General features: G+C 57.4%; 49 protein-coding genes and 1 pseudogene (2 of these 50 cut by a window edge). 23 read left to right on the forward strand and 27 right to left on the reverse strand.

Features of this window, described 5'->3' with window-relative positions; all coding sequences use genetic code 11:
• The 4 genes from HZ995_RS14820 to HZ995_RS14835 all read left to right on the forward strand — a co-directional run.
• Window positions 1–504, forward strand: the 3' portion of a protein-coding gene (locus HZ995_RS14820; protein WP_209356425.1) for a DUF4198 domain-containing protein. 303 nt of this gene lie to the left of the window's left edge; only the last 504 of its 807 coding nucleotides appear in the window; the start codon falls outside the window, past its left edge; its stop codon occupies window positions 502–504.
• A gap of 39 nt (window positions 505–543) precedes the next feature.
• Entirely contained in the window at window positions 544–1,434 is an 891-nt protein-coding gene (locus HZ995_RS14825; RefSeq protein WP_209356426.1) for a PfkB family carbohydrate kinase, read from the forward strand.
• Window positions 1,435–2,352 carry a pseudouridine-5'-phosphate glycosidase gene (locus tag HZ995_RS14830; RefSeq protein ID WP_209356427.1) on the forward strand — a complete coding sequence of 306 codons (918 nt, stop codon included), beginning with the start codon at window positions 1,435–1,437 and terminating at the stop codon, window positions 2,350–2,352.
• 96 nt (window positions 2,353–2,448) lie between these two features.
• Window positions 2,449–3,192 (forward strand): DUF502 domain-containing protein, encoded by a 744-nt coding sequence (locus HZ995_RS14835; RefSeq protein ID WP_209356428.1) that lies wholly within the window; start codon window positions 2,449–2,451, stop codon window positions 3,190–3,192.
• Here the strand turns inward: HZ995_RS14835 and HZ995_RS14840 are convergent.
• Together HZ995_RS14840 and HZ995_RS14845 are read right to left on the reverse strand one after the other, a co-directional pair.
• Complete coding sequence (locus HZ995_RS14840; protein ID WP_432417978.1) at window positions 3,183–4,205, reverse strand: patatin-like phospholipase family protein; 1,023 nt, start codon at window positions 4,203–4,205, stop codon at window positions 3,183–3,185. The two genes, HZ995_RS14835 and HZ995_RS14840, sit on opposite strands and share 10 nt — an antisense overlap.
• 45 nt (window positions 4,206–4,250) lie before the next feature.
• Window positions 4,251–5,024: a 3-hydroxybutyrate dehydrogenase gene (locus HZ995_RS14845; protein ID WP_209356430.1), complete on the reverse strand. Its 774-nt coding sequence runs from the start codon at window positions 5,022–5,024 to the stop codon at window positions 4,251–4,253.
• A 319-nt stretch (window positions 5,025–5,343) separates the two neighbouring features.
• On the opposite strand from HZ995_RS14845, the gene HZ995_RS14850 reads away from it, so the two are divergent.
• Entirely contained in the window at window positions 5,344–7,167 is a 1,824-nt protein-coding gene (locus HZ995_RS14850; protein WP_209356431.1) for an extracellular solute-binding protein, read from the forward strand.
• A gap of 91 nt (window positions 7,168–7,258) precedes the next feature.
• Here the strand turns inward: HZ995_RS14850 and HZ995_RS14855 are convergent, their stop codons facing one another.
• From HZ995_RS14855 to HZ995_RS14865, 3 genes are read right to left on the reverse strand one after another with little or no spacing between them, the layout of a single operon-like run.
• Entirely contained in the window at window positions 7,259–8,611 is a 1,353-nt protein-coding gene (locus tag HZ995_RS14855; RefSeq protein ID WP_209356432.1) for a cytochrome P450, read from the reverse strand.
• Window positions 8,611–9,819, reverse strand: coding sequence for a hypothetical protein (locus HZ995_RS14860; protein ID WP_209356433.1), 1,209 nt, complete (start codon window positions 9,817–9,819; stop codon window positions 8,611–8,613). Before HZ995_RS14860 ends, HZ995_RS14855 begins: the two co-directional genes overlap by 1 nt.
• Window positions 9,820–9,870: 51 nt before the next feature.
• Window positions 9,871–10,620, reverse strand: a complete 750-nt coding sequence (locus HZ995_RS14865; protein ID WP_209356434.1) for a cytochrome c biogenesis CcdA family protein — start codon at window positions 10,618–10,620, stop codon at window positions 9,871–9,873.
• A gap of 91 nt (window positions 10,621–10,711) precedes the next feature.
• Between HZ995_RS14865 and HZ995_RS14870 the strand changes: the two genes are divergently transcribed.
• Both HZ995_RS14870 and HZ995_RS14875 read left to right on the forward strand, forming a co-directional pair.
• Window positions 10,712–10,942, forward strand: a complete 231-nt coding sequence (locus HZ995_RS14870) for a sulfurtransferase TusA family protein (protein ID WP_209356435.1) — start codon at window positions 10,712–10,714, stop codon at window positions 10,940–10,942.
• A 69-nt stretch (window positions 10,943–11,011) separates the two neighbouring features.
• Window positions 11,012–12,136, forward strand: a complete 1,125-nt coding sequence (locus HZ995_RS14875; protein WP_209356436.1) for a M20 aminoacylase family protein — start codon at window positions 11,012–11,014, stop codon at window positions 12,134–12,136.
• Window positions 12,137–12,176: 40 nt separating this feature from the next.
• On the opposite strand, the gene HZ995_RS16225 is transcribed toward HZ995_RS14875, so the two are convergent.
• The 8 genes and pseudogenes from HZ995_RS16225 to purC form a co-directional block, all read right to left on the reverse strand.
• Window positions 12,177–13,130, reverse strand: a complete 954-nt coding sequence (locus HZ995_RS16225; RefSeq protein WP_432417994.1) for a hypothetical protein — start codon at window positions 13,128–13,130, stop codon at window positions 12,177–12,179.
• Between the two features lie 45 nt (window positions 13,131–13,175).
• Window positions 13,176–15,061, reverse strand: a pseudogene (locus HZ995_RS16160) (Rne/Rng family ribonuclease); the annotation flags it as partial.
• A gap of 417 nt (window positions 15,062–15,478) precedes the next feature.
• A complete protein-coding gene (locus HZ995_RS14885) occupies window positions 15,479–16,153 on the reverse strand; it encodes an HAD family hydrolase (RefSeq protein ID WP_209356437.1) in 675 nt (224 codons plus the stop codon).
• Between the two features lie 86 nt (window positions 16,154–16,239).
• Window positions 16,240–17,574: a sigma-54-dependent transcriptional regulator gene (locus tag HZ995_RS14890; protein WP_209356438.1), complete on the reverse strand. Its 1,335-nt coding sequence runs from the start codon at window positions 17,572–17,574 to the stop codon at window positions 16,240–16,242.
• Window positions 17,575–17,587: 13 nt separating this feature from the next.
• A complete protein-coding gene (locus tag HZ995_RS14895) occupies window positions 17,588–19,351 on the reverse strand; it encodes a sensor histidine kinase (RefSeq protein WP_209356439.1) in 1,764 nt (587 codons plus the stop codon).
• A gap of 37 nt (window positions 19,352–19,388) precedes the next feature.
• Window positions 19,389–20,057, reverse strand: coding sequence for a phosphoribosylformylglycinamidine synthase subunit PurQ (gene purQ / locus HZ995_RS14900; RefSeq protein ID WP_209356440.1), 669 nt, complete (start codon window positions 20,055–20,057; stop codon window positions 19,389–19,391).
• Window positions 20,057–20,287 (reverse strand): phosphoribosylformylglycinamidine synthase subunit PurS, encoded by a 231-nt coding sequence (gene purS / locus HZ995_RS14905; protein ID WP_209356441.1) that lies wholly within the window; start codon window positions 20,285–20,287, stop codon window positions 20,057–20,059. The genes purQ and purS overlap by 1 nt, the downstream gene beginning before the upstream one ends.
• A 69-nt stretch (window positions 20,288–20,356) precedes the next feature.
• Window positions 20,357–21,115 carry a phosphoribosylaminoimidazolesuccinocarboxamide synthase gene (gene purC, locus HZ995_RS14910; protein WP_209356442.1) on the reverse strand — a complete coding sequence of 253 codons (759 nt, stop codon included), beginning with the start codon at window positions 21,113–21,115 and terminating at the stop codon, window positions 20,357–20,359.
• A gap of 170 nt (window positions 21,116–21,285) precedes the next feature.
• Between purC and HZ995_RS14915 the strand changes: the two genes are divergently transcribed.
• The 3 genes from HZ995_RS14915 (at window position 21,286) to bmt (ending at window position 24,901) form a co-directional block, all read left to right on the forward strand.
• A complete protein-coding gene (locus tag HZ995_RS14915) occupies window positions 21,286–21,600 on the forward strand; it encodes a DUF1476 domain-containing protein (RefSeq protein ID WP_209356443.1) in 315 nt (104 codons plus the stop codon).
• 294 nt (window positions 21,601–21,894) lie between these two features.
• On the forward strand, window positions 21,895–23,745 hold the full coding sequence (locus HZ995_RS14920) for a bifunctional lysylphosphatidylglycerol flippase/synthetase MprF (RefSeq protein ID WP_209356444.1): 1,851 nt from the start codon (window positions 21,895–21,897) through the stop codon (window positions 23,743–23,745).
• A 133-nt stretch (window positions 23,746–23,878) separates the two neighbouring features.
• Window positions 23,879–24,901 carry a betaine--homocysteine S-methyltransferase gene (bmt, locus tag HZ995_RS14925; RefSeq protein ID WP_209356445.1) on the forward strand — a complete coding sequence of 341 codons (1,023 nt, stop codon included), beginning with the start codon at window positions 23,879–23,881 and terminating at the stop codon, window positions 24,899–24,901.
• Here bmt and HZ995_RS14930 read toward each other — a convergent pair.
• Window positions 24,898–25,986 carry a PA0069 family radical SAM protein gene (locus HZ995_RS14930; RefSeq protein ID WP_209356446.1) on the reverse strand — a complete coding sequence of 363 codons (1,089 nt, stop codon included), beginning with the start codon at window positions 25,984–25,986 and terminating at the stop codon, window positions 24,898–24,900. The genes bmt and HZ995_RS14930 overlap by 4 nt on opposite strands.
• Before the next feature lie 199 nt (window positions 25,987–26,185).
• Here HZ995_RS14930 and HZ995_RS14935 point away from each other — a divergent pair, with 199 nt between their 5' ends.
• Window positions 26,186–26,884 carry a corrinoid protein gene (locus HZ995_RS14935; protein ID WP_209356447.1) on the forward strand — a complete coding sequence of 233 codons (699 nt, stop codon included), beginning with the start codon at window positions 26,186–26,188 and terminating at the stop codon, window positions 26,882–26,884.
• Between the two features lie 71 nt (window positions 26,885–26,955).
• A complete protein-coding gene (locus HZ995_RS14940; protein WP_209356448.1) occupies window positions 26,956–27,594 on the forward strand; it encodes a DUF1638 domain-containing protein in 639 nt (212 codons plus the stop codon).
• Here the strand turns inward: HZ995_RS14940 and HZ995_RS14945 are convergent.
• The gene (locus HZ995_RS14945) at window positions 27,586–28,209 is read right to left on the reverse strand and encodes a helix-turn-helix domain-containing protein (RefSeq protein ID WP_209356449.1); all 624 of its coding nucleotides are present in this window, start codon (window positions 28,207–28,209) and stop codon (window positions 27,586–27,588) included. The genes HZ995_RS14940 and HZ995_RS14945 overlap by 9 nt on opposite strands.
• An 82-nt stretch (window positions 28,210–28,291) precedes the next feature.
• Between HZ995_RS14945 and HZ995_RS14950 the strand changes: the two genes are divergently transcribed.
• The 3 genes from HZ995_RS14950 to HZ995_RS14960 all read left to right on the forward strand — a co-directional run bounded on the left by HZ995_RS14950 (window position 28,292) and on the right by HZ995_RS14960 (window position 31,767).
• Window positions 28,292–29,821: a class I adenylate-forming enzyme family protein gene (locus HZ995_RS14950; protein WP_209356450.1), complete on the forward strand. Its 1,530-nt coding sequence runs from the start codon at window positions 28,292–28,294 to the stop codon at window positions 29,819–29,821.
• On the forward strand, window positions 29,799–30,452 hold the full coding sequence (locus HZ995_RS14955) for a DsbA family oxidoreductase (RefSeq protein ID WP_209356451.1): 654 nt from the start codon (window positions 29,799–29,801) through the stop codon (window positions 30,450–30,452). Before HZ995_RS14950 ends, HZ995_RS14955 begins: the two co-directional genes overlap by 23 nt.
• A gap of 112 nt (window positions 30,453–30,564) precedes the next feature.
• The gene (locus HZ995_RS14960) at window positions 30,565–31,767 is read left to right on the forward strand and encodes a multidrug effflux MFS transporter (RefSeq protein ID WP_245168685.1); all 1,203 of its coding nucleotides are present in this window, start codon (window positions 30,565–30,567) and stop codon (window positions 31,765–31,767) included.
• On the opposite strand, the gene mfd is transcribed toward HZ995_RS14960, so the two are convergent.
• Both mfd and HZ995_RS14970 read right to left on the reverse strand, forming a co-directional pair.
• Complete coding sequence (gene mfd, locus HZ995_RS14965; RefSeq protein WP_209356452.1) at window positions 31,764–35,210, reverse strand: transcription-repair coupling factor; 3,447 nt, start codon at window positions 35,208–35,210, stop codon at window positions 31,764–31,766. The two genes, HZ995_RS14960 and mfd, sit on opposite strands and share 4 nt — an antisense overlap.
• A gap of 10 nt (window positions 35,211–35,220) precedes the next feature.
• Window positions 35,221–35,745: a component of SufBCD complex gene (locus HZ995_RS14970; RefSeq protein ID WP_209356453.1), complete on the reverse strand. Its 525-nt coding sequence runs from the start codon at window positions 35,743–35,745 to the stop codon at window positions 35,221–35,223.
• A gap of 114 nt (window positions 35,746–35,859) precedes the next feature.
• On the opposite strand from HZ995_RS14970, the gene hemB reads away from it, so the two are divergent.
• The 3 genes from hemB (at window position 35,860) to HZ995_RS14985 (ending at window position 38,364) form a co-directional block, all read left to right on the forward strand.
• Window positions 35,860–36,861, forward strand: a complete 1,002-nt coding sequence (hemB, locus tag HZ995_RS14975) for a porphobilinogen synthase (protein ID WP_209356454.1) — start codon at window positions 35,860–35,862, stop codon at window positions 36,859–36,861.
• 90 nt (window positions 36,862–36,951) lie between these two features.
• A complete protein-coding gene (locus HZ995_RS14980) occupies window positions 36,952–37,512 on the forward strand; it encodes a YSC84-related protein (protein WP_209356455.1) in 561 nt (186 codons plus the stop codon).
• A 9-nt stretch (window positions 37,513–37,521) separates the two neighbouring features.
• Window positions 37,522–38,364 carry an alpha/beta hydrolase gene (locus HZ995_RS14985; RefSeq protein ID WP_209356456.1) on the forward strand — a complete coding sequence of 281 codons (843 nt, stop codon included), beginning with the start codon at window positions 37,522–37,524 and terminating at the stop codon, window positions 38,362–38,364.
• On the opposite strand, the gene HZ995_RS14990 is transcribed toward HZ995_RS14985, so the two are convergent.
• Complete coding sequence (locus tag HZ995_RS14990; protein WP_209356457.1) at window positions 38,298–39,170, reverse strand: NAD(P)-dependent oxidoreductase; 873 nt, start codon at window positions 39,168–39,170, stop codon at window positions 38,298–38,300. The genes HZ995_RS14985 and HZ995_RS14990 overlap by 67 nt on opposite strands.
• 108 nt (window positions 39,171–39,278) lie before the next feature.
• Here HZ995_RS14990 and HZ995_RS14995 point away from each other — a divergent pair, with 108 nt between their 5' ends.
• Window positions 39,279–41,738 (forward strand): penicillin acylase family protein, encoded by a 2,460-nt coding sequence (locus HZ995_RS14995; RefSeq protein ID WP_209356458.1) that lies wholly within the window; start codon window positions 39,279–39,281, stop codon window positions 41,736–41,738.
• Window positions 41,739–41,819: 81 nt separating this feature from the next.
• Here HZ995_RS14995 and hflX read toward each other — a convergent pair whose 3' ends face one another.
• From hflX to dusB, 9 genes are all read right to left on the reverse strand, one after another.
• Window positions 41,820–43,091 carry a GTPase HflX gene (hflX, locus tag HZ995_RS15000; protein WP_209356459.1) on the reverse strand — a complete coding sequence of 424 codons (1,272 nt, stop codon included), beginning with the start codon at window positions 43,089–43,091 and terminating at the stop codon, window positions 41,820–41,822.
• On the reverse strand, window positions 43,091–43,330 hold the full coding sequence (gene hfq / locus HZ995_RS15005; RefSeq protein WP_058314310.1) for an RNA chaperone Hfq: 240 nt from the start codon (window positions 43,328–43,330) through the stop codon (window positions 43,091–43,093). Before hfq ends, hflX begins: the two co-directional genes overlap by 1 nt.
• Before the next feature lie 125 nt (window positions 43,331–43,455).
• On the reverse strand, window positions 43,456–44,979 hold the full coding sequence (locus HZ995_RS15010) for a TrkH family potassium uptake protein (protein ID WP_209356460.1): 1,524 nt from the start codon (window positions 44,977–44,979) through the stop codon (window positions 43,456–43,458).
• Between the two features lie 6 nt (window positions 44,980–44,985).
• Window positions 44,986–46,365, reverse strand: a complete 1,380-nt coding sequence (gene trkA / locus HZ995_RS15015; RefSeq protein ID WP_209356461.1) for a Trk system potassium transporter TrkA — start codon at window positions 46,363–46,365, stop codon at window positions 44,986–44,988.
• 656 nt (window positions 46,366–47,021) lie between these two features.
• Complete coding sequence (locus HZ995_RS15020) at window positions 47,022–48,428, reverse strand: sigma-54-dependent transcriptional regulator (RefSeq protein WP_209356462.1); 1,407 nt, start codon at window positions 48,426–48,428, stop codon at window positions 47,022–47,024.
• A gap of 5 nt (window positions 48,429–48,433) precedes the next feature.
• On the reverse strand, window positions 48,434–50,593 hold the full coding sequence (locus tag HZ995_RS15025) for a sensor histidine kinase (RefSeq protein WP_209358288.1): 2,160 nt from the start codon (window positions 50,591–50,593) through the stop codon (window positions 48,434–48,436).
• A 196-nt stretch (window positions 50,594–50,789) separates the two neighbouring features.
• On the reverse strand, window positions 50,790–52,157 hold the full coding sequence (locus HZ995_RS15030) for a sigma-54-dependent transcriptional regulator (RefSeq protein ID WP_209356463.1): 1,368 nt from the start codon (window positions 52,155–52,157) through the stop codon (window positions 50,790–50,792).
• Window positions 52,158–52,160: 3 nt separating this feature from the next.
• On the reverse strand, window positions 52,161–53,240 hold the full coding sequence (locus tag HZ995_RS15035) for a two-component system sensor histidine kinase NtrB (RefSeq protein WP_209356464.1): 1,080 nt from the start codon (window positions 53,238–53,240) through the stop codon (window positions 52,161–52,163).
• A complete protein-coding gene (dusB, locus tag HZ995_RS15040) occupies window positions 53,237–54,235 on the reverse strand; it encodes a tRNA dihydrouridine synthase DusB (protein WP_432417979.1) in 999 nt (332 codons plus the stop codon). The genes HZ995_RS15035 and dusB overlap by 4 nt, the downstream gene beginning before the upstream one ends.
• A 159-nt stretch (window positions 54,236–54,394) precedes the next feature.
• Between dusB and HZ995_RS15045 the strand changes: the two genes are divergently transcribed.
• From HZ995_RS15045 to HZ995_RS15060, 4 genes are all read left to right on the forward strand, one after another.
• Window positions 54,395–55,537, forward strand: coding sequence for a bifunctional 2-C-methyl-D-erythritol 4-phosphate cytidylyltransferase/2-C-methyl-D-erythritol 2,4-cyclodiphosphate synthase (locus HZ995_RS15045; RefSeq protein ID WP_209356465.1), 1,143 nt, complete (start codon window positions 54,395–54,397; stop codon window positions 55,535–55,537).
• The gene (locus HZ995_RS15050) at window positions 55,534–56,022 is read left to right on the forward strand and encodes a phosphatidylglycerophosphatase A family protein (RefSeq protein ID WP_209356466.1); all 489 of its coding nucleotides are present in this window, start codon (window positions 55,534–55,536) and stop codon (window positions 56,020–56,022) included. Before HZ995_RS15045 ends, HZ995_RS15050 begins: the two co-directional genes overlap by 4 nt.
• The gene (locus tag HZ995_RS15055) at window positions 56,019–56,492 is read left to right on the forward strand and encodes a CinA family protein (protein ID WP_209356467.1); all 474 of its coding nucleotides are present in this window, start codon (window positions 56,019–56,021) and stop codon (window positions 56,490–56,492) included. The genes HZ995_RS15050 and HZ995_RS15055 overlap by 4 nt, the downstream gene beginning before the upstream one ends.
• Window positions 56,493–56,650: 158 nt before the next feature.
• A protein-coding gene (locus HZ995_RS15060; RefSeq protein WP_209356468.1) for an ammonium transporter crosses the window boundary here: on the forward strand, window positions 56,651–57,671 show its 5' portion. Its footprint extends 161 nt past the window's final position; the window shows 1,021 of its 1,182 coding nt (coding positions 1–1,021); the start codon lies at window positions 56,651–56,653; its stop codon lies beyond the right edge, outside the window.

Raw genomic sequence — 57,671 nt, forward strand, 5'->3', positions numbered from 1 at the left:
GCGCCCTCTACGGTCAATTATCGGGAACCTGAAAAGTTCGCGGATTTCGTGAACCACAAGGATCTGCCTGTGGATCTTGCCACGATGGAATACCCGTTCAAAGAAGCCTACAGCCGCCACGCAAAGGCTCTTGTCGCCATTGGATCCGGCGCGGGGCAGGATCAAGCCATGGGAATGGCGACCGAATTCGTGGCGCTTGAGAACCCTTATACTGCCGACGTCTCGGATGGTTTGGACGTCCAGTTGCTCTATCAGGGCGCGACGCGAGCGGATGCTCAGATAGAAGTCTTTCAAATGGACCCTGAAGGCCAAGTGACGATCACGCTTTTGCGCAGTGATCAAGACGGCAAGGCCACAATCCCAGTTCTTGCAGGTCACCGCTATCTCATTGATTCCGTTGTGCTTCGTGCGCCCGCTCAGAAAACGCTGGACCGCGTTGCCGCGCCAAAGACGGTCAAATGGGAAACGCTTTGGGCGGCTTTAACATTTGCCGTGCCGCGGTAGGCTCTTGCACCGGCTCGCGTTTCTCGCGACAAGCAACATATGAACAGTTCACACGACATTCTCTGTATCGGCTCGGTCCTTTGGGACATCATTGGCCGCGCGCCCGTGCATATGCGCCAAGGTTCCGATGTGGCAGGCCGCATCACCCGCCTGCCCGGCGGCGTTGCGATGAATATCGCCATGACCCTCAGCCGTTTTGGCATGCGCCCGGCCTTGCTGACCTCCATCGGGCGTGACGCGGAGGGTGAGGAACTTTTGCAGGCCTGCAAAGAACTCGGGACGGGCACAGATTTCGTCTATCTCTCAGACGACCTGCCAACCGACAGCTATATGGCGGTCGAAGGCGCGAACGGATTGATCGCAGCCATCGCGGACGCGCATTCCTTAGAAGCCGCAGGAGACAAGATCCTGCGCCCACTGATGGACGGCACCCTTGGCAGCGATGACGCACCCTATGACGGATACATCGCGCTGGATGGCAATCTCACCCAGCGCCTGCTGGAAAACATCGCCGTCAGCCCTGCCTTCGCCAAAGCCGACCTGCGTGTCGCCCCGGCAAGCCCCGGCAAAGCCGAACGCCTAGTACCTTTCCTCAACCACACCCGCGCAACGCTTTATGTGAACCTCGAAGAAGCCGGGCTGCTCTGTCAGCAAGAGTTCGACTCAAGCCGCGACGCCGCCGAAGCGCTCCTGTCGCGCGGTGCGAAACGCGCGCTTGTCACCGATGGCGGCAAGGATTGCAGCGACGGCACCAATGACGGCATCCTAAGCCAAACCCCGCCCGAAGTCCTTGTGACCCGTGTCACCGGCGCAGGCGACACCTTTATGGCGGCGCATATTGCTGCTGAAAAAACCGGAGCGTCCCGCGAAGACGCCCTGTCCCGCGCGCTACAATCCGCGGCGATCTATGTCTCTGGAGGCAACCCCTAAATGACCCTATTCACCCTGTCTAAGGACGTCGCAGCCGCCAAGGCCGCGGGCAAACCGATTGTGGCGCTGGAAAGCACGATCATCACCCATGGCATGCCTTATCCGCAAAACGTCGAAGTGGCGCGGCAGGTTGAGGCCACCGTGCGCGCTGAAGGGGCCGTGCCCGCAACCATCGCAATCCTGGACGGTGAGCTTTTGATCGGCCTCACCGACGCACAGTTGGAACAATTGGCACAAGCCAAAGACGTCATGAAAGTATCTCGCGCCGATATGCCCGTCTGTATGGCCGCTGGCCGCAATGGCGCCACGACCGTCGCCGCAACCATGATCGCAGCACATCTTGCGGGTATTTCCGTCTTTGCAACAGGCGGCATCGGCGGTGTCCACAAAGGTGCAGACCAGAGCTTTGATATCTCGGCCGACCTCATGGAACTCGCGCAAACACCTGTTTCTGTTGTGGCCGCGGGCGCGAAAGCCATCCTTGATATCCCCAAAACGCTCGAGGTTCTTGAAACCCAGGGCGTGCCGGTCATCGCTATTGGCCAAGACGACTTTCCTGCCTTCTGGTCACGTTCATCCGGCCTTCCAGCCCCTCTTCGCTTGGATTCCCCTGTGGAGATCGCCAAAGCCTATGTGATGCGCGCGCAGATGGGCTTGCCCGGTGGCCAGCTGATCGCAAATCCCATCCCAGAGGCCGACGAGATCGCCGCCGAGACCCTCGCCCCAATCATCAAAGAGGCCACCGAGGCAGCAAGCGCGCAGGGCATCGCAGGCAAGGACGTCACACCTTTCCTTTTGTCGCGAATCTTTGAGACGACCGAGGGCAAATCCCTGACTTCCAACATCGCGCTTGTCCTGAACAACGCCCGCGTCGCGGCCAAGATTGCCACGGAAATCAGCAGCCTATCGGCGGAATAAGCACGATCCGGGACCAAGTGACCCTGCGTTATTGAAGCCCCTTAAGATTCTGCCTATTTAGCGCTAAAGCTTAAGAAAGCCCCACGAGCGATCCGAATGACCACGCCTTTTGACGACCCAAATCAACCTAAGCGCCCCGGCCTGATCGGCGGTTTGCGGTCGTCGTTCCTGACGGGCCTTGTTGTGATCATGCCTGTCGGCTTCACTATTTGGCTCTTCTGGACGTTCATCGGCTGGGTCGACAGCTTTGTTCTGCCGTTCGTGCCAGATTTCTACCAACCTGATAACCTCGTGCGCTGGGTCATCGGCGATGAGATGTACAACCGCTGGATCGGCGAAGACGTACGCATCAATATTCGCGGCGTCGGCGTCGTTATTTTCCTGCTGTTCACCGTTCTGGTGGGCTGGATCGCAAAGGGCCTGATTGGCCGCTCGCTGATCAGCTATGCGGAAAATCTGGTTCTGCGGATGCCTGTGGTGCGCTCGATCTATTCGGGCGTCAAACAAATCGCCGAAACCGTGTTCGCGCAATCTGATCGCAGCTTTGAAGAGGCTTGCCTGATCGAATACCCCCGCAAAGGCATCTGGGCGATTGGCTTTGTCTCGACCTCAGCCAAAGGCGAAATCAACAAGCGTGCCGCGGGAGAGGACGACCAGCTCTTGTCCGTCTTTGTGCCCACAACGCCGAACCCGACTTCAGGCTTTCTGCTGTTTTTCCCTGAAAAAGACGTGATCAAACTGGATATGTCGGTCGAAGACGCAGCGAAACTCGTGATCTCGGCAGGCCTCGTCTACCCCAACGGCGCAGACCCGACCCAGCCACCGTCAGATCAGCCGTAAATCGCGCGCAGATCGACCGAACTGGATTTGCCCAGCTTGTCGAAATTCTCATCCAAAAACGCAATCGCCGCGCGCTGACCGGCCTCTTTCAGACGCGTGAGGATCGAGGGGATCGGCACCATCTTGGTCGCGGCACTTAGATCGTTCATCAGTTCATCATCAGCAATCATATGGACATGCACGTCCTTCATCTGCCCCTGCTGAAGCGAACCTTCCGCGAGCATCCGCTTCACAAAGGCAATCGCGCGCAATTCGGCCAGAAGCGAGCTGTTAAAGCTGATCTCATTCATCCGCGATTGGATTTGCGCCGGCGTTTTCGGCGTTTCGCTGCGTTCAATCGGGTTGATATTCACGATGACGATGTCGTCGGGCAGATCCTTGCGAAACAACGGCCAAAGCGCCGGATTGCCGGTATAGCCCCCATCCCAATAAGCATCCGTGACGCCGCTCTCAGGATCCGTAATTTCAACCGCCTGAAACACTGTCGGCAAACAGGCCGAAGCCAGGATCGCATCAATCGACACATCACCGCCCGTGAAAACCTTTGCCTTCCCAGTGCGCACATTTGTGGCACAGACAAACAGATCAGGACCGGCCTCGCCACAAATCCGGTCATAGTGAAAGGACTCAATCAAAGGCTTTAACGGATGGCTATAAAACGGCCCATAGGCATAGGGCGAGAGAAACCGCGAGGCCAGATCGCTCATCACATAGCCCGGTGAATACTCCAGACCCTGCGCAATCGTGTCGGCTTCAAACCCGGCCAGCCAATCCGTAAACCCGCCACCTGACAAAGCGCCCATCTTGGACCAGAGCCACTCCAGATTGTCCAAAGCCGCCGCACGGCTCCCAAGCGCCAATCCGGACTTCAAAGCCGCGCCATTTAGCGCCCCCGCAGAGGTGCCGGAAACCGAGGCAATCTCCACCCCTGGCACCTGCAGCAGCACATCCAGCACGCCCCAGCTAAAGGCGCCATGTGCCCCGCCTCCTTGCAATGCCAGATTTATGCACACCACGGCCTAGTCTTTCTCTTGCCAAAAATATCCAAAAACCGCGCTCTAAAGCGCGGTCCAGCCACCATCCACAGAGATCGTCGTGCCAGTGATCTGCGCGGCGGCATCTGAACAGAGGAAAACCGTCGTGCCCCCCAATTGCTCCACAGTCGCAAACTCTTTGGACGGCTGACGCGTCAGCATAACGTTCTTCACCACATCCTCGCGGCTCATGTTGTATTCCTTCATCGTGTCAGGAATCTGAGCCTCCACCAGCGGGGTCAGCACATAGCCCGGGCAGATCGCATTACAGGTGATCGGCTCCTGCGCGGTTTCAAGCGCCACGGTTTTGGACATGCCCACCACGCCGTGCTTGGCTGCAATATAGGCCGCTTTAAACGGCGAGGCAGTCAAACCATGGGCCGAGGCAATATTCACAATCCGGCCCCAACCCGCCTCGCGCATCAAAGGCAAAGCCGCGGCCGTTGTGTGAAAGGCAGAGTTCATATTGATCGCAATAATCGCGTCCCATTTTTCTACTGGAAATTGATCGATGGGTGCGACGTGCTGGATGCCTGCGTTGTTCACAAGGATATCGCATTTGCCCGCATCGGCGATCAGCTGACGGCATTCATCACCCTTGGACATATCCGCCTTGATGTAGCGGGCGGTCACACCGAACTCTTTGCCAATCTCTGCTGCAAGCGCATGATCCTCATCGCGGTCGGTGAACGAGTTCAGCACCACATCTGCACCCGCGCGCGCCAACTCGCGTGCAACGCCCAGGCCGATGCCTGAATTGGACCCTGTAATTACAGCCGTTTTTCCGTTCAAGCTCATGGCAGCTCTCCTCATACCCAAGTCATTCACGATTTCGCAGATGCAACATACCACTTTGCACGCGCAACATAAGTCGCAATTTCGCGACCGGGTAGTCCTACGGGGAAAAGGCGCTGCCAGACCTCGGGCCCAAAAAAAACGCCCGCACGAAGCGGGCGTAAAGTTATTGAGGCAGGTTTCATACAGGCAAGAAACCTATCGAGCAGTGCCCTCTTTATAAGCAATCTCCGGCTGAGAGTCCAAGCTAAAAGTTTGATATGGCTGGAATCCCATGTAGGCTGGCATCAATCATAAAAGGCAAACAGGGATTGTTTAACCAATGCGACCAGTGAAAATCAGCGCGTTCCTTAAGAAAGCAACGGCGATCGCCTTTGTTTTAATGGCTCCGAGCGCATTTGCAGAGCCAAAACATGGGATTGCCATGTATGGCGAGCCTGCAATGGGTCCGGACTTCGTCTCACTCCCCTATGTGAACCCCGATGCGCCCAAAGGTGGCCGAATCGTCACAGCCAATACCGGGGGATTCGATTCGCTTAATCCGTACATTCGCAAAGGCTCAGTCCCGTGGCAGTTGCGTTTCTTTGCGGTTGAAAGCCTGATGGGCCGCAACCGCGACGAACCATTTGCGCTTTATGGCCTGCTTGCCGAGACCATCGAAACCGGCCCGAACCGCGAATGGGTCGAATTCACTCTTCGCCCTGAGGCCAAGTTTTCCGACGGCAGCCCTGTGACGGTCGACGACGTCATCTGGTCATTTGAAACGCTGGGCACCGTCGGCCACCCACGCTATCGCGGGTTCTGGGGCAAGATTGGCTCCATCGAGCAAACCGGAGACCGCTCTGTCCGTCTCACCTTCAACGTGGACGACCGAGAGCTCGCCCTGATCGCCGGCCTGCGCCCGATCCTGCAAAAGGCACAATGGGACGGTCGCGACATCAATGACTCCACGCTTGAAGATATTCCCATCACAAGTTCTCCATATGTGGTGACAGATTTCGAAGCGGGCCGCTATGTGACCCTGACCCGCAATCCCGACTATTGGGGCAAGGATCTGCCCCTACGGCGCGGCACAAATAACTTCGACACGATCCAGATCGAACACTACGGCGATGGCGATGTGCTTTTTGAAGCCTTCAAGGCTGGCGAGGTTTCCTTTGTGCGCGAGTTCAATGCCGAGAACTGGGCGAGCCGCTACAATTTCCCCCGTGCCGAAGCGGGCGATGTGGTGAAATCGGAAATCACGCATGAGAAACCCTCGGGTATCACCGGCTTTGTGATGAACACCCGCCGCGCGCCCTTTGATGATATCCGCGTGCGGGATGCCTTGATGCATGCGTTCAACTTTGAATTCGTCAACGACGCGATGACCAAAGGCCGCCAGCCGCGCATCACAAGCTATTTCAGCAACTCGGTTCTGTCCAAACAGGACGGCCCAGCCGCAGGCCGCGTGGCCGACTACCTCGCGCCTTATGCCGGAAGCGTGCCAGCAGGCACGATCGAAGGCTACACCCTGCCCGTCTCTGACGGCTCCGAGCGTAACCGCGCGAATGTGGCCAAAGCGATGGATCTCTTGATGTCCGCAGGCTTCACCGTCGAAAACGGCGTCATGACCCAACCGAATGGCGAGCCCTTTGCCTTTGAAATCCTGATGAAACAATCCGGCAGCGGCTTCCAGGACGCGGGCGCCGTGGCCGACATCTACGCCAAAGCGCTGGAACGCCTCGGTATCAAAGCCACCGTCGTCACAGTGGACAACGCGCAATACAAAGAGCGCGAGACCGTCTTTGACTTTGACATGACCTACTACCGCCGGTCCCTGTCCCTGTCGCCGGGCAATGAGCAAAATCTCTACTGGGGCTCAGCGGCGGCGGACACCGAAGGGTCGCGCAACTGGATGGGTGTGAAATCCGAAGCCATCGACGGGCTGATCAACGAGATGCTGACAGCCCGCACGCAGGATGATTTTGTCGCTGCCACCCGCGCGCTGGATCGCGTGCTCACCGCAGGCCGTTACGTGATCCCCTTCTGGAACTTCACCGTGGGCCGCATTGCACATGACAAGACCATGAAGTTCTCCACCGACTTCCCAATCTATGGCGATGGCGTCGACTGGATGCCTGTCACCTGGTGGTACGAAGAATAAACCAACCCAGCGCGGCTCTTAACGGGGCCGCGCTTTTTCTCTTGCCCAAGTATCCTGGGTGAATTTGCCAAAGGCAAAGAGGGCAAAGCCCTCATCTCGGCTGCAACGTCAGCCAAATCCCATCCTTACTCCGCACCGTCAGATGCGCCACAGGCTCCGGATCACGCCCCTCAACCCGCGTAATCCGAAAATGCTTGAGGATCATCGACAGCATCAAGACCCCCTCAACCATCGCAAACCCAGCCCCCGTGCAAACACGCGGACCGCTGGAAAACGGCATATAGGCCTCGCGCATGCATTGCTTGCCGTTGTCCGTGCCCCAACGGGTCGGATCAAACCCATCAGGGTTCTCCCACAGCCGTTCATGGCGATGCAGATGCCAAGGGCTGAGAACCATCTGACTGCCGCGCTTGATATCCCGCTCTCGGAACGTTTCAGGGCAGGTATTCTGCCGCACCATCATTGGTACCGGCGGATAGAGCCTGAGGGACTCTCGGAACACATCCCGCGAAATCTTGAGCTTGCTGATCTGCCCAAACTCAGTGCCGTCCAATGCCTGCGCTTCCTCGGCCACCTGCTCCTGCCAGTCTGGATAAAGCGCCATCAGATAGAGCGTCCAGGCCAGCGCGGAGGCAGAGGTCTCATGCCCTGCCAGAAAAAAGATCGCGACCTGATCGACCATTTCCTGCGGGGTAAATGTCTCGCCCGTCTCAGGATCCTTGGTGGTCATGATTTTGGTCGCCAGATCCTCAGGTGCCGTGCCTCGTTCGATCTCTGCCGATCTCTCCTCGGTCAATTGCGTGATCAAACGGCGAATTTCGCGGGCCGTGGATTTGGTCGAGCGCCCAAAAAACCGCGGCATCCAGCGCGGCAGAGGCACAAAGGCCGCAATGTTAAGGATCGGCTGGCTGCGTTGATAGTCGCGAAACTGGGTGAAAACCTGCGTCGCAATTTCGTTTTCAATCGGGATCGAAAACAGCGTTCGAAAGATAATGTCCGCCGACGCGTGGCTGGTCTCTTCTTCGATCTCAATCGGCTCTCCGACCCGCGCCTTGAGCCGCGCGACCGAAGCCTCAGCAGCCTCATACATCGCGGGATAAATCTCGCGCAGGCGACCACCTTCAAAGGCCGGATCAATAATGCGGCGTTGGCGCTTCCACGTCTCTCCATTGGTCAGGAACACAGAGTCCCCAAGCAACGGGCGCAGACCCTCGGCAACTCGACCCGATTTAGGAAAATCATCGGGGCGTTCTTTGAGGACCGTTTTCACCAGATCAGGCTGGTTCAACAGATACGACCGAAAAAACGGCGTGCGAAATTCAGCCATCCACGCTCGATAGAGCCGCGCGGGTTGGGCCGACAAAAGATCCTTTTTAAACAGTCGCATATACTGGATCAAAGACACACGATCAGGCCGCGCCGGGGGCTTAGGAGGCATCTCCATCAGCCCATCTCCGTGAATTTATTGACCGGCTCTTCGATCCGAGACCGCGAGGCTTTGCGGCCCTCAAACCGCATACGCAGGGTTTTGGGGCCTGCCGTGATCTGGAAATAATCATAGTCTTTGGGCCGATCAAATGCGCAAAGATACTGAAAATGCAGCCGGAAAAACCGCCACCGAAGCGCCTTCCATCGGGCGGGGCTCAGCGTCTGGGTAAAAGCCGCCGAAATCACAATCGGCCAGCGCTTGCCTTCAGAGGCGACGCCAGTCACCGACACAGGATCACAAAGCGCAAAGGCACAGCCATCGCCGGGGGCCGTGACGTCTAGCCAAAAAACATCCTCGCGTGTCGACAAATAGTTCAAATCCATACGCAGGCGTTTGGCCTCTGGCAGAAAACTCACCATCGGCACGACCTGCCCCAGCGAGAGAAAAGACAATACGGGACCGTCTGGTTTGACCTGCCCTGCCCGCAAAAGATCCGAGATCACCGAGACCGCCAGATGTGCGCCGGAGCTATGCCCAACGACCAACACCTCATCCACGTCACTCTTAAGAGCCTCAGCGATATGATCCACAAACTCAGCCATCCGCGCCTCAAGCTCGGGTGGATTGCTGCCCTTGGTCGAGGCCGAATAGGCGTAGTCATGCATGAGGTAATAGGCGAAAAACTTGTTGTCACGCGCTTTGAACCAATTGAGTAAAAGCGGCACAATCACAAAGCCAGCCAGCCCCGCCCACCACGGCGCGAACATCCCGACCAAACGAAACAGCCCATAGCCCGCCAGCAACGCGAGTTGCAGTTGCACCAGCAAAAACACCACCGGATAAAGCGCCGCGATCACCGGCCCCTTGCGTAGGCGCATCAGGCGAAACAGGGCCCCGGTCGCGATATAGGTCCAGGCCGTGCGGATCAGCAGCCCATAGGTCGCCAAGATCCCCTGATCCATGCTGCCACGCACGATGTCAGACCAGACCAGCACTTCGAAATCCGTCTGCGTTTCGATGTCCTCAATCTGGCTGTCCACCCGCCAGCCATAAGGCCCATCGGTGGTTTTCGGAGCAAGCGCGACCTCATAGCCAGATATCTCGCCCTGCGCTTTGCTCTCTTTGCGATAAAGCTCGCGGTAGCGACGCGGGTGAATCGGATCATAGCCTGGAATGTAAAACACCCGGCGCGTTTTGATCGGTTCAGAGGTCTGATCACCCATGGTCTGCTCTCTTGCACCTGTTTGGCGGCGCGTTGAGATCAGACTACATGCTTAGCCCACAAGCGCCAAGGCCGGGAATGCTTCGAGCAACCAATAGGAGAAGGCCGAGAATCCGCCCGTCAGCATCAAAAGGCCGATGGTCCAGAGCAACAGCCCCATGACGCGCTCGATCTGTTCCATATGACGTTTCATCCAGCTCATGAGCCCCGTCAGACGCGGCAAGTAGGCTGCGACCAGCAAAAACGGAATACCAAGCCCCATCGCGTAAACCGCTAGCAGCAGCGTGCCGCGCGTCACAGAGGCTTCAGACGCGGCAATCGACAGGATCGCGCCCAGTTGAGGACCAATGCAGGGCGTCCAGCCGAAGGCGAACGCCAGGCCGAGGATATAGGCACCAAAGGAACTGCCACCGCGATCACCCACATCAATACGCGCTTCGCGATCAAGGAAACCGATGCGATAGATGCCAATGAAATGCGCGCCAAAGATCATCACGAGGATGCCCGCCAGCGTGTTGAACCAGCCCTGATATTGCAAAAATAGCGAGCCAATGGCCGAGGCTGTGAACCCAAGGAACAAAAACACCGTCGACAGCCCCATCACAAAGAAAAGCGCTGGCATGAGTGCCGTGTTCTTGGCCTTTCCCTCTGACAGATCGGTGACCGAAACCCCGCTCATATAGGCCAGATAGGGCGGCACAATGGGCAGCACGCAGGGGCTGAGGAAAGACATAACGCCGGCCAAAAGCGCGACGATCATGGCGGGCAGCAGGGCTGCGTCTATGATTTCGATTCCGAACATAGTCCCGACATAGGCGATCTATGCGCCTAGGTCACCTGACAAGCTGTCACAAGGGTGTGGACGCTTTGAAACATCTGAGCTACTGCGGGGCATGTCTGACGATATCTTTGAAATCGACGCTATCGGGCTGCTGTGTCCCCTGCCCGTTCTGCGCCTGCGCAAACGAATGCAGCCGCTGGCCACTGGCACGCGCATTCGCCTCTTGGCGGATGATCCGGCCGCTATCGTCGACGTCCCACATTTCTGCAATGAAAACGGCCATGTACTGGCGGCGCAGTCTGAGGCTGACGGCGTTCTGACATTTGAGGTCATCAAGCGCTAGCAAGGCTTGTACGTCACCTGCGTGCTGGGGCAGACTTTGAGGATCTTGCCTTAGAACGGAGCTCTCTCGATGCTCGACCTCAAAACCTTTCGCCGAGACTTGCATGCGCACCCGGAAACCGGGTTTGACTTGATGCGCACGCCGAAAGTGATCGGTGAAGTGCTTGAGAAGGCTGGGCTTGAGGTCACCTACGGCGTTGGCAAAACCGGCCTGGTCGCCACACTGCGGCGCGGGCCTGAAGAGACGGCTATTGGCTTTCGCGCCGACATGGACGCGCTGCCGATCACCGAGGCGACAAACCTCCCCTATCGCTCTCAACTCGAAGGGAAATTTCACGGTTGCGGCCATGACGGTCACAGCACGATGCTATTGGGAGCAGCGCTGGAGCTCGCGCAGGATTCCGCGTTCAACCGCACGGTCCATTTCATATTTCAACCGGATGAGGAAAACGGCAATGGCGCAGCCGCGATGATCGCGGATGGCCTGTTTGACCGCTTTCCAATGGTCGAAATATATGGCCTACACAATATGCCCGGCATGGCGCTCGGGCATTTCGCCACGCAACCTGGTCCTTTCTGCGCCTTTGAAGACAACTTCGAGATCCGCATTCAAGGCCAAGGCGGCCATGCATCTATGCCAGAAAAAGGCGTGGACCCCATCGTAGTTGGCGCGGCAATTGTGCAGCAACTTCAAAGCATAGTGTCGCGCGCGCTTTCGCCCAAGGACCATGGCGTCGTCTCAGTCACCGAGTTCATCACCGACGGCGCCCGCAATATCCTAGCGAGCAACGTCTCCTTGCGAGGCGATTGCCGCGGGTTTCACCAAGAGGTGTCAGACCTTATTGAAACCCGAATGCGCGCGATCGCGAGCGGTGTAAGCGCCGCCTATGGGGCGTCAGTTGAGGTCGAATATTCCACCTCATTCCGTCCTTTGGTGAATGATCCAAGCGCCACCGAAACCTTGTCAGCCGCCGCGCGCCAGACCGGAGAGCTGAATGACGCCTATGGGCGGGTCGGGTTTTCTGAGGATTTCGCGGAATTCCTCACCCATCGCCCCGGCGCTTTTGTGTTGATGGGCAATGGCACCGAAGGGGCCTTTGCGATGCCACTTCACAATCCATCCTACGACTTTAATGATGCGGCGATCCCGCATGGCATCGCGTTCTGGTGTCAACTGGCGCGGCAAGGCATGTAACAAAAACGCCGGGCGAGACACCCGGCGTTTCTAAATTTTCTTATCGGCCCATCGACCACCAGCCGCGCCGTTTCGGCTTGGCGGGTTCATCTTGTGCGGGCTCTGCCGCTGGGGCCTCGGCCACCTCTGCGACTGGCTCTGCTTCAGCAGGCGCAGGCTCTTCGGCAACAGGCTCTTCCGCAACCGCGTCTTCCGTGGGCGCTTCCTCGGCTGCTTCGGCAACCGGTTCATTTGGCGCCTCAGCAGGAGCTTCGCTCGCCTCCTCAGCTGGAATGTCCGCTGCGTCTTCAGCAGGCGCTTCCGCAGTTTCTTCCGCAACAACAGGTTCTGCTTTCTTCTTACGGCTGCGCGAGCTGCGCGGTTTTGGCTTCGGCGCTTCTTCGTCCTTTGCCTCTTCCGCGGGTGCTGCATCGTCGCCTCCAGCCGGCGTCTCTTCGCCAGCCTCAGTCGCCTCATCCGCGCCATTTTCGTCAGATCCGTTTTCGTCTGACGCACCATCAGAACCCTCGCCTTTAGGCTTCCGGCGACGACGACGACGGCGACGCTTCTTGGGCTTGGCCTCTTCGTCCTCTTGGGTTTCTTCGACGATTTCCGCGTCTTCGATATCCTCGTCGATTGCATCCATCAAAGACGCATCGGCCGACACCACTGACTCCGAGGGCTCTGGAACCACGCGAGTGGCCGTTTTCAGTTTCTCGAGTGTGAAATCAGGTGAAATCAGTGCAGGATCCGCTTCAATCCGCACCGACAGCCCATAGCGCGCTTCGATCTGCGCCACATGCTCGCGCTTCTGGTTCATGATGTAGTTCACGATACCAACCGGCGCTTTGACCAGCACCTCACGAGAGCGACGACGGGTGCCTTCCTCTTCGATCTGACGCAGGATGGTCAGCGCGAGGTTGTCATCCGAGCGGATAAGACCCGTGCCATGACAATGCGGACAGGGCTGAGTGGTCGCTTCGATCATGCCAGGACGCAGACGCTGACGCGACATTTCCAAGAGACCAAAGCCCGAAATCCGGCCCACCTGAATGCGCGCGCGATCCGTTTTCAGCTTATCTTTCAGACGCTTCTCAACTGCGTTGTTGTTCTTGCGCTCGTCCATATCGATGAAGTCGATGACGATCAGACCTGCAAGGTCACGCAGTCGCAACTGGCGGGCCACCTCTTCGGCGGCCTCAAGGTTGGTCTTAAGCGCGGTTTCTTCAATCGAGCCTTCTTTGGTGGCGCGACCCGAGTTCACGTCGACAGCGACAAGCGCCTCAGTCACGCCGATCACGATGTAGCCACCGGATTTCAGCTGCACCGTCGGGTTGAACATGCCCGACAGGTAGCTTTCCCCTGATAGCGCGCAAAAAGCGGCAGGCTGTCTTGGTATTGCTTCACGTTTTTCGCATGCGACGGCATGATCATTTTCATGAAGTCTTTGGCGATGCGGTAGCCGCGCTCGCCCTCGACCATCACTTCATCGATCTCACGAGAATACAGATCGCGGATCGAGCGTTTGATCAGATCGCCCTCTTCATAGATCTTGGCCGGCGCGATGGATTTCAGCGTCAGCTCGCGGATCTGCTCCCACATACGTTGCAGGTACTCATAGTCACGCTTGACCTCGGACTTGGTGCGCTGCGCCCCTGCGGTCCGAATGATCAGACCCGCGCCTTGCGGCACGTCGATCTCTTGCGCGATTTCCTTGAGCTTTTTGCGATCCGCCACATTGGTGATCTTGCGGCTGATCCCGCCACCACGCGCGGTGTTTGGCATCAAAACGCAATAGCGACCCGCAAGGCTTAGGTATGTGGTCAGAGCCGCGCCTTTGTTGCCGCGCTCTTCTTTGACCACTTGCACCAGCAGGATCTGACGGACCTTGATGACTTCTTGAATTTTATAACGACGTGGACGCGGCTTGCGCGGAGGACGAATGTCGTCCTGATCGTCGTCATCTGCCACATCCTCGATTGAGGAATCCTTCTCGGATGCCTTCGCGCGCTTGCGCCGGCTGCGTGACCGAGAGCTGCGTTTCTTGCCGCCCTCTTCTTCCTCGTCATCAGAGGCGTCATCCTGAGACGTCTCATCGGACACTTCTTCTGTGGTAGCCTCATCGGCCTCCTCATCAGACGCGGCCTCTGGCGCGGCGCTGTCTTCTTCGGTCTCTTCGCCGGTCTCGACGTCTTTAGTGGCAACGGCATCGCCATCATTGTCCGTCGACATTGCCATGGTTTTGTCATCACCATCGCTGTCGTCGGATTTCACGTCCTCGGCAGGTGCTTCGGCCACGTCTTGGGCAGGCGCCCCTGTAGCGTCTGTGCTCGCCTCTTCAGAAGCGGGCGCATCACCTTCAGCCGGTGCCTCGGCAGCTTCCTCAGCCGTCACATCCTCTTTTTTCTTCCGAGGACGACGGGCGCGCGGCTTTTTCGGCTTTGGAGCCTCTTCTTCAACAACCTCGGGGGCCTCTTCGGCCTCAACCGTGTCATCGCCCAGATCGATGGTCTCCATGCCGGAGATCTCATCGGTTGCGACCGCATCACTCTCAGCCGTCTCTTCCGCAGGTTTATCCGAGGCCTTCGCCTTAGACCGGCGGCTGCGTTTTGGTTTGGGCTTTTCGTCTTCTTCGTCGCGTGCGCGCATCGCTTCGGCATAGGCGCGCTCTTCTTCCATCAGCGCTTCACGATCAGCAACCGGGATCTGATAATAGTCCGGATGGATTTCGAGAAGGCCAAAAAACCCGTGGCGATTGCCACCGTAGTCCACAAAGGCCGCCTGCAAGGACGGCTCGACCCGTGTTACTTTTGCGAGATAGATGTTGCCAGCAAGCTGGCGTTTATTTTCGGATTCAAAGTCGAACTCCTCGACCTTGTTTCCGTCGACCACCACGACGCGGGTTTCCTCCGCGTGGGTGGCATCGATGAGCATTTTCTTAGCCATGTTTTCCGTGTGCACCCGGAATCACGCAAACCTGCGCCCGGATTTATTCCAGGCGGCGCAGAGCGTGTTGCAGGGTGTCTTGTAGTGGCGATGGGTCTCGCGTCGCGCAGCACATCACCAAGGGGGCCGCGTGCGGCCTCTGCTCGGGATCTCATATCTGTCGCGCGCTTCATCGCGGTTCTTCTCCGACACCGACATTGCGTTGGTGCCAATTACAGGCCCAGAGCTTTTTATCATCCGGGCAGTTCTTTTGCCCCAAAGGGCATATTCAAACTGAAGGAAAACGCGGCGTATCTGTCGCCCCTGCGTTTTCGGTCAGAGAAACTCTCAGTCAGCCTCGCCAAAAAACGGAGGCCGCCACCTCTACTTAAGACGAGGGTTTGCGGAATTACAATGCCAAATGCGACAAATGGCCCGTTAAACCGTGGTTTCGGCAATCAACCCTAGGTCTATCAGCGCCGCGCGCAGGTTTGGCCGCACCTTTTGCCCCAAGTCAGGCAGCGCTTTGCCCGCAGGGCGCAGATCAGGAATTTGATACGTCAGGCACCCCGCAGCCACCGCCGCCTGCGTCCCAAGATCGCTATCCTCAAAGGCCACACAGTCTTTGGGATCTACACCCAGAGCCTCAGCCGCCTCACGATAGGGCGCTGGATCCGGCTTATTGGCAGAGACCTCATCCCCGGCTTTCACCTGCTCAAAATACTCAAAAATCCCCGCGTGCTGCAGGTGATGCCGTGCCGGTTCTCCGTAGGTCGAGGTCACAACGGCCATGCGCGCCTGTTGATCGGCAAGACTGTCGAGCACGTCTTTTACATAAGGTTTCAGCGGCACGCCTTTAGATACATTTTGGGCATGCATGTCGCGCCACTTGGTCTCAAAGGCTCGCGGGTCTACGCCCCGGGGCAGCAGTTCGGCCAAACGAATTGACGTTGTTTTAGAACTGGTTCCAACCAACGTCATAAAGAACGGCTTAGCAACCATGCTCGGGATGCCAATCTGCCCCGTCAATTTCAGAAACGACTGAAGGAACAGCCGCTCGGTATCCAAGAGCAACCCATCCATATCAAACAAAAAAGCGGCGGGTTTGGTCATTGGATCGTCCTGTCTGTCAATCAGAGCTGCGCCTTGCCAGACTTATGTAACAGCGCAAAGACAGTCTTCACGGTTCTTGTGGTTTTTTACAGGTAATCCGCTCGCGCGAGGCCGTATTTTGCCATCTTCTCATTCAGCGTTCGACGCGGCAGACAAAGCTCTTCCATGACAGAGGCAATTGATCCGCGATGACGCCGCATGGTGTTGTCGATCAACATGCGTTCAAAGGCCTCGACGTATTCCTTCAACGGCTTTCCTTCGGTGGTCATCACCGGCTGCATTTCCTCGTGGTCGTTCATCAACAGAGACGCAATCGTGCCCCCGCCCCGCCGCGACTGCAGCACCGCGCGTTCCGCCAGATTGATCAGCTGACGCACATTGCCAGGCCAAGGCGCCTGCAACAGTTGCGCTGCCTCTTGCGCGGAGACTTTCGGCGTCTCACAGCCATATTCTTCGGCAAACTGTTCGGACTGGCGCGTGAACAGCGTCAGGATGTCTTCGCCCCGTTGCCTGAGCGGAGGCACCGTGATCCGCAAGGCCGCCAGCCGATAGAAAAGATCCCGACGGAGCGCGTCCTCGCAGGTGCGGTTTTGCTCCTGCAGGTTGCAGATCGCAATGATACGCGTCTCCGCCGGGGTCCCCTGCTCGTTGATCGCGCTCAGCAAGCGCGCCTGCAAAGTATCTGACAGCGCTTCAATATCTTCCAATACAAGCGTCCCGCCCCGCGCTTCCTCAATTGCGGGCAGTTGGCTGTCCTCAGGCAACATCGGCCCAAAGAGGCGTTTGGTCAGCGCGTCTTCTTCGAGTGCAGAACAGCTTACCAATACGAATTTCTTACCGGCGCGCGACCCAACCGCATGCAACGCATGCGCCACTAAAGTCTTGCCCGTGCCGGTCTCGCCATCAATCAGCACATGCCCATCGGCCTGGCCCAGATCCAGGATATCTTCCTTAAGCCGCGTCATCACAGGCGACGAGCCAACGAGCTTTTTGATCAGCTGCGCCCCGTCAGAAAGTTCCTTGCGCAAGGCGCGGTTGTCCAGCACCAGCCGACGCGCATTGGAGGCCTTTTTCGCAAGCTGACTCATACGATCCGGATTGAACGGCTTCTCCAGAAAATCAAACGCGCCGACGCGCATCGCCTCAACTGCCATAGGCACATCGCCGTGCCCTGTGATCATAATCACCGGCAAAGCGCTATCCGAGCCCATCAGCTTTTTCAGAAACTGCATCCCGTCCATGCCCGGCATCTTGATGTCGGAAATCACAATCCCCGGATATTCCGGCCCCAGCGTTTTCAGCGCGTCCTCGGCACTCGCGAAGGTCTCGGTGTCATAGCCCGACAGCGCCAACCATTGGCTGATGGACTGACGCATATCCCGTTCGTCATCCACAATCGCGATCTTCATTGCCTGAGCCATATTTCGTCTAAGCCTATTCTGCTGCTTCGATATCTTGGTTTAAGATAGGGATCTGCATTTCAAATACAGCCCCCCCGTCCTGGCCGTTTCTTGCCATCAACCGTCCCCCAAGGTCGTTCACGATGCCCGAGGAAATGGCAAGCCCCAGCCCAACACCGTCACCGGGCTTCTTGGTGGTGTAGAAGGGTTCAAACAGATCATTCAGGTTCTCAATCCCCGGCCCATTGTCGCGCACCATGAGGCTCGCGGTTTCCCCCTTGGCAAGGATCACCTCGATCTCGGGATCATCACTGGCTTGGGTGGCATCCAGAGCATTCCTCAAAAGGTTGATCATCACCTGCTCAATCCGCATCCGATCACCCAAGACATTGACCGGTTCATCAGGCAGCACACGGCGAATTTTTATTTGTCTTTGGCGCAGTTGCGGCTCCATCAGCGCGAGCGCTGAGGCCAGCGCTTCGCCCAATTCCACAGGGGTAAACTCGTCTCCTGCCTTTCGCGCATAGCTCTTGAGCTGCTTGGTGATGGCCCCCATCCGCTCGATCAAATCATCGATGCGTTTGAAACTCGACAGCGCCTCGTCGGGACGGTTCCGATTAACCAACAATCGCGCCCCCGCCAGATAGGTTTTCATCGCGGCCAGCGGCTGGTTCAACTCGTGCGATACGGCCGCTGACATCTCGCCCAAAGCGGCCAGTTTCGAGCTCTGAGCCAGCGATTGTTCAGCCACCTCAAGGCTCTGTTGCATGCGTTCGCGTTCGGCGATTTCCCGCTGCAAGCGATGATTCAATGCGCGAAGGCTCGCCGATTCACGCTGAAACAGAGCGACTTTCTGAAAGGAGCGCCGGCTCAGCAAATAGAAGGCCGCGGCCATAAGGATCGCGAATCCCATGATCTCGAGCGCCAGAACGCCGTTCACCCGCTCGCGCACACCGGCATAGGTGGTGAAGCTCGCGATCTGCCAGCCCCGGAACGGAATACGCGCATCCTTGCGCAACACAGCCTCGCCTTGAACGTAGGCATCCGCAGGCAAAGCCGTCCAATCCGAGGTCGCCTGAATGGCGCGCTGAATGGCCCCTTGAGGCGGCTGTCGCTGCAAGGCCGCCTCTTCCGTCAACCCGCGCCATCGCGGCTCTGTTGCCAGCAAAATCGTGCCTTCGGAATCCGTGACCAAAACTGCATCCGAAATCCCCGCCCAGGCCCGCTCGAACTTCTGCAGATCCACCTCAACGACGATGACGCCAAGCACCGCATTCTGCATCTCGACCCGCCGCGAATAGGCAAAGTAATAGCCAGCCGCCTCACGGGGCTCGACCGTAAACACAGTCACATTGCTGCGCATCGCGTCCACATAGGTCTGCGTCGGCTTGAGGTTCTCGCCCAGCCGATTGCGATCGGTTGCGGCCACGATCCGCCCATCTGAATCCAGCATCAGCAAAGACGCCGCCCCAATTTCCTCTACAAAGGAAATCAGCCGCGCGGTGGTCTGGGAATAGTCATCTCCCTGCAACGCAGAGATCAACGCCGGATCGCGCGCCAACAACTGAGGCACAATCGCGCTGCGGCGCAGCTCGGCCAAAAGGTTGCCCGAATAAAGCGCCAGCCGCACCTCGGCGCGGTTGCGTGTGGTTTCTGTAAAACGGTCCGTCAGATAGGCGTTGGTGACCCAAATGGTCGTAATCGCCACAGTCGCCAGGGCCAAAAGCAATGCACGCACACGCCAACTCAGCGTGCGCATGCCGCGCATTTTACCCAAGGCTGTCTCACTCCCGCTCATGGCTGCCAAGCTACGCCGCAGCCACGCCAAGCTCAAGTCAAGCAGAGACCACTTGCTCCATCAATGCGCTGAACATTGCCGATCCGTCGGTGCCGCCATGGCCTGCATCCGAGGCGCGTTCCGGGTGGGGCATCATGCCAAGCACGCGTTTGTTGGCCGAAAGCACACCCGCGATATCCGCAACAGAGCCGTTTGGATTGTCGGTATAGGTAAAGGCCACACGACCCTCGCCCTGCAGACGCGCCAGCGTTTCATCGTCGGCAAAGTAATTGCCATCGTGATGCGCAATCGGGATCTGGATCTCGTCGCCCTCGGTATAGCCCGCAGTGAACGCCGTATCAGACGTCTCGACCTTCAAACCAACCGTGCGGCAGATGTACTTAAGACCCGCGTTGCGACGCAGCGCGCCTGGCAAAAGCCCCGTCTCGGTCAGGATCTGAAACCCGTTACAGACGCCGAACACAAAGCCACCGGCTTCAGCATGTTTCACAACCGCCTGACAGATCGGCGAATTCGCGGCGATCGCACCACAACGAAGATAGTCGCCATAGGAAAACCCGCCCGGCACGCCGACAAAATCGAGCCCCTCAGGCAAAGCCGTTTCCTTGTGCCAAACCATCGAGACATCCGCCCCAGCGCGCTCCAATGCCACCGCTAAATCGCGGTCACAGTTAGAGCCCGGAAAAACCAGAACCGCCGCCTTCATCAGAGGATCTCCACGCGGTAGCTTTCGATCACTGTGTTCGCCAAGAGCTTTTCACACATCTCGTTGACCGTGTCCTCTGTGCTGCCCTCAGCCAAATCCAGCTCGATGACTTTACCCTGACGCACGCCTTCGACGCCATCAAAGCCCAAAGACCCCAGCGCGTGTTTCACGGCCTCACCCTGCGGGTCCAAAACGCCGTTCTTCAGCATCACATAGACACGTGCTTTCATCTTTTTGGTCTCCAGCTCTTTCATCTTGCCAAAAATACTCAAAAGCCCCGGTCTCGCCGGGGCCTTCGCTTAGTTGATCAGGGTCGGCTTGCTCACAGGTGCCGATTTCGGCAGCACACCCAGACGGCGCGCGACCTCGGTATAGGCATCGGTCAGATTGCCCAGATCCTGACGGAACACATCCTTGTCCAGCTTCTGCCCGCTCTCGATATCCCAGAGGCGGCAGCTGTCGGGGCTGATCTCATCGGCTACGACCAGGCGTTGGAAGTCACCCTCATAGACCCGGCCGATCTCGATTTTAAAGTCAATCAGCTTGATGCCGACGCCATACATGACGCCCGACAGGAAATCATTCACGCGCAGAGCGATGCTGACGATGTCGTCCATATCCTGCTGGCTCGCCCAGCCAAAGGCCGCGATATATTCTTCGGGCACAAGCGGATCGCCAAGACTGTCGTCTTTGTAGCTATACTCGACAATAGGCCGTGGCAGCTGGGTGCCCTCTTCGATCCCCATACGCTTGGACATGGAGCCAGCCGCAAAGTTGCGCACGATGACCTCCAAAGGAATGATCTCGCAGTTGCGCACCAGTTGCTCACGCATGTTCAGACGTTTCAGGAAGTGGGTCGGCACGCCGATCTGGCCCAAACCCACCATGAAATACTCGCTCAGGCGGTTGTTCAGCACGCCCTTGCCGTCAATCACGTCTTTCTTTTCCGCATTAAACGCGGTTGCATCGTCCTTGAAATATTGCACGATGGTGCCTGGCTCTGGGCCTTCATAAAGAACCTTCGCCTTGCCTTCATAGATCTTCTTGCCACGTGCCATTGAACGACTTTCCCGGGAATAGAAATGAATATGGGGCGCGCGAGTCCCCAAACTTGCGGCCCTCTTAAGCCATGGGCGAAAATCTCGCAAGCAGATGCGCCCATCTGTTGCGTGATTGCGTTTTTCGCCTATCTAATAGGCACAGGACAATTTTAACGAGGAGACCCTGAATGAGCACTTTTGACGATCGCGAAACCGCCTTTGAAGCCAAATTCGCCCATGACGAAGAAATGCAATTCAAAGCCGAAGCGCGCGCCAACAAGCTGCTTGGTCTCTGGGCTGCAGAACTGCTTGGCAAATCTGGCGATGAGGCTGAGGCCTATGCCAAAACCGTCGTGGTGGCAGACTTTGAAGAAGCCGGCAATGAGGATGTGATCCGAAAGGTCGCTGGCGATCTAGGCGATAAATCCAGCGCCGATGAGGTCCGCGCCAAGCTCGCCGAGACGCTCAAAATGGCGGAAGACCAACTGCTTTCTGAAAGTTAATTGGTTAACCCACTCGCCCAAAAGGTTACCAACCCCGCCCATTTCTGTGGCGGGGTTTTTCATACCAACAATCTCATATTTATTTTGAGCCGCCGTTTTTGTCATAGAAACAAGGCCCATCGGCACTGAAAAACACCGAAATCGTCACACCTCAACCGCGGGGCGAACACATTCTGACCACTTTCTCCGCGTTAATTCTGGTTAAGGCGCAGAAGCGCTAGGCAACCAAAAAATAAAATTCGGTCCGGACAACGGACACGAGCTAAGGCGAAGGGTCAGAAGATGAAACAGGCGATGAAAAACGCCCCTAAGTTTGCGCGGCACATTGTGCCACTGGGCATCGGCGCAGCGTGCCTCTGGGCACTAAATAATCAACTCAGCGATATTGACTTCGGCACGCTTTGGGCGGCCGTAAAATCTGTGAGCCTCTGGCAATGGGCGCTTGCGATGGTCTTTACCGCAATCAGCTTTTTCGCCATTGCGCGCTATGACGTTGTCGCGCATCGGCATTTCCAAACAGGTATCTCCGGCCGTCGCGCCACGATCACAGGCGGTTCCGCCGTGGCGCTGGGTCAGACGCTGGGCATGGGCGCAGTTGTCGGCGGCTTCGTGCGCTGGCGCATGCTGTCAGGCCTGGGCGTCGTCAAAGCCGCCAAGATCACAGCCTTTGTCACCCTTTGCTTCATGTCTGCATGGGCGATCGTAACCTCTGCAGCCATCGTTGTTGCGCCAATGGCAGACATTCCGCTGTCCGTTCCAATGTGCGCGCTGATGCTGGCTGCAGGCCTCATGGCGCTGTCCTTCTTCAAGCCAAGCATCCGCGTCAAAGGCAAACGCGTAGAGCTGCCGACCGTAAAAGCCATGGTCGCAATGCTGGTGCTCTGCCTGATCGACACGCTTTTCGCGGCCGCAACCCTGTGGGTTCTGCTGCCTGCGGGCGTCATCGATCTGACTGTGGCTCAGCTTTTCCCGATCTACATGCTGGCACTGGGCGCGGCGCTGTTGTCCGGCACCCCAGGTGGCGTTGGCCCGTTTGAACTCACCTTGCTGGCTTTGTTGCCATTCGCACCTGAAGCCGAATTGATGGCAGCAATCCTTGCCTTCCGCGTCGTATATTATGCAATCCCTGCGATTATCGCTGGCGTCACCCTGCTGCGTCCGATGGCAATGGGCACCGAAGCGTTCGACCGCGAGGTCTCTTGCCTCGACACAACCCTCACCAAAAACACGGCGCGTGCAGAGCTGGGTGTGGTCCGTCAAAACGGCGGCGCGATTGTTAGCCTTAAAAGCGGCACCTGCGGTGTTGTGCGCACCGGTCAGACCCTGACCTCGATCTTTGATCCGGTGCACAACGGCGAAGATTTTGCGAAACATCTGCGCGCCTTTGCCCGCGAACAGAACCGCATCGTGTGCAAATACAAAATCACTGCACCTCACGCGATCAAAGCCCGTAAGGCTGGCTGGGCCGTGCTGCGTGTCTCTGACGAGGCGATGGTGGATCCAGCCGGTCACACGATGGAAGGCTCTGCCTACCGTCAGCTGCGTCGCAAACTGAAGAAGGCGGAAAAAGAGGGTGTTCAGGTTGTTGAACAATCCACCGGCCTGCCTTTTGCCGAGATGAAGCGCGTCTCTGAAGCATGGGAATCCCGCAATGGCGGCGCCAAGGGCCTCTCCATGGGCCAATTCGAAGAGGACTATATCCAGCGTCAGCGCACCTTCCTGGCGTGGAAAGAAGACGAGCTGGTTGGCTTTGTCACCTTCCACACCACGGGCCACGAATGGGCTCTGGACCTGATGCGTATCGCACCGGGTGCACCAGATGGCACAATGCATCTGATGGTGAATGAGGCGATCCTAATGGCCCGCGAAGAAGAGGTGCCAAACGTCTCCCTCGCCGCGGCCCCTGTCCTGCCAAAGGACAACACCTCTATCGAAGGTCGTCTGCGCACGAAATACTTCGAGAAAGCCGGTGGCAAAGGTCTGCGTCAGTTCAAAGATTGCTTCAACCCTACATGGCAGCCGCTTTATATGGCAGCCCCGGGTCCAGCCCAGTTGGTGATCGCAGCTTTCGACCTGATCCGCTCGATCAAAAACGCGAAACCCGTGGCCAAACCTCGTGTGCAGGCTATGCGTGTAGCCGCTTGATTTGAAAGCGTTTCGCCCCCTTCCCTTCGCTTAGAATCGAAACGCTTTCATAATCATGATGAAGAAAATGAAATTGCCGCTTCTGACGCCTCATGGCATCAGGAGCGGTACATTTTTTTCAAGGACTCACCCCATGACCAATGCCCTCTCTAAACTCCTAGAGACCCGCGACTGGCTTTTGACCGACGGCGCGACTGGCACAAACCTATTTAACATGGGTTTGACCTCTGGCGACGCGCCAGAGCTTTGGAATGATGAGCATCCTGACCGCATCAAGAAACTCTACTCGCTGGCCGTGGACGCAGGGTCCGACATCTTTCTGACCAATTCCTTTGGCGGCAACGCGTCGCGGTTGAAACTGCACGATGCGGGCCACCGCGCGCGCGAATTGTCCCGTAAATCCGCCGAGATCGGCCGTGAGGTCGCAGATGCCTCGGGCCGCACGGTTGTGGTTGCTGGCTCTGTCGGCCCGACCGGTGACATCATGCAGCCCGTGGGCGACCTTAGCCATGCGGACGCGGTCGAAATGTTCCACGAGCAAGCTGAGGGCCTGAAAGAAGGTGGCGCAGATGTGCTGTGGCTGGAAACCATTTCCGCCCCTGAAGAATTCAAAGCCGCCGCCGAAGCTTTTGCGCTGGCCGATATGCCCTGGTGCGGCACCATGAGTTTTGACACCGCCGGACGCACCATGATGGGCGTGACCTCTGCAGCCATGGTCAGCATGGTCGAAGGCCTTCCGAACCCGCCAATTGGCTTTGGCGCAAACTGCGGCACAGGCTCTGCCGATATCCTGCGCACGGTTCTGGGCTTTACGGCTCAGGGCACAGAACGTCCTGTGATTTCAAAGGGGAACGCGGGTATTCCGAAATACCACGACGGCCATATTCACTATGATGGCACACCTGAACTGATGGCGGATTACGCCGTTCTGGCGCGCGATGCGGGTGCGACGATCATCGGCGGATGCTGTGGCACCATGGCCGAGCACCTGTCCTCGATGCGCGACGCTCTGGAAAACCGTCCACGTGGCGAGCGACCGTCCCTGGAGCAAATCGTTGGAGCCGTCGGCGCCTTTACGTCCGACAGCGATGGCACAGAAGAAGGCGCCGGAGGCGCTGATGAGGGCCGCCGGTCCCGCCGTCGTCGCCGCGCTTAAAACAAACTCAGCTGATCCCCCGCAGCGATAGGCCGTTCAAACAGGTCGTATCGCAGCGGGGGCAGCTCTTTGGGCAATCCGGTGCGCCGCATTGCAATCGCCACACGATGCGCGATCATTTGGGCATAAGTGCCCTCGCCGCGCATCCGCTTGCCCCACTCTGCGGAATAGTCTTGCCCGCCATGCATCTCGCGGATCAGGGACATGACCTTGGCTTTGCGGTCTGGGAAATGCGTCGCAAGCCACTCTTGAAACAGCTCTGACACCTCAAGCGGCAGGCGCAACATGATCCAGCTGACCGCCTTCGCCCCAGCCGCGGCCCCGGCACCGATGATCCGCTCCACCTCATGATCGGTCAGACCCGGCACGACCGGCGACACCATCAACCGCACCGGAATGCCTTCTGAAGCCAGCTTTTCTATCATTCGCAAGCGCCGATCCGGCGTCGGCGCGCGGGGTTCCATCAAGCGGCTGACCTTTACATCCAAAGACGTCACAGAGATCCCGACCTTTACCAACCCCTCGCTGGCCATTCCTCGCAGAATATCCAGATCCCGTTCAATCAATGTGCCCTTGGTGACAATTCCGACAGGGTGCTTGAAGTCCCGCAGGACCTCCAGGCACTCCCGCATAATGCGCTGGCTCTTCTCAACGGGCTGATAGGGATCCGTGTTGGTCCCAATCGCAATCGGGGCCACCGCGTATCGGCGATTGCGCAGCTCTTTCTCCAGCAGCTCCGCCGCATTCGGTTTGGCAATCAAACGGGTCTCAAAATCGAGACCCGGCGAATAGCCCGCATACGCATGCGTAGGGCGCGCGAAGCAATAGACGCAGCCGTGCTCACACCCGCGATACGGGTTGATCGACCGGTCAAACCCAAGATCAGGCGAGGCATTGCGGGTGATGATCGTCTTTGCTGTCTCAAACGACAAATGCGTGCGGAAATCGCCACGCTCTTCGTCAATGTCCCTGCCGTCATGTACCTCGGATCGTTCAAGTTTTTCATACCGTCCCGAGCTGTTGCTGACAGCACCGCGAGCGCGGCGTCGGGGCGGGTCTATCAAGAGATCAGGATCATGGGGCATGCCTCAAACTAGAACAAAACAAGAACACACGCAATTCATAATCATGCTGCAAGAATTTCGATTGAAAACAGGCGTTTTCGGCGGCACAAGTCGCACTCAGCGCGGTCAGTGTCGCATATTTGACAGCCGATTCATGCGAAACACACGAAAGCTGACGGAAAGAAAACGGGCGCCAACGCCAAATCTTAAGGAAGAGCCTATGTCCGACGAAGAAGATATCATCCTCTCTGAACTCGACGACGAAGAACTTGTCGAACAGATGTTTGATGACCTCTACGATGGCCTGAAAGAGGAAATCGAAGAGGGAACCAACATTCTGCTGGAGCGCGGATGGGAACCCTATGACATCCTGACCAAAGCTTTGGTCGGTGGCATGACCATCGTTGGTGCGGACTTCCGCGATGGCATCCTGTTTGTGCCTGAAGTTCTTCTGGCCGCAAACGCGATGAAGGGCGGCATGGCGATCCTAAAGCCTTTGCTGGCTGAAACCGGCGCGCCTCGTGTTGGTAAGATGGTCATCGGCACTGTGAAAGGCGACATCCACGACATCGGTAAGAACCTTGTCGGCATGATGATGGAAGGCGCAGGCTTTGAGGTTGTTGATCTGGGCATCAACAACGCAGTCGAGAGCTATCTCGAAGCGCTTGAAGCGGAAAAACCAGACATCCTGGGCATGTCCGCCCTGCTGACCACCACCATGCCTTACATGAAGGTCGTGATCGACACGATGGTCGAGCAAGGCATCCGTGAGGACTATGTGGTTCTGGTCGGTGGCGCGCCGCTTAACGAAGAGTTCGGCAAAGCGATCGGCGCAGACGCCTATTGCCGTGACGCGGCGGTGGCTGTTGAGACCGCCAAAGAGATGATGGGCCGCAAGCACAATGCGCTGAACGCGTAAGCGAGACCAAATTCCTTAATTACCGGGCTCGCTTTCACCAAAGCGGGCCCGTTTTATTTGATGGGTGTAGAATGGATTTGAGCGACGAAGACCTAACCCGCGATGGTTTGGCTGCCGAGGCCGCCAAGGGCCGCATTCTGCTCATTGCCTGCGGGGCCCTGGCGCGCGAGATTCTGGATCTGCAAAAGGCAAATGGCTGGGACCATATGGTTCTGACCTGCCTGCCTGCAATCTACCATCTGCATCCTGAAAAGATCCCCTCAGAAGTGCGTAGGATCGTCGAGGAGAAACGCGATGATTTCGCCCAGATCTTTGTGGTCTACGCCGATTGCGGCACCGGTGGCATTTTGAAAAACACTTGCGACGAGTTGGGCGTGGAAATGGTGCAAGGCCCTCATTGTTATAGCTTTTATGAGGGCAACGAGCGTTTTGCAGAACTCTCAGAAAACGAGTTCACGTCCTTCTACCTGACCGATTTCCTCGTCCGCCAATTTGATGCGTTCATCATGAAACCCATGGGGCTGGATAAACACCCAGAGCTGCGGGACATGATCTTTGGCAATTACGAAAAGCTGGTCTATCAGGCGCAGATCGAAGACCCAGCACTAAAGGCCAAAGCCGCCGAATGCGCAGACCGTCTGGGGCTGGAATTTGAATACCGGTTCACCGGCTACGGCGATCTGAAATCGGCGCTAAACGCGTTAAACTAGCGACGTCACCCAAAGGATTTCCGCATCCTCTTGGCTGATCGACACCACATTATGCCCCATGGTCGCGTCATAATAGGCGCTGTCACCGCGACGCATTTCGATCGGCTCGTAAAACTCGGTGTAAAGCTTCACCACACCGGTTAGAACGTACAGAAATTCTTCACCATCATGACGCACCCAGCCATCAAATTCCTCGACCGACCGCGCCCGAACCCGCGCCTTATATGGCAGCATCTGCTTCTTTGAGAGCTGCTCGGCCAGCAATTCATGCTCATAAGTGGTGGTTGCCCGCTTCGCACCCTGCCCGTTCTTATTGACAGACATGCGCCCGTTGATCTGATCACGCTCTGGCGGCGTGAACAGCTGCGGCACCGAGATCTGCAGACCCTCGGCCAGCTTGCGCAGCGCGTCATAGGTCGGCGACATCTGACCGTTTTCGATCTTGGACAGAGTCGAGCGCGCTAATCCGGCCTGATTTGCCGCCCGCTCCAGAGTCCAATCCCGCGCCTTGCGCAGCTCGCGCACGCGCGCGCCGAGATCTAATGGCTCTGGTTCGTCTTGAACGCCATTTTCGCGGGCCACTTGGATTAGGCTTTTGGGGTCTTTGTCACTCATGACGGTGCTTCTAGGCCGCAGTTCGCGAAACTGCAAGGCTGAGGCGCTTGTGCGGCAGGGGTGCCATGGCCTAGCAGAGCATATGACCTCTGTTTTCCATCAAGGCGATCCCGCGCCCTGCCCTGTGCCGTTCAACTACGCAGCACATGTCCTACAGCACGTAAATGAACTAAATTCAAAAACCGCGCTTATTATTGCAAATAGGACTAGGTATGAAAATTGGACCTATAGTGAATTATCCAACCTAATTCAGTCTATCATAGTAGAGTTTAAAACAGCGTTCATTGTGCCCGGAGACATTTTGCTCATGCGATTGGGCAATACGTTGGAGTTTCCGGCCACTTATTTGGCCGCTTTGGCCTTGGGCGCGGTACCTGTGCCGACCTCTCCGATGCTGACAGAGGCGGAAATCGCGAAAATCATCACAGAATTGCGCCCTAGAGCGATTGTCAGAGACCCGAAACTCTCTTTGCCAAAGTGTGAGACGCCCGTCATCACTTTGCCGGAAACGAGGGCATCACAAGATCCGATCCAGTTTCACATGGGCGATCCGAACCGACTTGGCTATATCGTTTACACCTCTGGAACCTCGGGAAAACCCATGGCTGTCGCCCACGCACATCGTGCAATTTGGGCGCGGCGGATGATGATTTCTGACTGGTATGATCTGCGCGCCAGCGACCGGGTGTTTCACGCAGGGGCCTTCAATTGGACCTTCACCATGGGCACCGGATTGATGGATCCTTGGTCTGTCGGCGCAACAAGTCTGATCCCCGCGCCAGAGACCAAAATCGACGACATTCCAGATTTATTGCGAAACCACAAGGCAACTATATTCGCAGCAGCTCCAGGCGTTTACAGAAAACTTTTAAAGCAAAAGGCGAACCTGTCGAGCCTAACCCTGCGCCATGGTCTCTGCGCCGGAGAAAAGCTGTCTGAGGACCTGCGCAAAGCCTGGCAAGACGCCACGGGCTGCGATGTGCATGAGGCTTTTGGCATGTCAGAATGCTCGACCTTTATTTCCGGATCCCCCGCAAACCCTTGCAAACCCGGCACGCTCGGACGCCCCCAAAAGGGCCGCCACATCGCCATCCTAAACGGCGACACCCCGGCCCCGCGCAACTCCCCCGGCGAAATCGCCGTGCATCGCGGCGATCCGGGCCTCATGCTGGGCTATCATAATGCCTCTGATGCCACCGCCGCCAAATTCCGCGGCGATTGGTTTGTGACCGGCGACCTTGGATCAATGGACCAGGACGGCAATGTTACTTACTTAGGCCGCGCGGATGACATGATGAACGCAGGCGGCTATCGCGTCTCGCCTCTCGAAGTCGAGGACGCCCTTCGCCAGCACCCAGACATTGAGCAAATCGCCGTCACGGACGTCGAAATCGCCAAAGACGCCCGCGTCATTGCCGCCTTTTACACATCTGCGTCAGAGATCACTGAGGATGATTTAAAGCGTTTTGCCAATTCCTTTTTAGCCAGCTACAAACAGCCCCGCATCTATCAACGCGTTGACGTACTGCCGACCAATCCAAACGGCAAATTGTCTCGCAAACTGATGCGCCAAACCTTTGAGGCCCAAAATGACCGCACCGATAAAACTTGATGTCCTGTCTGATCCGATCTGCCCGTGGTGCTATATCGGGAAAACCCATTTGGATCGGGCACTTGCGGCCGAAGAAGACCATCCTTTCGTGATCGAATGGCACCCGTTTCAACTCAATCCTGACATGCCCGAGGACGGTATGGATCGTCGCGAGTATCTCGAACGTAAATTTGGCGGTAAGGATGGTGCGATCCGTGTTTACGGCCAGATCGCGCAACATGCCGAGGACGCGGGCATCCAAATCGACTTTGCTGCGATCCAGAAAACGCCAAACACAGTGAACGCGCATCGCCTGATCCATTGGGCGGGCATTGAAGGCAAACAAAACGAGATCGTAGACGCTCTGTTTTCAGCCTATTTCAAAGAAGGCCGCGATATTGGCGATATCGAAACCCTCGCAGACATCGCAGACAATGCCGGAATGGACGCCGCTGTCGTAACACGGCTTCTTAAAAGCGATGAGGACAAGCAAAGCATCCGCGACCGGGACGTTCACAGTCGTGAAATGGGTGTGAACTCTGTGCCGACCTTCATTGTCGGCAGCCGTCATGCTGTCCCGGGTGCTCAGCCACCGGAACTGTGGCAGAAGGTAATCAAAGAACTGCGCGAGAAGGCCGAGGGTGCTGAATGAACAGATCGCACGAGTGGGTTGCATCGACGCATCTTTAGGGTAGTCTAGCCTCATCGACGCGTCGAGTTGCACGAATTTGCAAGGGCGCGGTCGTCAACCAAAGGATCGCCCCGTGACTGACCAACGCCGCTTGTCGGAATTGGAATTCATTGCGTTGACCGCAATGCTTTTCGCCACCATCGCCTTTTCCATCGACGCCATGCTGCCCGCATTGACCGTCATGGGCGAGGAACTCAGCCCCGCTGACCCGGAGCGCGCCACTTTGGTGGTCGGCATCTTTGTTTTGGGCATGGGCATCGGCACGTTCTTTGCGGGACCTTTGTCGGACGCCTTTGGCAGAAAGCCTGTGATCTTAGGAGGGTACGCGCTATATATTGTGGGCTCTGTGATGGCGGCGACCTCGACCACTTTGGAATGGGTGCTGGCCGGGCGTCTGATCCAAGGCCTTGCCGTTGCAGGCCCGCGCATTGCCGCTTTGGCCATGGTCCGAGACCTTTATAGCGGGGAACGCATGGCCTCGATCAGTTCATATTCCATGATGATCTTTGTACTCGTCCCCGCCGTCGCGCCTCTGATCGGCCAACAGATCATGATCGCTTTCGATTGGCGCGCGATTTTCGTTTCTTTCGTTCTGTTTGCTATCGTCATCGGCACATGGCTGGCCACGCGGCAACCCGAAACCTTGCTGCGCGAAAATCGAGTGCCCATATCGGCCCGCGCCATGGGCAACGCGGTTGTCGAATGCCTCTCAAACCGCGTCTTTCGATTTTCGGTCACCGTTCTAACACTGACCTTCGCGGGACTTTTTGCGCTGATTTCATCCGTCCAGCCGATTTATGCCGAGAGCTTTGGCGCAGCCGAAACCTTCCCCTATTGGTTCGCAGGCTCTGCCCTTTTGGCCATTCCCGGCAATTTCTTGAACGGAAGGCTGGTGCTGCGCTATGGCATGCGATTGCTGGTGAAATCCGCCGTTTTGGGCCATCTGATCATGACAATCCTAATGCTCGGCTTGCTGCTGAGCGAGAACATGACAATCTGGATGTTCTTTATCTACTCCACATCCTTCATGTTCTCGATGAGCTTCGTTTTCCCAAACCTTACCGCGCTGTCGATGGAACCTATGGGCCATATCGCAGGCCTGGCGGCCTCGGTGAATGGGGCCATTTCCACAATCCTCGCCGCGGCCCTTGCGATACCAATCGGGCTGGCCTTTGATGGCACGCCACGCGCCGTCCTGATCGGAACTCTCATAGGCTTGGCAGTCAGTTACGCCTTGATGCTCAAGTTAGGTCCGAGACCCGCGAATGAGGCCTAAGCCTTCTTTTTAGGCTTCGCCTTTACCGCCAAATCCCGCGCGATTTCAAAGGCGCCGCGGATCTTGTCGCGGTTGTTTTTCCAGTCGCGGCGCACGACGATCTTGTTGTCCTTGATCTTCGCCAAGCCGCGCTGATCCTGGATAAAGGCCACCAGACCTTCGGGCGAGGCGAACTTGTCATTGTGGAACTGAATGGTCGCGCCCTTTGGCCCGCCATCCAGCTTCGCGATCCCTGCCCGTTTACACATCGCCTTAATGCGCACGACCAGCAAGAGCGTGTTCACCTCGTTCGGCAACTTGCCAAACCGGTCGATAAGCTCCGCCGCAAAGCCTTCGAGCTCGACTTTATTCGTGAGGCTCGACAGACGGCGATAGAGCCCGAGGCGCACGTCCAGATCAGGCACATAGTCCTCGGGGATCAGAACCGGCACGCCCAAATTGATCTGCGGGGCCCATTGATCGTCGACCTCTGACAGGCCTTCCATCTCACCCGCGCGGATCTTGGCGATCGCCTCTTCGAGCATGGACTGATACAGCTCATAGCCTACATCGCGCATCTGACCAGATTGTTCTTCACCCAGTAGGTTCCCTGCCCCGCGGATATCAAGGTCTTGAGACGCCAGCGTAAATCCGGCCCCGAGCGTATCCAGCGAGCCAAGAACGCGCAGACGTTTCTCGGCAGCCGGCGTCAGAGGCTTGCGCGGTTTCGTCGTCAGATAGGCATAGGCGCGGGTCTTGGAGCGGCCTACACGGCCCCTAATCTGATAAAGCTGGCTGAGGCCAAACATATCGGCGCGATGGACGACCATTGTGTTAGCCGTCGGGATATCGAGGCCCGATTCCACAATCGTCGTCGCCAAAAGCACGTCGTATTTGCCGTCATAGAAAGCGTTCATGCGGTCATCGAGCTCACCGGCAGCCATTTGGCCGTGGGCGACCACATAGGTCAGCTCGGGCAGCTGTTCTTTCAGGAACTCTTCGATTTCGGGCAAATCAGAAATCCGAGGCACCACATAGAAGGACTGCCCACCCCGATAATGTTCGCGCAACAGAGCCTCGCGGATCGTCACGCCGTCAAACTCGCTGACATAAGTGCGGATCGCCAGACGATCCACAGGCGGCGTGCCGATAATCGACAGATCACGCACGCCAGAGAGGCTCAGTTGCAACGTCCGAGGGATCGGTGTCGCGGTCAGGGTAAGAACATGCACGTCAGACCGCAGTTGCTTCAGACGTTCTTTATGGGCCACCCCGAAATGCTGCTCTTCGTCGACGATCAGCAGGCCAAGGTTTTGGAATTTAATGTTTTTCGCGAGCAACGCATGGGTGCCGACCACGATATCAACGGTCCCACGCGACATGCCATCGCGGGTTTTCTCAGCCTCTTTCGCCGATACAAACCGCGACAGCCCATGCACTTCCAGTGGGAACCCCCTGAAGCGTTCTGAAAAGCTCTTGAGATGCTGTCGGGCCAGCAATGTCGTCGGCGCGATCACTGCGACCTGCACGCCTGACATCGCCGCCGCAAAGGCTGCGCGCATGGCGACTTCGGTTTTGCCAAAGCCCACGTCTCCACAGACCAAACGATCCATCGGCAGACCCGAGGCCAGATCCTCCATCACATCGCCAATGGCGCTGAGCTGATCTTCGGTCTCGCTATAAGGGAAGCGCGCGGAAAAAGCCTCCCAGGCGTGATGCGGTGCCTCGAGCATAGGCGCTTTGCGCAAGGCACGCTCGGCGGCCACGCGAATGAGCTTATCCGCCATTTCGCGGATGCGCTCTTTCAGTTTAGCCTTCTTCGCTTGCCAGGCCCCGCCACCAAGACGGTCCAGCAGCCCTTCGTCATGGCCGTATTTCGACAAGAGTTCGATGTTCTCGACCGGTAGGTACAGCTTGGCCTTCTCGGCATATTCAAGGCTGATGCATTCATGCGCCGCGCCCGCCGCCGTGATGACCTCTAGCCCGTGATAGCGGCCGATCCCGTGATCCACATGCACGACCAAATCACCGGGACTAAGCGACTGTGTTTCGGTCAGGAAATTCTCAGCCTTGCGCCGTTTCTTGGGCGCGCGGATCAAGCGGTCGCCCAGCACGTCTTGTTCGGAAATCACCGTCAGACCGGGGGCTTCAAAGCCGCTTTCCAGCGCCCAAACAGCCAGATAGAGCCCGGATTTCCCAATGGCTTTGGCGTCTTTGATGGCGATGGTTTCGGCGAGGCCTTCGTCTTCAATGAGGCCGCTCAGACGTTCCCGCGCACCTTCGGAATAGGACGCAACAACAACCGGTCCATTGTGAAGTTTTGCATTAATATGATCTGCAAGCGCACTGAAAAGGCTCACGTTTTCCATCTGACGCTCTGGCGAGAAATTCCGACCTATCCGCGCCATCTTGTCAATCGCGCCAGGCCCCGACGCCTGTGGGAGCGGCTTGAAGTTCAGCACCCGACGCGCGCCAACGGCCTCAATCCATGCCGCATCGTCCATATACAGCAACTCTGCAGGTACAGGTTTATAGACCGTGTCCAACCGGTTCTTTTGCGTCAACGCATGGGCGCGGGTTTCGTATTGATCCCTGACCGAGTCCCAGCGTGCCAGACGCGACGGTTCGCATTGGTCGTCCACGCTGATCGACGCCTCTGGCAGATAGTCGAACAAGGTCTCAAGCCGCTCATGAAAGAACGGCAACCAATGCTCAATCCCCTGATGTTTGCGCCCTGCTGACACCGCCTCATACAGAGGATCATCCGTGCCAGCCGCCCCAAACTCGATGCGATAATTCTGCCGGAACCGTGTGATTGCCGCTTCATCCAGAATGACTTCGGACACCGGCGCCAATTCCACCAGATCCAGCGTTTCCGTTGTACGCTGCGATACCGGATCAAAACGACGCGCGCCGTCTAGAACGTCTCCGAAGAGATCGAGGCGTACGGGGCCGCCTTCGCCCGGAGGATAGATATCGATGATACCACCGCGGATCGCGTAGTCTCCGGGCTCCATCACCGTGGGCGCTTGGGTAAAACCCATCCGTACCAGAAACTCGCGAAGCTCTTTTTCGTTGACCTGATAGTTTACCTGCGCGCGAAACGCCGCGTCTTTCAGAACCTCGCGCGCGGGAACCCGTTGCGTGGCCGCATTCAGCGTCGTCAACAGGACGAACTGCTTTGGCATCCCATGCACCAGCCCCGCCAAGGTCGCCATCCGCGCCGCCGCGATGTCGGCATTCGGCGACACACGGTCATAGGGCAAGCAATCCCAACCGGGGAATACCACCACAGGCACATCAGGCCCAAAGAAGGCCAGCGCCGCCTGCATCGCTGCCAATCGCTTGTCGTCGCGCGCGATATGCAGAACCGGACCGCCTGAACGCTCCATTTCCTCTAGGATCAGCTTGGCGTCGAACCCTTCGGGCGCGCCACCAACGGTGACGTGATGTTGTGTCGTCATGTCAGCCCCGTCAGTTCAGCGGCGAGAGTTGGAAGTTCTGATACATCCCCCAAAGGGATGTTATGAAAATAGACAGCATTCCAATGAGTTGGACATAGATACGATGCCGTGCCAAACGTTTATACAGCGTCTCACGGGTCAGATCCTCGACCTCAAGCGCGCGTGCTGTTGACAGGGACAAAAGCCCGATGATCGACATCGGGAAAAGGATCAGAAACACCGCCTGCGCGAATTCGTAGCGATAGTAAAATCCGACGACTGCCAGAGAGCTCAGGATGAAACATCCAAAGGACAGCATCGCCAGGCCAGACACACGGCTGATATACAAAAGCCGCCCGACGTTGATGCGCACCATATCCGCCAGATCGACTTCATGTTGCCCGCCACGACGCCGCGCGCGCAGCACAAGATCATAGGGAATACCCAGAACCCAATGGCTGGCGGACGACCACAAAAGCGCAAGCATAATCCAGAACCAGAGGTTGGAAAAACTGCGCAGGTCGATAAGCTCGATAATAGAAGTATGCAGGTCCACGCAGCGCGTCCTTTAGTCGTTTTGTTGATCCATATCGTTCGGACGCGGCAATTCCTACCCTTGTCGCGCAGCAAATTCCATGGCACCCCGTTTTCTACAAAGAATGAGGCTTATATGAAACCGACAATCGCCCCTTTTCCCGCTGCGCGTCCGCGACGTCTTAGGAACACGCCCGCCCTGCGGTCCTTGGTGCAGGAAACCACGTTGAGTGTTGGCGATCTGATCTGGCCGGTCTTTGTGCGTGAGGGCGAGAATATCGAAGAGCCCGTGCCCTCTATGCCCGGCGTGGTGCGTCGGTCGGTTGACCGGATTGTAGAGGCTGCCAAAGAGGCGGCGGATCTGGGTATCCCTGTGATCTGTCTCTTTCCCTACACCGAGGGCGACAAGCGTACGTCAGATTGTGCTGAGGCCTGGAACCCCGACAACCTTTCAAACCGCGCGACACGTGCCATCAAAGAGGCCGTGCCAGAGATCGCGATCATGACCGACGTTGCGCTCGACCCCTACAGCGACACCGGTCAGGACGGCTTTGTGATCGACGGATATGTGGCCAATGATGAAACCATCGAAGCCCTTGTGAAACAGGCGCTTAGCCAGGCTGAGGCCGGTGTTGATATTATCGGTCCATCAGACATGATGGACGGTCGCATCGGCGCATTGCGCAGCGCTTTGGAAGGCGCAGGCCACAAGAATGTGGCGCTGATGTCCTATTCCGCGAAATATGCGAGCGCCTTTTATGGTCCCTTCCGCGATGCGGTTGGCGCGTCCGGCGCGTTGAAAGGCGATAAGAAAACCTATCAAATGGATCCGGCCAACTCTGACGAAGCCCTGCGGATGGTTGAACGCGACCTGATGGAAGGCGCGGATATGGTGATGGTCAAACCCGGCATGCCTTATCTGGATATTTGCCGCGGTGTGAAAGACTGCTTTGGCGTGCCGACCTTCGCCTATCAGGTCTCTGGCGAATACGCGATGATCAAGGCAGCCGCGCAAAACGGTTGGATTGATGGGGACAAAGCGATGGTCGAGAGCCTGATGGCGTTTAAACGCGCCGGATGTGATGGGATTCTGACCTATTTCGCACCATTGATCGCCAAAGGTCTCCTTGGGCGCTAAAGCGCCGAAAGCGCTCTATCTTGGGTGACAATGCGGGCCGATGGGTCTATGTTGTGGCGCAAATCGACAGTGATAAGAACAGGCAAACAGATGAAAACCATCAAGAGACGTGCCCTCATACTTACGGCCATGGCCAGCGTGACCATGGCAACCGCGTGCGGAAATGGCGTCAACAGCCGCGGCTCTGACACGATCAATGCGCGCGTTGAGGCGACGCTGAACTATATGTACGACGAGTACCCCAACACGATCGACCTCGCCGATAAAGCGGCTGGGATGCTGGTCATGCCATTGATCACTGAAGCAGGTCTTGGCTTTGGCGGCGGCTATGGTCGCGGTGCTCTGAAGGTGAATGACGAGGTCGTGGATTACTACTCCACAACGCGTGCGAATTTTGGCTTCCAGATCGGTGCCCAGCAATTCGCGCATGTTCTGTTCTTCATGACCGAAGGCGCGCTGCAGGAATTCCAGAGCTCTCGCGGATGGGCGGCCGGTGCTGACCTGGAGTATGTTGTCTCTGATCAGGGCGACTCTTTGGCGACCGACACAACGACCCTGCGCAGCCCGGTTCTGGCGGTCGTCTTTGGTCGTGCCGGTGCACGGATTGGCGCGACGCTTGAGGGATCGAAATACACGCGGATCATCCCGTAAACTCCGCCGATGCGGATCATCGAAAATATCACCTATGTCGAGCGCCAGTCTGAAAATCTGGCGCTCGATTTGTATTTGCCCTATCGCACCCCGCAAGCCACCGTGGTCTTCGCCCATGGCGGAGGCTTTCAAAAAGGCACGCGATCCTCGGCAGAGGTTTTGCCCCTCGCGCGGCGGTTTACGCGTGACGGATATGCCTTTGCGTCTATCAGCTATCGCTTGAAAACGCCGCTGGAAGCCTTTGACCTAATTCATAGAAAAGCCATTCGCGCCAATAGAAAGAGATCCGTCGAAAGCGGACTCGCAACGTCCAAACGATTGATGGGCCCCGCCTTTGAAGCCGCGCGTTTAGACCTTGGTGCGGCGGTCGCCTTTATGAAATCGCGAAGCTCAGGCTGGGATATCGCGACAAGTAGCGTGTTTGTGGTTGGCATTTCGGCGGGCGGGATCGCAGCGCTTTCTCTGGCCTATCCGCCCGAGAACCTGCCAACGACATGCCGGCCCGACGCAGTTCTTGGATTGGGCGCTGCCATGGTGCAACCTTGGTGCCTCTCGCCCAACGGCGTCCCGAGCCTTATGCTGCACAGCACAATGGATCGCATCATCCGGCCTCAGAACACAGCACTAGTAGAGAAAGCCGCACGTCAGGCCGAAGCTCCGTTGCGCACGATCATCTGCGCGCGGCGCGGACATGGCGCGCCTGTTGAGGCCTTGCTCAACGACCAAGACAAGACAGGCACGCCCTATTGGACCCATATGCGGATGTTGTTTGACGCTTGTTCAGATCAGTCGAGCGCCCGTAAACGTTTGATAAGGCTGGATGTATCCCAACGCCCGCCGCCCAGTTTCTGAACGTCCTTGTAGAACTGATCGACCAAAGCCGTTACCGGCAGGCTCGCGCCGGTTTCATTCGCCGTGTCCAGACATATCCCCAGATCCTTACGCATCCAATCGACCGCAAAGCCGTGATCAAAGTGATCTGCAATCATCGTCTCGTAGCGATTGGACATCTGCCAAGACCCCGCCGCGCCCTGCGAGATCACCTCGACAACCGCCGCGCCATCCAAACCGGCCTTCTCGGCGAAATGCAGCGCCTCAGAGAGCCCCTGAACCACGCCAGCAATCGCGATCTGGTTGCACATCTTGGTCATCTGACCCGCACCACTCTCGCCAATACGACGACAAATGCGCGCGTAGGACTCCATAACGGGCTCGGCCTTTGTGTAAGTGTCTGCATCACCACCGCACATGATGGACAAAACCCCGTTCTCGGCCCCCGCCTGACCACCAGAGATCGGCGCATCGACAAAGCCAAGACCCGCAGCACCTGCCGCCTCATAAAGCTCGCGCGTGACTTTGGCCGATACCGTCGTGTGATCCACAAAGATCGCGCCGTCTTTCATCGCGGCAAAGGCCCCGCCCTCGCCGACACAGACCTGACGCAAGTCGTCGTCATTGCCGACGCAGGCCATGACAAAATCCGCGCCCTCTGCTGCAGCCGCCGGCGTAAGCGCCATTTCGCCACCGTGTTCCTTCACCCAGGCCTCGGCTTTTGCAGCAGTTCGGTTATAAACCACCACCTCAAACCCCTTAGATTTAAGGTGCCCCGCCATTGGATGGCCCATGACGCCAAGTCCCAGAAATGCCACGCGTGTCATCGCTTTTCCCCCTCGCAAATTCGTCGTAATGTCTGTCTGCATGTGTGCCCGCGACAAAGGCCCAAGCGCAAGAGCAAATACCAAAGCAAGACCCAATAGAGACGCGCAATGACAAGAATATTTAAGTGGCTGTTCCGCCTGACAACCGCGACCTTCATTCTGATTTTCGCCTTTGGCGCTTTGGTCTATTATTTCGCCTCCCGCTCGCTGCCTGACTATGACAAGGAATTGCAGACCGGCTACGTTTCGGCCCCCGTGGAAATTGTGCGCAACAACGCCAATGTCCCGCATATCTTTGGCGAGACGGATCCGGATGTGTTCTTTGCGCTGGGATACGCCCATGCGCAGGATCGTCTGTGGCAGATGACCACCATGCGGCGCACGGCACAGGGGCGTTTGTCCGAAGTCTTTGGCGCGCAAACGCTGGATATCGACAAGCTTTTGCGCCGGCTTGGGATCTATACGCTGGCGGTAAGCTCTGTGGAGTCTCTGTCCGAGCGTTCACGGGTCTTGATGACGGCTTACGCCAATGGCGTGAACGCGCGGATCACAGAAGTGAATGAAGAGTCACTGGGGCGTGGCGCACCAGAGATGTTCATTTTCAACGCTCCGATTGCGCCATGGCGCGTTGCAGATTCCATTTCAATTCAGAAGCTTATGTCTTTGCAACTGGCCGGACATCTGGACGAAGAAGTCCTGCGCGCCCGCGTCTCTTTGGCGCTGAGCGATGAGACCCGCCTGAAAGACATCCTACCTGATCATCCGGGCAAAGGCGTCGCCGACCTGCCTGAATTTGCGCAGCTCGTGCCCGGTGTTCCACGGTTCGTGCAGACCGCAGAGTTAAAATCGCACCCGCTGTCTCCGTTCCCGGAACGTGGCCTTGCTGGTGCCTCAAACGCCTGGGCCGCAGCGCCGGCACGATCTGCCTCTGGCGGCACTCTGATGGCCAATGATCCGCACCTTGGACTTACGGCTCCGGCGATCTGGTATCTGGCACGGCTTGAGCTGTCCTCGGGCGGCGTGATCGGTGGGACCATTCCGGGGATCCCTGCGATCCTGACCGGCCGCAGCGCGCAATTGGGCTGGGGGCTGACCTCGGCCTATGTGGATGATCAGGACGTCTTTATCGAAGAAATCAATCCAAACAATCCGGATCAATATCTGGGGCCGAATGGCTATCAGGACTTTGTGACACGCAAGACGATCATCAAAGTCTCCGAGCAAGAACCCATCACCCTGACCCTACGCTGGACCGACAATGGGCCCGTCTTGCCAGCAAGCAATTTCGATCTGGGCACAGTCACGCCGAAAGGCCATGTTGCGGCTGTCAGCTGGACGGTGCTTAGCCCCGCGGATACCTCGATGAATGCGGCCATTGATCTGATGTTTGCCCAGGACGTGCGCGAAGCGATCCGCAATAGCGAGGCGTTTCTGGCACCGGCACAGAACCTAACGCTGGTGGACAGCGACACCATCGCAATGAAGGTGATCGGAGCCCTGCCGCGTCGGTCTGCCCGTCATCAAAGCCAGGGTCGCTTGCCGAGCCTTGGGTCCAAGGTCGAGAACCGCTGGCAAGGCCGACTGCCATATTCCAGCAATCCCGAATTTGTGGCGCCCGTCGGCGGCATCCTCGGCAATACCAACAATAAGACCGTGGATCGTGCCTTTCCATTGCACGTGTCCTTCGTGTGGGGCGACAGCCAACGCGTGCAACGCTGGCAGCGTTTGATGCAGGGCCGTGCGGTTCATACGCGCGACAGCTTCATCGAAGCGCAGCTGGATACGGTCAGCGTGACCGCACGGTCTCTGCTGCCTTTGGTGGCGGCGGATCTTTGGTTTACGGCGGGCACAACCGCGCAAGGCACCCAAGAGCGCCAGCGCAAAGAGGCTTTGGATCTATTGGCCAATTGGAACGGCGAGATGAATGAACATCTGCCGGAACCCCTGATCTATGCCGCCTGGATGCGCGCGCTTCAGGACCGTTTGGCCAAGGACGAACTCGGACCATTAATCAGCGAATTCAAACATGTAGAGCCTTTGTTCATCGAACGCGTCTTCCGCGATGTGGATGGTGCGAGTGCCTGGTGCGACGTGATCCAGAGCGCGCCGATTGAGACCTGTACAGACGTGGCGCGTATGGCGCTGGATGATGCTATCATCTGGATCAACGAGCGCTATGGCGACAACTTTGAGAGCCTGCGCTGGGGCGATGCGCATCAGGCGACCCACGATCACCCGGTTCTGGGAGAGGTTCCCCTTCTGCGGACCTTCGTCAACATCCGCCAGTCCACCAGCGGCGGAGACAATACCTTGCAACGCGGGCGCACCTCTGGTGAAGGGGATGATCCGTTCCACAATGTCCACGCAGCAGGTTATCGCGGTGTCTATGATTTTGCGGATCCGGATTCCTCTGTCTTCATCATTTCGACAGGCCAATCCGGGCATCCGCTAAGCCGGTATTACGACGATCTGGCCCAGCTTTGGCGGCGAGGAGAGTATATCCCGATGTCGCTGGACGAAGGTCTCGCGCGCGCCGCGGCGGTTGGGGTGACGACGCTATTGCCATGATGCTATCGGGGGGCTCTGCCCCCCGTCGGAATTTTCACAAAATTCCGCCTCCCCCCGGGATATTTTGGGCAAGAGAAATGCCTAGAGTTTCTTGAACTGCGCGGCCTGTTTAGCGGTCCATTTGACGGTGATGTCAAAGCCGTCGTCGGTTTGAGCCTCGCTCTCGATCACACCTTCAGCAAAGAGCCAGGCGCGTTCTTTGCCTGCCGAAAACGGGAGGGACAGCTCTTCGATGCTATGCTCGCCCTGCAGGCGCACGGCGATCTCTGCGAGGAGTTGGTCGATGCCTTCGCCCGTGATGGCCGAGATCGCAAAGATGTCGTCACTGCGTTCCGAGCGTGCTTGCGAGGCGGCGATCTCGTCTGCTTCCATCTGGTCGATTTTGTTCCAGACTTCGAGCTGCGGGATGTTTTCATCCACACCAAGCGAAGCGAGGATCTTGGCCACATCTTCGGCCTGATTGTCGGTTTCCGCGTGGCTGATATCGCGCACATGCAGGATCAGATCGGCGGCGAGGACTTCTTCGAGCGTGGCTCGGAATGCGGCAACAAGTTCGGTCGGCAGATCAGAGATGAAGCCCACCGTGTCAGACAGGATCACTTCGGGGCCGTCGATCAGTTCAAGACGCCGCATTGTGGGGTCAAGCGTGGCGAAAAGCATGTCTTTCGCCATGACTTCAGCGCCGGTTACACGATTGAAAAGTGTAGATTTTCCGGCGTTGGTGTATCCGACCAATGCGACAATCGGATAGGGCACTTTGGCACGCGACCCGCGATGGAGCTCGCGGGTTTTCACGACCTTCGCGAGCTGCCGACGCAGGCGCACGAGTTGTTCGTCAATCGCACGTCGGTCGGCCTCGATCTGGGTTTCACCCGGACCACCCACAAAGCCAAGCCCACCCCGTTGACGTTCCAAGTGGGTCCAGGCACGGACCAGTCGTGTCCGCTGATAAGACAGCGCCGCCATCTCGACCTGCAACACACCTTCGCGGGTGCGGGCGCGGTCTGAGAAGATCTCAAGGATCAGACCGGTTCGATCAAGGATCTTAACCTCAAGTGCTTTTTCGAGATTGCGCTGCTGGACAGGTGTGACCGGACCATCAATAAGCAACAGGTCGATCTTCTCGGCATGAAACCGATCATGCAGCTCTTCGATCTTGCCCGTACCAAACAGAGTGCCCGGCTGGATCTTAGCCAGCCGCACCACGTCAGAACCCACCACCTCGATATTGGGGAGGGCCGCCGCAAGTGAAACCGCCTCTTCCAAGGCAGAAGAGGCGTCACGTTTTGCATCCGGGGATTTGACTTCGGGTCGCACCACCCAGGCTCGGGTGATGCGGGTGTCATGCTCCATCACTGGGCGTCTTCACCCTCATAAAGGCTGATGGGTTGCGCCGGCATGATCGTCGAAATCGCGTGTTTATAGACCAGCTGACTTTGACCATCGCGGCGCAGAAGTACGCAGAAATTGTCGAACCAGGTAATCACACCCTGCAGCTTCACACCATTAATCAGGAAAATTGTTACCGGAACCTTTGTTTTACGGACGTGGTTAAGAAATGCGTCCTGCAGGTTTTGCCGATCCGAAGCCATCGTAAGTCGCCTTTTTTGTTTTTGCTTGCTGCGCGTGCAACGCTTCCAAAAATGAGTATGAAACGCCACGGCGCAAGTTTCCACCCCCTAAAAAGGCCAGAAACACGATTGTTAGGGCTAAAATACTAGTTCCGCCACAGATCAGGCGTCAAAAGCGCGATGATCACGAGGGTCTCAAGGCGCCCCGTGACCATAGATGCACATAAAATAAGCTTTCCGGACAGGCTGAGCGACAAAAGCTCCACCGGGTTTTCCGCTGCTGCTTGCACCAATGGGCCTGTTGTTGAGAGGGTTGAGACCGCCAACAGCACTGCTTCTTCAAAGCTAGAACCCGCAAAAGTCAGCAGGAAAGTGACGACTGTCAGCGACAGGGCAAAGAGCATGAAAAACACCCAGGCAATCACCGCACCTTTGCGGCGAATGCGTCTGTCACGGCGGCCCGAGCCGCTGACTGAATTGGGATGCACCAGGCGCTCCATCTCGCGCAGGCCTTGCAGGTAGAGCGCAAAGACGCGCAAGAGTTTGACGCCGCCTGCGGTGGTGGCGACGCCTCCACCGATCACCGCGAGCCCCATCAAAAGAACACCGGGCGTACCAAGGCCTGACCAGCTTTGCGAGGTCTGCCAATCTACGCTTTGAAAGCCGGTGGTGGTCATAAAGGAAAGAACCGTAAATATCGCACCCCAGAGCGCGCGCAGGGCGGCAAAGATGTTCTCTTCTTCGTTGACCTCAAAGGCCCCCAGCCAATGGCGCAGGAACAGCAAAAGCGGAATGGCAAAGACGAACATGACGCCGAAACGGAACTCTGGATCCTGCCAGATATGATCGCGACTGGTGGCACCAATATCGGCGCTAAATGTCTGACGAGAAAGGGCAAATAGCAGGAAGAGAAAGATCACGATCTCTCCGCCAAGGCCCGATTGCGCGTTCTCGATGCCGCCTATCTGGGAAATGCCGCTGGTAGACATGACGGACATGGCGTGGATCAAGGCAGCAAGGGGCGCATCGCCCATGACGGCCAGCATGATCCAAAGCGCAAAGGTCAGCCCGGCATAGATCGGCGTCAACATGCGTGCTGCGCGTTTCCAGCGGCGTACCGGATCGATCTGGGCCGCTGCGGGCGTGCCGCGGGTGTGATCGGCAAAACCGCTGCGCGCGGTAACCTCAAAGCCACCGAGGCTGAGCGGCGCAAAAACCGCAACCGCAGCGATCCACATCATAAGGCCTCCGAACCAGGCCACCATGCCGCGCCATAAATGAAGCGCATCCGGCAGGCGCGCGGGATCCTCCCACAGATCAAGGCCCGTGGTCGTCAGGGCCGAGACCATTTCGAGGTATGCGTTCACATAGCTGGTGGTTTGCAAAGATTCAGCAAAAGGGATCGCGAGGATCGCAGGCAAGATCGTAAGGGCTGCAAACAGAGCGTAAAGCGATTGTTGCAGCGAGCCCATCCGCGCGCTTGGCGTGTCCTGAGTGGCAATTGTCACAAGTGTCGCGAAGACTAGCGTAAGGATGCCGCTATAAAGAAACGTCCGCGCGGTCAGAAAATCGTCCGTCACCCCAGCATAAATCGCAGGCACGAACATACACACGCCCGCCAACCACAGAAACTGGAGCAACAGCGTTTGAGATGTCAGGCGCGACCACATGGCGTTCTAGAAATAGTCGATCGAGACCTGCAACAGGCTTTCGACCTGTCCGACGTCCTGACTGAGCGCGAAGAGCGCAATGATGTCGCCTTCATTCACCCGAGTACCACCGTTCGGTTTGATGATCTGGTCGCCCTGCTTGATCCCACCAATCAGCACGCCTTCGGGGAAATCAATGTCTCGGATCTGTTTGCCGGCGATGGGTGAGGTCGAAAGGACCTCGGCCTCGATAATTTCCGCCTCAGCGTCCCCTAGCGAATACACGTCACGCACGCGTCCGTGGCGGATGTGGCGCAGGATCGACGAGACGGTCGTGGCGCGCGGGTTGATATAGGCGTCAATTCCAAGAGGCGTCATCAAGGGCACCAAGGTCGGGTCGTTGATCAAGGCGACCGCCAACTTACAGCCCATGGATTTCGCGCGAACGGCGCCAAGGATGTTGGTCTTGTCGTCATCCGTCACGGCCAGAACCGCGTCGGCGCGCGTCGCGCCCGCCTCTTGTAGAAGGCTCGCGTCCAGACCGTCTCCGTTCAGAACAATCGTGCGTTCCAGAGCTTCGGCTGAGCGTTCAGCGATCTTGCGGTCGCGCTCGATCATCTTGGCGCGGATCGCGCGCCCCGGCAGATCCTCGAGCTTTTGCGCGACCATCCGGCCGACGTTTCCGCCCCCAATAAGAACCACACGTTCTTGTTTTTGCTGCTGCTTTCCAAAGATTTCCAAGGCGCGGCTAAAGTCCTCGGTATTGACCATGACATAGCAATCGTCGCCCACGAAAAGCTGATCGCCCGGCTCTGGCGCAAAGAGCGTGCCTTCGCGGCGCACGCCGACGACGACCGCCCGCAAGGTGGAAAACAGATCAGAAAGCTGCCGCAGTGGCGTGTTCACGACCGGGCAGTCCTCGTCCAGCGTAATGCCAATCAGCTGCAGCTTACCGTCCAGAAAGAATTCCGTGTCAAAGGTCGCCGCTGCCGACAGACGTTTCAGCGCCGCATCCGCGACCTCGCGTTCCGGGCTGATCACCACCTCAATCGGCATGTGGTCGCGACGGTAAAGATCAGAGTAAATCGCATCCAGATAGCTTTGCGAGCGCAACCGCGCGATTTTGCGAGGCACCTCAAAGACCGAATGGGCCACCTGACAGGTCACCATATTAACCTCATCAGAATGGGTGGCCGCGATGATCATATCCGCATCCCGCGCCCCTGCCCGTTCCAGAATGTCAGGATAGCTCGCGAACCCTGCAACGCCCTGGACATCCAAAGCATCTGTGGCCCGGCGCACGAGGTCTGCGTTATTGTCGACCACCGTAACGTCATTGCGTTCATTGGCCAGATGGCGCGCAATCTGCCAGCCCACCTGCCCGGCACCGCAAATGATGACTTTCATCCAAGTCTCCGCTCTTGCTTGAACTTTGGTGTGTCAGAAGTCGTCAATTTGGTCAATCCAACTGGTTCAAGTTATTGCCGTGACACGTGTACGAGTGCTAGCTAAGAAACACGGAGATTGTAGAATCTCGTTTGACTAGAATGTTGTTTTGAAAGCCGATTACATGAAATTGATACGATTTTTAGGCATTGCCGTTTGCTCCATTGCCTCTATTGGATGCACCCCTCTCAGCACTTACTACAAAGAAGGAACGAAGGTTTCTCGATTGGATCGGGACCTCACAAATTGTCAGGTCATTGCAGCACAAAGGGTTCCAGCGAACACACAAATCGGCATGACCCCCATTTACACAACGCCAATAACAACCAGCTGCTACGGGTATTCTTGCACAACATATGGTGGCGATGTGTATGGAGGAGATTTGTATTCTTACGATGCCAACGCAGGGCTGAGAAATAAGGTGACCGCACAGTGCATGTCATCTCAAGGGTATGAGTACGTGGAAATTCCCGCCTGCACGTCTCAACAACTCAAAGATAAAGTCGTCAAAACAGTTCAAAAATTGCCAAAACTGACTGGTAACGTGTGCGCTGTAACGCGAGACGACGGTACTAGAGGCATAGTCGACCTAGCGAGCCTCTAGTACCGATCCGTTTTCAAGTTCCTTCGATCTCTTCGACGGAGGCCACGCGGGACCCAGATTTATTGCTGGTCACAACACCCAGAGACTTGAGCTTGCGGTGCAACGCAGAGCGCTCCATGCCCACAAAAGACGCCGTCCGGCTGATATTGCCGCCAAAACGGTTGATCTGTGTCAGCAGATATTCGCGTTCAAAGGCCTCACGCGCCTCACGCAACGGCATGGTCGCCAAAGCGCCAGAGAGCACCACGCGGCCCTCTTCCTGAGCAGGTCCCTCATCGCCCGGCAGTTCCCGGGCCTCAATCGGTCCGGTCTCATCGCCAAGGATCAGGACGCGTTCGATCAGGTTCTTGAGCTGACGGATATTGCCCGGCCAGCTCATCGTCTGCATGAGCGCCACCGCATCGTCAGACAGCTCGCGTTGCGGCAGGCCTTGGGATTCATTGAACCCTTCGATGAAATACTCGGCCAAGACCGGAATATCTTCGCGGCGCTCCGACAAGGACGGCACGGCAATCGGCACCACATTCAGACGGTGATAGAGCTCCTCGCGGAAGCGTTCGGCCTCGATTTCCTCAGCCAGATCCTTGCTGGTTGAAGAAATCACACGCAAATCCACCTTGATCTTGTCGCTGCCACCAACGCGGGTGAAACTTTGGTCAACCAAAACGCGCAGGATCTTGGTCTGCGTGCCCAAAGGCATATCAGCGACCTCGTCGAAATAGACAGAGCCACCATTGGCCTGTTCCAAGAGGCCCGCCTCAACGCCACGCTCTAGGCTTTCGCGGCCAAAGAGCACCTCTTCTACACGATCCGGCTCCACGCCCGCACAATTCACAGTCACAAAAGGTGCAGACGCCCGCAGGGAGTTCTGATGAATGAACCGCGCGGCCAGTTCTTTGCCCGACCCAGACGGGCCCGACAGCATCACACGGCCGTTGGACTTGGTCACCTTATCCAAATTGCCAACCATCGTCCGGAAGGCCGCAGAATCCCCGATCATCTCGGTCGGCTTGCCATCCTGCTGCTTGAGCTCGCTGTTCTCACGACGCAACCGGCTGGTCTCCATCGCGCGGCGCACAACCACCATGAGCTGGTCAATGTTGAAGGGCTTCTCGATGAAATCATAAGCCCCCTGTTTGATCGCAGCCACCGCGATCTCGATATTGCCATGTCCGGAAATGATCACAATCGGCACATCGGGGTAATCGCGTTTGACGGTCTTGAGGATATCAATCCCGTCCATATTGCTGTCCTTGAGCCAGATATCCAGGATCATCAAAGCGGGCTGGTCAGAGGTGACCTCCTCCATCGCTTCGTCGGAATTTGACGCAAGCCGTGTGCTGTATCCCTCGTCCTTCAGAATATCCGAGATCAATTCCCGGATGTCCCGTTCATCATCGACGATCAGAATGTCTCCCATAGGGTTCACCCTTTTAGTTCCGTTGGTTCTGAGTGCTCTGCCTGCAAAACAGGCAATGTGATTTCCGCCATCGCACCGAAATGTTCGTTCCCCGCAAACACAGGCGCATCGAGCAAAGCCAGCGTACCCCCATGTTCTTCGATGATTTTCTTAACGATGGGAAGGCCTAGGCCCGTGCCTTTGTCGCGTGTGGTGACATATGGCTCAAAGAGGCGCGCGCGATCTGCAGGTAGGCCGATGCCATTGTCCATGATGCGGATGATGCAGGTCTCGTCCTGGGACTCCAACTGGATACGCACTTCGGGCACGAGCCCCTCTGGCGCACCCTTTTGTTGAAACGTTTCAATAGCTTCGCCCGCATTTTTGATCAAATTCGTCAGCGCCTGCGAGATCATTGTCGCATCAATATTGGCCGGCAAAACGCCTTCTGGAATGTCCAGATCAAAGCGTACATCCGGCTGCCCCGCGTCCTGCAAAAGCGCTGCATCGCGTAGAATTTGCGCGACGTCATGCACGCGAAGCTCAGGTTCTGGCATGCGCGCAAACTTGCTGAATTCATCGACAATCCGCCGAAGATCCTCAGTTTGTCGCACGATCACATCGGTCATCGACATGAGGCTATCTGAGTCTTCGCCCACTTTTGGCGCGAATTTGCGCTTGATCCGTTCCGCCGAGAGCTGGATCGGCGTGAGTGGATTTTTGATCTCATGGGCAATCCGGCGGGCCACATCGCCCCAAGCCGCCATACGCTGCGCGGTGACCAGATCAGTGACGTCATCAAAGGCGACAACATAGCCCTCAAGCCCACCTTCATCCGACCGCCGCGTGGCAAAACGCACCAAAAGATTTTCCTGCTGCCCGCCTCGGATCACTTTGATTTCCTGCTGAGCGACCTCCTGGCCACCGTCACGCATTTCCTCAAAGAGACCGGTGAATTCTGGGATCGACACGGCCAAAGGCGTCGCGCGATGGGAGCCGTCCCAATGCAACAATCGCTGTGCCGAACGGTTGGCAAAGGTGATCTGCCCGTCATTGTCCAATCCCACAACACCTGAGGTGACCGAGGTCAGCACAGAGTCAAACAGCCGCTGACGCCGTTCAATCTGTGTCGTGTTGTCCAATAGCGTCTGGCGCTGACCTTTCAGTTGCCGCGTCATCTGGTTGAAGTAGCGCCCGAGCATAGCGATCTCGTCGTCGCCATCCTCTTCGACAACCTGCACGTCCAGATCACCTGCCCCAACGCGCTGCGCCGCACTGGCCAGACGGCCCACAGGACGCGAGAGACGCTCGGCAAACCACAGCCCCATCCAAATCGCAGCAAGGATCAAAATGACTGCAAAACCGATATAGATCAGGCCATACTCAAACAACACGCGGCCACGGTCCTCTTCCAATTGGGTATAGAGGTTCGCGGTTTCACGGGTCTCGTCCAACAGCGCAAAGATCTCGCCATCGACTTCGCGGCTGACATAAAGATAGCGATCCACGAACGCGTCCAGATGCACCAAGGCACGCAGCTCGTTCTGTTCTAGATCGCGAATGATCACGATGCCATCGTCACGCGCGGCCGAGATTTGTTCGTCAGATGGCTGCTCAAAATCAAAGAGGTAGGATCGGTCGCCCCGCGCCAAGAGCTCTCCGGTGCCATCAACCACAAAGGCTTCGCGCAAGCCGCGCTGGATGCTCGTTTGCGCTTCAGACAGCATCTGACGCAGATCGCCACGCGTGAACAGCGTTCCAGAGGAGCGTTTTACCGTGTTCAGAAAATCCGCCACGATGAACACATCCGTTTCCAGATCACGGATATGCTCTGCTTCATAAGCATGGGCCGCGGACACCGAATTGCCGACCACGCGACTTACACGGTCTGAAAACCACCCCTCAAGGCCGATATTGATAGTCAACCCCGCAAAAATCGCGACTGTGACCGCAGGCACGAGCGCCATAGAAGCAAAGGCTCCGGTCAGCCGCATGTGCAATCTTGACCCCGCCGACCGAGACCGGCGCGAGGCCACAATCCGCACCAAGCGCTGCAGCACAAGCGCCGCCACTGCCAGCACATATACGAGATCCGTCAGCAGAATGACGCGCAGCGAGGTTGTGGAAGATCCCTGATCGAAGGGACCGAAAATCAGAAAGGTCGCGACGGCCAGAATTGGCCCCATAAAGACCACACCAAAGGTGGCGAGATTCTGCGCACGCCGCTGTCGGCGCAGGCGCAGGAAGCGCAACCAATGTGTTGCGTTTACACCAGTCGCCACGAAGCTCTCTCACTAGATACTGTGACCGCCAAGCGTATCACTCCCACATTCAGTGGCAAACCGACCTCATGCGCCCGATTTGCCACGCGTTGTGGCAGTTTTACATCAACTTTCTGCGCCGTGTCACGTGAATATCGAGATCGGTGATTTTCTTACGCAGGGTATTCCGGTTGATCCCCAACAGATCCGCGCATTTCGCCTGATTTCCCCCGGTCGCATCCAACGCGATTTCAATCAGGGGCAGCTCGATTTCTTTAAGGATCCGCCCATAGAGCCCCGGAGGCGGCAGCATATTGCCGTGCAGGTCAAAGTACCGCTTCAAATGGCGCGCAACAGAGCCCGACAACTTCTCGCTCTCACCACCGCTCAGCAACGGCACGGCCTCAGGCTGGGTGCCCAGAACGGTTTCCGCCTCGGATTGCGAAATCTCTTCGCCCCGCGCAGTCAGAACCAGCCGTTTCACCGCATTCTCAAGCTGGCGCACGTTGCCGGGCCAACTATAGGCGCGGAACAACTCGCGCGCGTCCTCAGAGAACACCCGCATCGAGGCACCATCACGTTCCAGTCGCGCGAGGAAGTAGTCGACCAAGAGTGGGATATCATCCACCCGCTCGCGCAGCGACGGCACGACCAGATTGGCCCCATTCAACCGATAGAAAAGATCCTGACGCATGGTGCCCTTTTCGACCGCATTCATCAGATCAACCTGGCTGGTCGCCATGAACCGAGGATTGTGATCGCCCGGATTGTCCATCATGCGCACAACGCGGGCTTGGGTTTCACTGTCCAGGTTCGAGACCTCGTCGAATACGACAGTACCGCCTTTCGCACGCGCGAGAACCCGTGCCGGGCCTTCCAGATCTGTAAGATCGGAGGCTGTGACTGTGATAAACGGCAACGTGCGGCGATCCGAGAAGTCGTGGATTTCCTTGGCAATCAGAGACTTACCCGTGCCAGATTCCCCGGATATCAAAACCGGCAGATCCGTATTCATCACCCGCGCAACCAAACGATAGAGCGATTGCATGACAGGTGTGCGCCCCACCAAAGGCAGCTCATCGGGGCGGTCATTCTCATCCGCCGCAGGCGCTGCCGCCACGCGGCGCTTTTCGCTCAGGGCCTTCGCTGTACGCTTCATCAGGTCGGGCAAATCAAACGGTTTGGGCAGATAATCGTAGGCCTCGGCCTCGGCTGCCTGAATGGCCGTCATGATCGTGTTTTGCGCCGAAATCACGATGACCGGCAACTGCGGGCGGTCCTCGGAAATCTTGGGCAGCATCTCGAGCCCATTGCCATCGGGCATCATCACATCGGTGATCACCACATCACCTTTGCCCTCGCCCACCCAACGCATCAACGTGGTCAGCGAACTTGTGGCATGCACCTTACACCCCGCGCGCGTCAGCGCTTGGGTTAACACGGTGCGAATCGTACGGTCGTCATCAGCAACAAGGACGGTTCCATCCATGACTTAAGTCTCCTTCGCAGGAATGAGGTTTTTAGGGGCGCGGGGTAGAGAGATGCGGAACACCGTCTTGCCTGGCACAGAATCCACCGAGATCCAGCCCCCGTGATCAGAGATAATTTTACTCACCAACGCGAGGCCAAGCCCCGTACCGTTTTCACGCCCCGAGACAAAGGGATCAAAGATGTCGCCCTTGATGTCCTGAGGCAATCCTGGGCCATCGTCGATGACCTCAATTTGGAGCGGCAGCGACTGGCCCGAGCCGTCATTGCGCCGCAGCCTGAAGCTATGCTCAAAGTAGGACCTCAGACGAATTATGCCTGACTTTCCAGCAGCTTCTGAGGCGTTCTTCAACAGGTTCAGAATGACCTGCAAGAGCTGATCGCTGTCGCCCAAAGCAAAAGGCAGCGAGGGATCGTACTCTTCCTTGATGGTCATATGCGCGCCAAAACCCAAGAGCGCAGACCGGCGCGCGCGGTCCAGAACGTCGTGGATATTCACCGCCGTATGGGCGGGTGGCTGTAGGTTGCCGAACTGCTCGACCTGCTCCAGCAGCTTCACAATCCGGCGGCTTTCTTCGACGATCAGATCGGTCAGCTCCAGATCCTCGGGCTTCAGGTTCATCGACAAAAGCTGAGCCGCACCGGTGATCCCCGCCAGAGGATTCTTGATCTCATGCGCCAGCATTTCCGCCATGCCGATCGCGGATTTCGCGGCGTTCTTCACGCTTTCTGAAATCGAGACACGGCTTGCCAACTCCTGAGGCTCAAACAGGAACAACATGTCTCCGTCGGACCCCTGAACTGGCGCGATTTGCAGATTGCATTGCATGGGGGGCGCGTTGCCGGTGCCTACGTCCGCGTCATTCACAAACAGCGAGGAATTCTGCTTGCGCGCCCGGGCAAAGGCCTGCTCTAGCGGCGCATCAATCGCGATGCGATCCCAGACCGGCGTGCCTTTGATCGACTTGGCAGAGGCATTCAGGAACACCTCGGCCACCCCGTTGATATCCTGAATACAGTCATCCTTGTCGACCATGATCGCGGGGATCGGCAGCGAGGCCCAGAGCGCTGAATCTGACATCATGCCGCGCTCCTTTCAGGGCCCGCACCCAAGGCGTCGGGCAAAAGCCGCATCACCTCGGCCGGTGTTTTCGCCGTTAAAACTGCTGTGCGCAAAGGCTTGTCGCAGCCTGCTTCGTCCATGTACCATCCCAAATGTTTACGCGCGACTTTGACGCCCAAAGGCGTGCCGTAGAAACTGAGCATCGCGTCATAATGCTCTGATACCATTTGAATAAATTCGTCAGCGCTGGGGATTTCCGGTATCGCCGCTCCATAGATCTCTGACGCGACCACCGCAGGCAGCCAAGGCCGCCCTTGCACGCCGCGCCCCAACATTACGCCATCCGCGCCGGACTGCCTCAACGCCTCTTTGGCCGTCACCGTGTCCACAATGTCGCCATTCGCAATGACTGGAATGTCGACAGCCTCTTTGACCTTAGAAATCGCGCCCCAATCCGCCGCGCCCTTATAGAATTGACACCGCGTGCGCCCGTGGATCGTCACCATCTGAATGCCAACCGCCTCAGCCCGCGCCACCAGCTCGGGCGCATTGAGCATGTCATCATCCCAGCCCAAACGGGTTTTCAGCGTCACCGGCACATTCACCGCCTCAACCACAGCTTCGATCAAGGAAATCGCCAGATCCGGCTCGCGCATCAGAGCCGAGCCTGACGCGCCTGCCCCGCTGGTGCTTGTCACTTTCTTGGCGGGACAGCCCATATTGATGTCAATGATCCGCGCGCCATTGGCCTCGGCCATTTTCGCGGCCTCAGCCATCCAATAGGCCTCGCATCCCGCGATCTGCACAGAGGTGCCCGCAACGCCAAACCCAAGCTCGGCTTTCTCACGGACACCCGGCTTAGCGTTAATCAAATCCTGAGACGCGATCATTTCAGACACGACTAAACCCGCGCCAAAGCGCGCAACCAACTCCCGAAACGGCAGATCGGTGATTCCAGCCAACGGCGCCAAAAAGACCGGCGGATCCAGAATTATGTCGTTGAGTCGAATGCTCACATGCGTATTCCTTGTGCAGCGCCTTGAAATTATTCGGAAACACCGCGCTCGACAATGAATCGCGCCGGAATTTCGGCTCCAATTTAAGCATGTGCCTATTTTTTAGGCAACACACCTAGGTCGATTGCGCAAAGCCTGATCTGGTCATAGACAGGCCCTATGAGTGAGCAGCACCAGAAAACAATTGCCCTGATCGTCGCCGCAGGCCGAGGCACGCGCGCCGGAGGGGCATTACCCAAACAATGGCAGCCTCTGGCGGGTCGCCGCGTGGCGGACTGGGCGCTCAAGGCTTTCCGAAACCATCCAAAGGTGGACGAGAGTCTGCTGGTCGTACACCCTGATGATGCACAGTTTTATGACAGCCTGGATGTAAAAACCGTGCATGGCGGCGCAACGCGTGATGCATCGGTGCGCGCGGGGCTCGAGGCTTTGGTTGGGACGGGCGCGACTCATGTCCTTATTCACGATGTGGCGCGCGCAACGGTGCCGGAACATGTGATTACAGGTGTGATCGACGCCCTGAAAACCAGCAAGGCCGCGGCCCCTGCCTTGGCGGTCTCGGATGCGCTTTGGCGGGGTGAAGACGGTCAGGTCTCGGGCACGCAAAATCGCGCAGGTCTATTCCGCGCACAAACCCCGCAAGGGTTTGATTTTGAAACCATTCTGGCAGCGCATCGATCCTTTCACGGGCAAGCGGCTGATGACGTCGAGGTCGCACGCGCGACTGGCGTAAACGTCACGATCACCGAAGGCGACGAGGCCAATCTGAAAATTACAACGCCCGGGGATTTCGCCCGCGCGGAACGCATTTTGCGAGGGACTATGGATATTCGACTGGGCAACGGCTTTGACGTGCATGCCTTTGAAGAGGGTGATCATGTTGTGCTTTGCGGGGTCACGCTCCCGCACGACAAAGCGCTCAAGGGGCACTCAGACGCCGATGTTGGCATGCATGCGGTTACAGACGCGATCTATGGCGCGCTGGCGGAAGGTGACATTGGGCGGCATTTCCCCCCAAGCGAGATGGAGTGGAAAGACGCCGACAGCGCGATTTTCCTGAAACATGCGGTGGATCTGGCAGCGTCCAAAGGGTTCACGGTCAGCAATATTGACTGCACCCTGATCTGCGAGCGCCCCAAGATCGGGCCGAATGCCGCTAAGATGATCTCGCGGATGGCAGAGCTGATGGATATGGACGAAGACCGCGTCAGCATCAAAGCCACCACCAGCGAACGCCTTGGCTTTACAGGCCGCGAAGAAGGCATCGCAGCCCTCGCCACCGCGACATTGGTGAAATCATGAGCAAATTCATCGCGACTGTCTTTTATGTCGGCTACCTGCGTCCTGCACCGGGCACTTGGGGGTCTTTGGCTGGGGTGCTCTTTGCCTTGATCATTCAAATTTTTGGCGGCTTTCCGACTTTGGTCGCTGCCACTGTCATTGTATTCCTCATCGGCTGGTGGGCCACCGCGGCCATGACGCGCGGCAGTGACAATCACGACCCCAGCGAGGTTGTCGTCGACGAAGTCGTCGGCCAATGGATCGCGCTATTTGTCGTAAGCTATGGCACTTGGAAAATGGACCTCCCTGCCCTTGCCATGTATCCTGGCTGGATTGCAGGCTTTTTCTTCTTCCGCCTCTTTGACATTTGGAAACCCTCTATTGTCGGTTGGGCCGACCGTCGCGGAGACGCCTTGGGCGTGATGCTGGATGACGTCTTTGCGGGTGTCTTCGCAGCCATCGCGGTCACCATATTGGGTGGCCTCTATCACATGGTGATCCTGTGACACTCGCCGAAGACCTCCTAGCGATCGCCAAAGCCAAAGGCGTGGTGATCGCGACAGCCGAAAGCTGCACTGGCGGGATGGTCTCGGCAGCGATCACTGACGTCGCGGGATCTTCGGCGATCCTTGATCGGGGATTTGTCACCTACACCAATGACGCGAAAATCCAGATGCTCGGCGTGTCACCTGCAACCCTTGACGCCCATGGGGCCGTGTCAGAGCAGGTCGCACGCGAAATGGCCGAGGGCGCCGTTGCGCATAGCAATGCCACCATCGCCGTCTCGATCACGGGGATCGCAGGCCCCGGTGGTTCCGAGTTTAAACCCGAAGGTCGCGTCTGTTTTGGCATCACTTCGAAAACCGAAACCATCACAGAAACGGTGGAATTTGGGGCAATCGGGCGAAATAATGTGCGGGATTCGGCCAGAAATCACGCCTTGCGCCTGCTAATCACCGCCTCATCTCAATTTTGATTATTTTTTAGCCGTTAGCGGTATTTTTTAGCATATTTTTTAATCATGCCGCAAAACGCATATAAAATAGACACCGCAAACAAAACTGCCGCTTTGTTTTGCACCTTTCATCCGCTTTGACCCCCTGCAACGGTTCTTAAGAAGATAAGGGGAAGATCATGAACGGAGCGGATACCGCCTGGATCATCGTCGCCACGGCGCTCGTGCTGATGATGACACTGCCGGGGCTGGCACTTTTTTACGGAGGCCTCGTGCGCGCGCGCAACGTCCTCAGCGTCTTTATGCATTGCTATGCGATTGCCTGCTTGATGAGCGTTCTGTGGCTCGTCTTTGGCTACTCCATCGCCTTTGGCGGCGGCACGTCGGGATACTGGGGTGGTCTGGACAAGATGTTCCTGTCGGGCGTCACCACGGATAGCCTGTCTGGCACCCTGCCCGAGGTTCTTTTCTTTGCATTCCAGATGACCTTCGCGATCATCACACCAGCGCTGATCGTTGGCGCCTATGTGGAGCGCATCGGCTTTGGCTTTGTGCTGCTGTTTTCCGCGCTATGGATGCTGATCTGCTACGCGCCGGTTGTGCACTGGGTCTGGGGCGGCGGCCTCCTCGCGGATGGCGGCATCTTTGGCGATAGCGGCGTGCGTGACTTTGCAGGCGGCATCGTGGTGCACGAGACCGCGGGTATCGCGGCGCTGGTGATCGCGGTTCTGCTAGGCGCACGTAAGAACAGCACAACGCCTCCGCATGCACCTTGGATGGTCATGGTTGGCGCAGCACTTCTGTGGGTCGGTTGGTTCGGCTTTAACGGCGGCTCTCAGCTCGCGGCAGACGGCGGCGCGGCGATGGCTCTGACCGTCACCCATATCTCTGCAGCCACCGCTTCCCTGACCTGGGCCCTGTGGGAGAAATTTAAATACGGCAAAGCCTCTCTGGTGGGTCTGGTCACCGGTACCATCGCAGGTCTGGCGTCTATCACACCGGCATCCGGTTTTGTCGGCCCTGTTGAGGCGCTGATCATCGGTGCAGTTGCAGGCGTTCTCTGCCAAGAGGCCGTGAACGTGATCCGCAACATGCTGAAAATTGACGACACGCTCGATGTCTTCGCAGTTCACGGCGTGGGCGGCATCTTCGGCACCATCATGATCGCGGTCTTCGGCCAAGCGTCTTTCGCAGCGCAGC

Origin of the sequence: Cognatishimia activa, from assembly GCF_017798205.1 — a bacterium.
Taxonomy (GTDB): domain Bacteria; phylum Pseudomonadota; class Alphaproteobacteria; order Rhodobacterales; family Rhodobacteraceae; genus Cognatishimia; species Cognatishimia activa_A.

What these genes read in the sequence shown, in the direction of transcription:
- hemB (WP_209356454.1), top strand. Translation starts at nt 35,860, where the DNA reads ATGAAACCGACAATCGCCCCTTTTCCCGCTGCGCGTCCGCGACGTCTT.
- bmt (WP_209356445.1), top strand. Translation starts at nt 23,879, where the DNA reads ATGACCAATGCCCTCTCTAAACTCCTAGAGACCCGCGACTGGCTTTTG.
- HZ995_RS14950 (WP_209356450.1), top strand. Translation starts at nt 28,292, where the DNA reads ATGACCTCTGTTTTCCATCAAGGCGATCCCGCGCCCTGCCCTGTGCCG.
- HZ995_RS15050 (WP_209356466.1), top strand. Translation starts at nt 55,534, where the DNA reads ATGAGCAAATTCATCGCGACTGTCTTTTATGTCGGCTACCTGCGTCCT.
- HZ995_RS14855 (WP_209356432.1), bottom strand. Translation starts at nt 8,611, where the DNA reads ATGGAGATGCCTCCTAAGCCCCCGGCGCGGCCTGATCGTGTGTCTTTG.
- HZ995_RS15035 (WP_209356464.1), bottom strand. Translation starts at nt 53,240, where the DNA reads ATGATGTCAGATTCAGCGCTCTGGGCCTCGCTGCCGATCCCCGCGATC.
- HZ995_RS14830 (WP_209356427.1), top strand. Translation starts at nt 1,435, where the DNA reads ATGACCCTATTCACCCTGTCTAAGGACGTCGCAGCCGCCAAGGCCGCG.
- HZ995_RS15020 (WP_209356462.1), bottom strand. Translation starts at nt 48,428, where the DNA reads ATGGGAGACATTCTGATCGTCGATGATGAACGGGACATCCGGGAATTG.
- HZ995_RS14990 (WP_209356457.1), bottom strand. Translation starts at nt 39,170, where the DNA reads ATGACACGCGTGGCATTTCTGGGACTTGGCGTCATGGGCCATCCAATG.
- HZ995_RS14835 (WP_209356428.1), top strand. Translation starts at nt 2,449, where the DNA reads ATGACCACGCCTTTTGACGACCCAAATCAACCTAAGCGCCCCGGCCTG.
- HZ995_RS14845 (WP_209356430.1), bottom strand. Translation starts at nt 5,024, where the DNA reads ATGAGCTTGAACGGAAAAACGGCTGTAATTACAGGGTCCAATTCAGGC.
- HZ995_RS14985 (WP_209356456.1), top strand. Translation starts at nt 37,522, where the DNA reads ATGCGGATCATCGAAAATATCACCTATGTCGAGCGCCAGTCTGAAAAT.
- HZ995_RS15030 (WP_209356463.1), bottom strand. Translation starts at nt 52,157, where the DNA reads ATGGATGGAACCGTCCTTGTTGCTGATGACGACCGTACGATTCGCACC.
- HZ995_RS14980 (WP_209356455.1), top strand. Translation starts at nt 36,952, where the DNA reads ATGAAAACCATCAAGAGACGTGCCCTCATACTTACGGCCATGGCCAGC.
- purQ (WP_209356440.1), bottom strand. Translation starts at nt 20,057, where the DNA reads ATGAAGGCGGCGGTTCTGGTTTTTCCGGGCTCTAACTGTGACCGCGAT.
- mfd (WP_209356452.1), bottom strand. Translation starts at nt 35,210, where the DNA reads ATGACGACACAACATCACGTCACCGTTGGTGGCGCGCCCGAAGGGTTC.
- hflX (WP_209356459.1), bottom strand. Translation starts at nt 43,091, where the DNA reads ATGGAGCATGACACCCGCATCACCCGAGCCTGGGTGGTGCGACCCGAA.
- trkA (WP_209356461.1), bottom strand. Translation starts at nt 46,365, where the DNA reads ATGAAAGTCATCATTTGCGGTGCCGGGCAGGTGGGCTGGCAGATTGCG.
- HZ995_RS14915 (WP_209356443.1), top strand. Translation starts at nt 21,286, where the DNA reads ATGAGCACTTTTGACGATCGCGAAACCGCCTTTGAAGCCAAATTCGCC.
- purC (WP_209356442.1), bottom strand. Translation starts at nt 21,115, where the DNA reads ATGGCACGTGGCAAGAAGATCTATGAAGGCAAGGCGAAGGTTCTTTAT.
- HZ995_RS15025 (WP_209358288.1), bottom strand. Translation starts at nt 50,593, where the DNA reads ATGGGGCCAATTCTGGCCGTCGCGACCTTTCTGATTTTCGGTCCCTTC.
- HZ995_RS14995 (WP_209356458.1), top strand. Translation starts at nt 39,279, where the DNA reads ATGACAAGAATATTTAAGTGGCTGTTCCGCCTGACAACCGCGACCTTC.
- HZ995_RS14890 (WP_209356438.1), bottom strand. Translation starts at nt 17,574, where the DNA reads ATGGCTCAGGCAATGAAGATCGCGATTGTGGATGACGAACGGGATATG.
- HZ995_RS14955 (WP_209356451.1), top strand. Translation starts at nt 29,799, where the DNA reads ATGACCGCACCGATAAAACTTGATGTCCTGTCTGATCCGATCTGCCCG.
- HZ995_RS14930 (WP_209356446.1), bottom strand. Translation starts at nt 25,986, where the DNA reads ATGCCCCATGATCCTGATCTCTTGATAGACCCGCCCCGACGCCGCGCT.
- HZ995_RS14935 (WP_209356447.1), top strand. Translation starts at nt 26,186, where the DNA reads ATGTCCGACGAAGAAGATATCATCCTCTCTGAACTCGACGACGAAGAA.
- HZ995_RS14850 (WP_209356431.1), top strand. Translation starts at nt 5,344, where the DNA reads ATGCGACCAGTGAAAATCAGCGCGTTCCTTAAGAAAGCAACGGCGATC.
- hfq (WP_058314310.1), bottom strand. Translation starts at nt 43,330, where the DNA reads ATGGCTTCGGATCGGCAAAACCTGCAGGACGCATTTCTTAACCACGTC.
- HZ995_RS14885 (WP_209356437.1), bottom strand. Translation starts at nt 16,153, where the DNA reads ATGACCAAACCCGCCGCTTTTTTGTTTGATATGGATGGGTTGCTCTTG.
- purS (WP_209356441.1), bottom strand. Translation starts at nt 20,287, where the DNA reads ATGAAAGCACGTGTCTATGTGATGCTGAAGAACGGCGTTTTGGACCCG.
- HZ995_RS14865 (WP_209356434.1), bottom strand. Translation starts at nt 10,620, where the DNA reads ATGTTCGGAATCGAAATCATAGACGCAGCCCTGCTGCCCGCCATGATC.
- HZ995_RS14870 (WP_209356435.1), top strand. Translation starts at nt 10,712, where the DNA reads ATGTCTGACGATATCTTTGAAATCGACGCTATCGGGCTGCTGTGTCCC.
- HZ995_RS14895 (WP_209356439.1), bottom strand. Translation starts at nt 19,351, where the DNA reads ATGAGCGGGAGTGAGACAGCCTTGGGTAAAATGCGCGGCATGCGCACG.
- HZ995_RS16225 (WP_432417994.1), bottom strand. Translation starts at nt 13,130, where the DNA reads ATGTCGCGTCAGCGTCTGCGTCCTGGCATGATCGAAGCGACCACTCAG.
- HZ995_RS14940 (WP_209356448.1), top strand. Translation starts at nt 26,956, where the DNA reads ATGGATTTGAGCGACGAAGACCTAACCCGCGATGGTTTGGCTGCCGAG.
- HZ995_RS15045 (WP_209356465.1), top strand. Translation starts at nt 54,395, where the DNA reads ATGAGTGAGCAGCACCAGAAAACAATTGCCCTGATCGTCGCCGCAGGC.
- HZ995_RS14945 (WP_209356449.1), bottom strand. Translation starts at nt 28,209, where the DNA reads ATGAGTGACAAAGACCCCAAAAGCCTAATCCAAGTGGCCCGCGAAAAT.
- HZ995_RS14875 (WP_209356436.1), top strand. Translation starts at nt 11,012, where the DNA reads ATGCTCGACCTCAAAACCTTTCGCCGAGACTTGCATGCGCACCCGGAA.
- HZ995_RS14860 (WP_209356433.1), bottom strand. Translation starts at nt 9,819, where the DNA reads ATGGGTGATCAGACCTCTGAACCGATCAAAACGCGCCGGGTGTTTTAC.
- HZ995_RS14920 (WP_209356444.1), top strand. Translation starts at nt 21,895, where the DNA reads ATGAAAAACGCCCCTAAGTTTGCGCGGCACATTGTGCCACTGGGCATC.
- HZ995_RS15010 (WP_209356460.1), bottom strand. Translation starts at nt 44,979, where the DNA reads ATGTGGTCGCGCCTGACATCTCAAACGCTGTTGCTCCAGTTTCTGTGG.
- HZ995_RS14825 (WP_209356426.1), top strand. Translation starts at nt 544, where the DNA reads ATGAACAGTTCACACGACATTCTCTGTATCGGCTCGGTCCTTTGGGAC.